50 protein-coding genes (1 of these 50 cut by a window edge) are annotated in these 57016 nt (G+C 66.3%); 39 read left to right on the forward strand and 11 right to left on the reverse strand.

Annotation, left to right across the window (positions count from 1 at the left end; translation table 11 throughout):
• The 8 genes from H5V43_RS20905 to H5V43_RS20940 all read left to right on the forward strand — a co-directional run.
• On the forward strand, positions 1-221 hold the 3' end of the coding sequence (locus H5V43_RS20905; RefSeq protein ID WP_007686433.1) for a hypothetical protein. The gene continues 232 nt to the left of window position 1, outside the view; the window shows 221 of its 453 coding nt (coding positions 233-453); its start codon lies off the left edge, out of view; the stop codon is at positions 219-221.
• Positions 222-282: 61 nt separating this feature from the next.
• Positions 283-1428 (forward strand): cupin domain-containing protein, encoded by a 1146-nt coding sequence (locus tag H5V43_RS20910; RefSeq protein WP_025550009.1) that lies wholly within the window; start codon positions 283-285, stop codon positions 1426-1428.
• Between the two features lie 6 nt (positions 1429-1434).
• A complete protein-coding gene (locus tag H5V43_RS20915; RefSeq protein WP_025550008.1) occupies positions 1435-2010 on the forward strand; it encodes a pseudouridine synthase in 576 nt (191 codons plus the stop codon).
• Between the two features lie 86 nt (positions 2011-2096).
• Positions 2097-2513 (forward strand): acyltransferase family protein, encoded by a 417-nt coding sequence (locus tag H5V43_RS20920; protein ID WP_084694358.1) that lies wholly within the window; start codon positions 2097-2099, stop codon positions 2511-2513.
• A 72-nt stretch (positions 2514-2585) separates the two neighbouring features.
• Positions 2586-2963, forward strand: coding sequence for an acyltransferase family protein (locus tag H5V43_RS20925; RefSeq protein WP_044661060.1), 378 nt, complete (start codon positions 2586-2588; stop codon positions 2961-2963).
• Positions 2964-3633: 670 nt separating this feature from the next.
• Positions 3634-3780 (forward strand): hypothetical protein, encoded by a 147-nt coding sequence (locus tag H5V43_RS20930; RefSeq protein ID WP_171407208.1) that lies wholly within the window; start codon positions 3634-3636, stop codon positions 3778-3780.
• Between the two features lie 31 nt (positions 3781-3811).
• Positions 3812-4159, forward strand: a complete 348-nt coding sequence (locus tag H5V43_RS20935) for a hypothetical protein (RefSeq protein WP_025550005.1) — start codon at positions 3812-3814, stop codon at positions 4157-4159.
• A gap of 173 nt (positions 4160-4332) precedes the next feature.
• Positions 4333-5208 (forward strand): Ros/MucR family transcriptional regulator, encoded by an 876-nt coding sequence (locus H5V43_RS20940; protein ID WP_044661059.1) that lies wholly within the window; start codon positions 4333-4335, stop codon positions 5206-5208.
• Between the two features lie 85 nt (positions 5209-5293).
• On the opposite strand, the gene yaaA is transcribed toward H5V43_RS20940, so the two are convergent.
• Complete coding sequence (gene yaaA, locus H5V43_RS20945) at positions 5294-6046, reverse strand: peroxide stress protein YaaA (protein WP_025550004.1); 753 nt, start codon at positions 6044-6046, stop codon at positions 5294-5296.
• 253 nt (positions 6047-6299) lie between these two features.
• Between yaaA and H5V43_RS20950 the strand changes: the two genes are divergently transcribed.
• The 9 genes from H5V43_RS20950 to H5V43_RS20990 all read left to right on the forward strand — a co-directional run bounded on the left by H5V43_RS20950 (position 6300) and on the right by H5V43_RS20990 (position 21138).
• Positions 6300-7670, forward strand: coding sequence for an FAD/NAD(P)-binding protein (locus tag H5V43_RS20950; protein WP_025550003.1), 1371 nt, complete (start codon positions 6300-6302; stop codon positions 7668-7670).
• A 479-nt stretch (positions 7671-8149) separates the two neighbouring features.
• Positions 8150-8479 carry a hypothetical protein gene (locus tag H5V43_RS20955; protein WP_025550002.1) on the forward strand — a complete coding sequence of 110 codons (330 nt, stop codon included), beginning with the start codon at positions 8150-8152 and terminating at the stop codon, positions 8477-8479.
• Entirely contained in the window at positions 8479-9216 is a 738-nt protein-coding gene (locus tag H5V43_RS20960) for a cellulose synthase operon protein YhjQ/BcsQ (protein WP_025550001.1), read from the forward strand. Before H5V43_RS20955 ends, H5V43_RS20960 begins: the two co-directional genes overlap by 1 nt.
• Entirely contained in the window at positions 9216-13541 is a 4326-nt protein-coding gene (gene bcsA / locus H5V43_RS20965) for a UDP-forming cellulose synthase catalytic subunit (protein ID WP_193666836.1), read from the forward strand. The genes H5V43_RS20960 and bcsA overlap by 1 nt, the downstream gene beginning before the upstream one ends.
• Positions 13542-13543: 2 nt before the next feature.
• Positions 13544-16936, forward strand: a complete 3393-nt coding sequence (locus H5V43_RS20970; protein WP_025550000.1) for a cellulose biosynthesis protein BcsC — start codon at positions 13544-13546, stop codon at positions 16934-16936.
• Positions 16936-17412 carry a cellulose biosynthesis protein BcsD gene (gene bcsD / locus H5V43_RS20975; RefSeq protein ID WP_025549999.1) on the forward strand — a complete coding sequence of 159 codons (477 nt, stop codon included), beginning with the start codon at positions 16936-16938 and terminating at the stop codon, positions 17410-17412. Before H5V43_RS20970 ends, bcsD begins: the two co-directional genes overlap by 1 nt.
• Positions 17402-18424, forward strand: coding sequence for a family 8 glycosyl hydrolase (locus H5V43_RS20980; protein WP_025549998.1), 1023 nt, complete (start codon positions 17402-17404; stop codon positions 18422-18424). Before bcsD ends, H5V43_RS20980 begins: the two co-directional genes overlap by 11 nt.
• 203 nt (positions 18425-18627) lie before the next feature.
• Complete coding sequence (locus tag H5V43_RS20985; RefSeq protein ID WP_025551323.1) at positions 18628-19017, forward strand: nuclear transport factor 2 family protein; 390 nt, start codon at positions 18628-18630, stop codon at positions 19015-19017.
• An 84-nt stretch (positions 19018-19101) separates the two neighbouring features.
• Positions 19102-21138, forward strand: a complete 2037-nt coding sequence (locus H5V43_RS20990) for a M3 family metallopeptidase (RefSeq protein WP_025551321.1) — start codon at positions 19102-19104, stop codon at positions 21136-21138.
• A 6-nt stretch (positions 21139-21144) separates the two neighbouring features.
• Here the strand turns inward: H5V43_RS20990 and H5V43_RS20995 are convergent, their stop codons facing one another.
• From H5V43_RS20995 to H5V43_RS21010, 4 genes are all read right to left on the reverse strand, one after another.
• A complete protein-coding gene (locus H5V43_RS20995) occupies positions 21145-21876 on the reverse strand; it encodes an SDR family oxidoreductase (protein WP_025551320.1) in 732 nt (243 codons plus the stop codon).
• Between the two features lie 22 nt (positions 21877-21898).
• Positions 21899-23188, reverse strand: a complete 1290-nt coding sequence (locus tag H5V43_RS21000; protein WP_025551318.1) for an MFS transporter — start codon at positions 23186-23188, stop codon at positions 21899-21901.
• Between the two features lie 120 nt (positions 23189-23308).
• Complete coding sequence (locus H5V43_RS21005) at positions 23309-24265, reverse strand: cation diffusion facilitator family transporter (RefSeq protein ID WP_025551316.1); 957 nt, start codon at positions 24263-24265, stop codon at positions 23309-23311.
• A 6-nt stretch (positions 24266-24271) separates the two neighbouring features.
• Complete coding sequence (locus H5V43_RS21010; protein ID WP_025551314.1) at positions 24272-24880, reverse strand: flavodoxin family protein; 609 nt, start codon at positions 24878-24880, stop codon at positions 24272-24274.
• Between the two features lie 96 nt (positions 24881-24976).
• Here H5V43_RS21010 and H5V43_RS21015 point away from each other — a divergent pair, with 96 nt between their 5' ends.
• Positions 24977-25828 (forward strand): glucose 1-dehydrogenase, encoded by an 852-nt coding sequence (locus tag H5V43_RS21015; RefSeq protein WP_025551312.1) that lies wholly within the window; start codon positions 24977-24979, stop codon positions 25826-25828.
• Positions 25829-26018: 190 nt separating this feature from the next.
• Here H5V43_RS21015 and H5V43_RS21020 read toward each other — a convergent pair whose 3' ends face one another.
• Positions 26019-28136 carry a putative bifunctional diguanylate cyclase/phosphodiesterase gene (locus H5V43_RS21020; protein WP_025551311.1) on the reverse strand — a complete coding sequence of 706 codons (2118 nt, stop codon included), beginning with the start codon at positions 28134-28136 and terminating at the stop codon, positions 26019-26021.
• Between the two features lie 171 nt (positions 28137-28307).
• Entirely contained in the window at positions 28308-30500 is a 2193-nt protein-coding gene (locus tag H5V43_RS21025) for a TonB-dependent receptor (protein WP_065846771.1), read from the reverse strand.
• 243 nt (positions 30501-30743) lie between these two features.
• On the opposite strand from H5V43_RS21025, the gene H5V43_RS21030 reads away from it, so the two are divergent.
• The 6 genes from H5V43_RS21030 to H5V43_RS21055 all read left to right on the forward strand — a co-directional run bounded on the left by H5V43_RS21030 (position 30744) and on the right by H5V43_RS21055 (position 36159).
• Entirely contained in the window at positions 30744-31292 is a 549-nt protein-coding gene (locus tag H5V43_RS21030) for a hypothetical protein (protein WP_025551310.1), read from the forward strand.
• Positions 31293-31468: 176 nt separating this feature from the next.
• Positions 31469-32203 (forward strand): acyl-homoserine-lactone synthase, encoded by a 735-nt coding sequence (locus H5V43_RS21035; RefSeq protein WP_244968696.1) that lies wholly within the window; start codon positions 31469-31471, stop codon positions 32201-32203.
• Positions 32203-32505 (forward strand): acyl carrier protein, encoded by a 303-nt coding sequence (locus tag H5V43_RS21040; RefSeq protein ID WP_025551306.1) that lies wholly within the window; start codon positions 32203-32205, stop codon positions 32503-32505. Before H5V43_RS21035 ends, H5V43_RS21040 begins: the two co-directional genes overlap by 1 nt.
• Complete coding sequence (locus tag H5V43_RS21045) at positions 32502-33368, forward strand: SAM-dependent methyltransferase (RefSeq protein ID WP_025551304.1); 867 nt, start codon at positions 32502-32504, stop codon at positions 33366-33368. Before H5V43_RS21040 ends, H5V43_RS21045 begins: the two co-directional genes overlap by 4 nt.
• 117 nt (positions 33369-33485) lie before the next feature.
• The gene (locus H5V43_RS21050) at positions 33486-35267 is read left to right on the forward strand and encodes a fatty acyl-AMP ligase (protein ID WP_193666837.1); all 1782 of its coding nucleotides are present in this window, start codon (positions 33486-33488) and stop codon (positions 35265-35267) included.
• Positions 35268-35559: 292 nt separating this feature from the next.
• Positions 35560-36159, forward strand: coding sequence for a hypothetical protein (locus H5V43_RS21055; protein WP_025549430.1), 600 nt, complete (start codon positions 35560-35562; stop codon positions 36157-36159).
• Positions 36160-36177: 18 nt separating this feature from the next.
• On the opposite strand, the gene H5V43_RS21060 is transcribed toward H5V43_RS21055, so the two are convergent.
• A complete protein-coding gene (locus H5V43_RS21060; RefSeq protein WP_025549431.1) occupies positions 36178-37080 on the reverse strand; it encodes a LysR family transcriptional regulator in 903 nt (300 codons plus the stop codon).
• An 84-nt stretch (positions 37081-37164) separates the two neighbouring features.
• Here H5V43_RS21060 and H5V43_RS21065 point away from each other — a divergent pair, with 84 nt between their 5' ends.
• Both H5V43_RS21065 and H5V43_RS21070 read left to right on the forward strand, forming a co-directional pair.
• Positions 37165-37875 carry a CoA transferase subunit A gene (locus H5V43_RS21065; protein WP_025549432.1) on the forward strand — a complete coding sequence of 237 codons (711 nt, stop codon included), beginning with the start codon at positions 37165-37167 and terminating at the stop codon, positions 37873-37875.
• Positions 37875-38528 (forward strand): CoA transferase subunit B, encoded by a 654-nt coding sequence (locus H5V43_RS21070; protein WP_025549433.1) that lies wholly within the window; start codon positions 37875-37877, stop codon positions 38526-38528. The genes H5V43_RS21065 and H5V43_RS21070 overlap by 1 nt, the downstream gene beginning before the upstream one ends.
• Before the next feature lie 214 nt (positions 38529-38742).
• Here H5V43_RS21070 and H5V43_RS21075 read toward each other — a convergent pair whose 3' ends face one another.
• From H5V43_RS21075 to H5V43_RS21085, 3 genes are all read right to left on the reverse strand, one after another.
• Positions 38743-40452, reverse strand: a complete 1710-nt coding sequence (locus H5V43_RS21075; RefSeq protein WP_025549434.1) for an ATP-binding protein — start codon at positions 40450-40452, stop codon at positions 38743-38745.
• A 193-nt stretch (positions 40453-40645) separates the two neighbouring features.
• Positions 40646-41806, reverse strand: coding sequence for an acetyl-CoA C-acetyltransferase (locus H5V43_RS21080; protein WP_193666838.1), 1161 nt, complete (start codon positions 41804-41806; stop codon positions 40646-40648).
• 106 nt (positions 41807-41912) lie between these two features.
• Positions 41913-42674: an SDR family NAD(P)-dependent oxidoreductase gene (locus H5V43_RS21085; protein WP_025549435.1), complete on the reverse strand. Its 762-nt coding sequence runs from the start codon at positions 42672-42674 to the stop codon at positions 41913-41915.
• A 99-nt stretch (positions 42675-42773) separates the two neighbouring features.
• Here H5V43_RS21085 and H5V43_RS21090 point away from each other — a divergent pair, with 99 nt between their 5' ends.
• The 13 genes from H5V43_RS21090 to H5V43_RS21150 all read left to right on the forward strand — a co-directional run bounded on the left by H5V43_RS21090 (position 42774) and on the right by H5V43_RS21150 (position 56962).
• Positions 42774-43391 (forward strand): TetR/AcrR family transcriptional regulator, encoded by a 618-nt coding sequence (locus H5V43_RS21090; RefSeq protein ID WP_025549436.1) that lies wholly within the window; start codon positions 42774-42776, stop codon positions 43389-43391.
• Positions 43392-43516: 125 nt separating this feature from the next.
• Complete coding sequence (locus H5V43_RS21095; RefSeq protein WP_025549437.1) at positions 43517-44200, forward strand: TetR/AcrR family transcriptional regulator; 684 nt, start codon at positions 43517-43519, stop codon at positions 44198-44200.
• A 93-nt stretch (positions 44201-44293) separates the two neighbouring features.
• Complete coding sequence (locus H5V43_RS21100) at positions 44294-45904, forward strand: FAD-dependent monooxygenase (protein ID WP_099186604.1); 1611 nt, start codon at positions 44294-44296, stop codon at positions 45902-45904.
• Positions 45901-46935, forward strand: a complete 1035-nt coding sequence (locus H5V43_RS21105; RefSeq protein ID WP_025549438.1) for a VOC family protein — start codon at positions 45901-45903, stop codon at positions 46933-46935. Before H5V43_RS21100 ends, H5V43_RS21105 begins: the two co-directional genes overlap by 4 nt.
• Before the next feature lie 26 nt (positions 46936-46961).
• On the forward strand, positions 46962-47948 hold the full coding sequence (locus H5V43_RS21110; protein ID WP_052816705.1) for a fumarylacetoacetate hydrolase family protein: 987 nt from the start codon (positions 46962-46964) through the stop codon (positions 47946-47948).
• Between the two features lie 494 nt (positions 47949-48442).
• Complete coding sequence (locus tag H5V43_RS21115) at positions 48443-50788, forward strand: TonB-dependent receptor (RefSeq protein ID WP_025549440.1); 2346 nt, start codon at positions 48443-48445, stop codon at positions 50786-50788.
• 4 nt (positions 50789-50792) lie between these two features.
• Positions 50793-51806, forward strand: coding sequence for an NADP-dependent oxidoreductase (locus H5V43_RS21120; RefSeq protein WP_244968698.1), 1014 nt, complete (start codon positions 50793-50795; stop codon positions 51804-51806).
• A gap of 5 nt (positions 51807-51811) precedes the next feature.
• Positions 51812-52738 (forward strand): 3,5-dioxohexanoate:acetyl-CoA acetone transferase, encoded by a 927-nt coding sequence (kce, locus tag H5V43_RS21125; protein ID WP_025549441.1) that lies wholly within the window; start codon positions 51812-51814, stop codon positions 52736-52738.
• Between the two features lie 25 nt (positions 52739-52763).
• Positions 52764-53204 (forward strand): nuclear transport factor 2 family protein, encoded by a 441-nt coding sequence (locus H5V43_RS21130; protein WP_025549442.1) that lies wholly within the window; start codon positions 52764-52766, stop codon positions 53202-53204.
• A gap of 25 nt (positions 53205-53229) precedes the next feature.
• A complete protein-coding gene (locus H5V43_RS21135) occupies positions 53230-53958 on the forward strand; it encodes an SDR family NAD(P)-dependent oxidoreductase (protein ID WP_025549443.1) in 729 nt (242 codons plus the stop codon).
• A gap of 19 nt (positions 53959-53977) precedes the next feature.
• Positions 53978-54709, forward strand: coding sequence for a glucose 1-dehydrogenase (locus H5V43_RS21140; protein WP_025549444.1), 732 nt, complete (start codon positions 53978-53980; stop codon positions 54707-54709).
• Positions 54710-54725: 16 nt separating this feature from the next.
• Entirely contained in the window at positions 54726-55895 is a 1170-nt protein-coding gene (locus tag H5V43_RS21145) for an acyl-CoA dehydrogenase family protein (protein ID WP_103001635.1), read from the forward strand.
• Complete coding sequence (locus H5V43_RS21150) at positions 55892-56962, forward strand: phosphotransferase (RefSeq protein ID WP_025549446.1); 1071 nt, start codon at positions 55892-55894, stop codon at positions 56960-56962. The genes H5V43_RS21145 and H5V43_RS21150 overlap by 4 nt, the downstream gene beginning before the upstream one ends.
• Positions 56963-57016 lie beyond the last annotated feature (54 nt).

Consider the following 57016-nt stretch of genomic DNA (forward strand, 5'->3'; position numbering starts at 1 on the left):
ATGACCGCGATCCGCTTATCATCGCCGACTGGCCCGATGACCTCGCCCATTTCTGCGCCCTGCTCGTGACCGGCCCGGCCGAGATGATCAGGCTGGACGGGCTGCGCCTTGAACTCATCAACGGCGCGGGGTTCAGCGCCGCGTCCAACAGCCGGATGCCGCACAACGCCCTCCATGATGCGCACGCGCTCAAGGACTTCTACCTGAACTGGGCCGTCTGAACGGCGCGCTGGCGCGGTTCCTTTCTTTGACAGCGGGTGCAGGACGGCGCATGGGCGGGGCATGCACCTCGCCCGTTTCGACATTGACCTGTTCCTGCGCCACCATTGGCAGAAGCGCCCGCTGCTGATCCGCAACCCGTGGAGCGCGTGGCGCAACCCGCTGGAGCCGGACGAGCTGGCCGGCCTCGCCTGCGAGGAGGGCGTCGAATCGCGCCTCATCACCCGGCAGGCGGATAGGCTCGCCATGGAAAGCGGCCCGCTGCCGGAGGATCGTTTCACCGAACTCGGCGACGCCTGGACACTTCTGGTGCAGGCGGTCGACCATCATGTGCCCGATGTCGCGGCGTTGATCCAACCCTTCCGCTTCATACCCGACTGGCGCATCGACGATGTGATGGTCAGCTATGCTACCGACGGGGGCGGCGTCGGGCCGCATTTCGACCAATATGACGTGTTCCTGGTGCAGGGCCTGGGCAAGAGGCGCTGGCGCGTCGGCCCGCGATGCGATTCCGCAACGCCGCTGCTGCCGCATGACGACCTGCGCCTGATCCCCGATTTCGAGGCGACGGGGGACTATGTCCTCGAACCCGGAGACATTCTCTATGTCCCGCCCTGCTTCACGCATGACGGCGTGGCGGTGGGCGGGGACTGCATGACCTATTCCATCGGCTTCCGCGCGCCGTCCCGCGCCGAACTAATCGAAAACTGGTGCCGGCATCAGGCCGACGACATGGTGGACGAGGATCGCTATGCCGATCCCGACCTCATCATCCAGCCCAATGCCGGTGAGATCGCGGCGTCGGCCCTCGACCGGATGCATGCCATGGTGCTGGAGGCGCTGTCCGACCGCCGCGCCTTCGCCCGCTGGTTCGGCCTTTACAACAGCCTGCCCAAGTCGGCGGACATGGATTGGCGGCCGGATGAGCCGGCGGACGAAGCGACGGTGCGCGCCCTTCTGGCTCAGGGCGTGCCGCTCAGCCGCAATCCCGCCAGCCGCTTTTCCTTCATCCGCCAGGGAGAGCCGGAACTGCTGCTGTTCGTGGACGGCCATGGCTTCGATTGCGACGGCGACACGGCGCGACTGGCCGAGGGGCTGTGCATGGAACCGGCCATGGTCGTGGATGCGGAACTCGCGGCCTCCGCCGCCGTGGTCACGCTGGTTGCGGCGTTGATCGACCAGGGCAGCCTGGCGTTCGATGCGGACTGATCCGTCATGGCGCTGATCCTGTTCAACAAGCCTTATGGCGTGCTCTGCCAGTTCAGCGATGAACGGACGGGCCCGCCCCGTCCGACGCTGGCCGCCTATATCGACCGCCCCGGCTTCTATCCGGCGGGCCGGCTCGACCTCGACAGCGAGGGATTGTTGCTGCTGACCGACGACGGCCGCCTGCAGGCGCGGATAGCCGACCCGCGTTTCAAGATGCCCAAGACCTATCTCGTGCAGGTGGAGGGGGACCCGGACGGGGCGACGCTGGCGGCGCTGCGGCGTGGCGTGCGCCTGAAGGACGGCCTGACCCTGCCCGCGCAGGTCGAACGCATCGACGCGCCCCCCCTCTGGCCCCGCGATCCCCCGGTCCGGTTTCGCAAGAGCGTGCCGGATTGCTGGCTGAGCCTGACGATCCGCGAAGGACGCAACCGACAGGTCAGGCGCATGACGGCTGCCCTGGGGCACCCGACTTTGCGGCTGGTGCGGTGGCGGATCGGGGACTGGACGCTCAACGGCATCGCGCAGGGACAATGGCGCGAAGCGGCGGCAGAACAGGGCAGGGTCCGACCAGGCGCGCAGTAGAGTGTCCCGCCCATCCGATATAACCGGATCGCCGCGCCAGAGCATATTCCAAGCAGGAGCAATCCTCTGCCGACCCGGAAAAGGCGGTGAAAACACAGATCCAGAGCGGCCGAACCGACGGGTCGAAATCTGGTCTAGTTCAAGCTAAAGGGTATGCGCAACGTCGTGCGAATATCGCTGGCATCGTCGGTTGCGCCCACTTCGACCGTCCAGTTGATCATAGCTGGTCTCCAGACCCGTTGGTCCATTATTCGCTCAACGGCCCCTCCTGGAGCCTGTCCGACGAGCTGTTCTTCTATGCGCTTTTCCCATGGCTTTTGAAATGGCGCGAGCCGGTGCTGCGCGCGGTCTTCATCGCCGGCATGGTCCTGATCGTGGCGGGAAGCTGTTTTACAGCCCTTACGGTCGCGGGTTATTCGCCATGGGTGGACTGGATCTTCTATGTGTTCCCGCTTACCCGGCTGTTCGAATTCATCGCGGGCATCCTGCTGTGCCGGGCCTAGCGATCGGGCATCGGACGACGATGGGCGACGAGCGCAACGGAAGCGCTTGCGGCCATTTCGCTGCCGGCGACCATGGTCGCCGTGGAATGGTTCGCAGTTCCCCTCGCTTTTCGCTACCAGCTCATCTTCCTGCCGCCGATGGCTGTCCTGATATTGATATTCGCCCATGGTCAGGGCGCATTATCGCATCTGCTCCGCCAGCCTGGGCTGCAATCGCTGGGAGCGGCCTCCTTCGCTCTCTATCTCGTTCACCGGCCGATGATCACATTCATGGAAAGGTGGTCAGGCGCCGGGGCCGCAAGCGATATTGCCTTGGCGATCACCATGCTGCCGATGGCCATGCTTGCGTCCATCCCTGGCTTCGCCCTGCTGGACCGGCCGGTGCAGCATTGGCTCCGCCGTCGCGAGACATTCACGGTAAAGCGCAAGGCATTCGCCATTCGGCAATGAACAGGCTGCTGCGAGCATCGATGCCCCGCGGCTTGGCCAAGCGGTAAATCGTTCCTCATGGAATCGGGCCTCATCGATCTTTTTCCCATCGACTTAGGGAGACGTCGGACGAATAGTCGCAGGAACTGCAACGCAACCTCGATAGCGAGAGGAACAAGCTTGTCGTCGAGCCCTTCTACAGGCACGAGAAGATCGATGCTCCATCAAGAGCCCCTTCGACCTCCGCGCCGTGGGCGGCCCAGACCCGTTCATCCGGTGATTTAATTCGGATTGACGACTGAAGACTTCCCCCGCGTTTTGGCAGCGGGGCCGACACGCCTCGCTGCCACGCCATAAATGGTCGGACCATGCCCGAATAATATTTCTCATATAATATCATTGCTGAAAACAGGATGGAGGTGCAACAGCATCTTCGTCGACCTGTTCGGACATGGTTCATAGCCTGACATGCTTCGTGGCAAACCCATCGAAAATTCGCGACACGCCGCAACAACTCAGCGCCCGCAGGTTCAACATCGGTCAAGGCGCGGAGCCGTTCCGCCATGGCCGCGGCGGCCATTGTCCGCGACGCCCAAGGCGCAGCTTGATCTGGGTGATTCCTTTTGCGGTTGCCGGAAGCAAACAGGGCCCGCATAGCGGTTGCATGGACGAGAAGACGACGAATCTGATCATGGCTATTCTCAGTCGGGCGCCGCAATGGATCAGGCACGACCTGCTGTCCAAGGATGCGGGCGTCAAGCAGCGGGCGGAGGAGACGCTGGCCGCCATGATCGCCAACGCCCTCGCCACAGGAACCGACGACTCGACGGCGAGTTAGGGAGGAAGTCCGTTCCAACAAGGCTCCAGCAATGACATGCCGCTCTTTCCCCGGCGCCCTCATGCCGATGGCCGCCATAGTGGCGGCCGCCGCGACCCTCGCGCCGGCAGGCGCACAACGCCCGGACGCCGACATGGAGGTCCAGTGCGCCGCCGGACGGCGCTTTTCCGTCCGCGCCGATGCCGACCGCGCCACGGTCGTCTGGAAGGACGGGCAGCTCACGCTCAAACGCGGGGCAATATCGCTGGGCCGATATTATCGAAGTCCCCGGGCGGCCCTCATCATCGACGGCGACTATGTGTCGTTCGTGCCCAGGGGCGACCGGAACTGGCGCGACTGCCGCCTCATGCCCAGGACCGATGTCATTGAGAAGGATTGATGCCCGATCACGCACGCCGATTTGACGATCATGGAACGGGATCGACTTTCCGACATTGGATCGATTGCCGGCAAATACAGGCATAGAAGACCATTTACTGGAAATCCGACATTTACAATCTGCGTCGATTTGCGCAAATAGCGCTAACATCCTCCTGAAACGGGTTCGCTCACATGGCCGACGAAGACAAGAACGACATCACTGCCCTTACCGTCCAGTTGCTCAGCGCTTATGTCTCGCGAAACAGCGTTCCGAGCGAAAGCTTGGCCGATCTGATCAAGACCACCCGCACGGCGCTGACGGAAAATGCCACGGCGACCATTGCCGAGCCCGCTGCCGAAACCTTCACGCCTGCGGTTTCGGTGCGCAAGAGCCTCGCCTCGCCCGATCATATCCTCAGCCTGATCGACGGCAGGCCGTACAAGACCTTGAAGCGCCATCTGGCCGCCCATGGCCTGACGCCGGAACAATATCGGGAACGCTACAAGCTGCCCAGCACCTATCCGCTGGTGGCGCAAAGCTATTCGCAGGCGCGTCGCGCCGTCGCGGAAAAGGCCGGCCTGGGCCGTAAGCCGGTCGTCGCTACGAAGGCCGCAGCCCCTGCGAAGGCAGCGGCCACTCCGGCAAGCCCGGCCGCCGCGCCCAAATCATCGGAAAAGGCTGCTCCCGCCGCCGGGTCCGATGCGCCGGCGAAGGCCGCGGCGCCTGCTAAGGCCGCAGCGCCAAAGACGAACAAGGCGAAGGATGGGCCCGCCCCCGTCATATCGAACCGCGGCAATCGCGCCGCGGCGCCGGCCTCCGCCAGTAAGGACAGGAAGGAGCCGCGCCAGCGCCTTTCGATCGCCGCCGCCAAGGGCGACAAGGCGGACGGCAAGGCTGCCGCCGCTTCCAAGGCGCCTGCGCAGGAAAAGGCCCCGGTAAAGAAGGCCGCTCCTGCGAAGGCCAATGGAACCGCCAAGCCCAAGTCGCTGAAGGCGGCATTGGAAGCAGCCAGTTCGCATCTGGGCGGCGAGGAAAAAACGCCCGAAGCCGCAACCGCCAAATCCTGATCATGGACGGGAAGCGAGCGATCACGATCTCGCTTCCCATCCGGCCATCCGGGCGGTCGTAGCAACGGAACGGCGGTAAGCCCGCTCAGGTCCGAGTGAAGCGCCAGCGATCGGGCTCGCTCTCCCCGGCATCGAAGCGATAGCCGTCGCTGTCGAAGCCGCGCATCGCATCGACGTCGGTTATGCGATGCTCGCACATCCATCGGGCCATCATGCCCCGGGCGCGCTTGGCATTGAAACTGACGAAGCGCGGTCCGTCGGGACCGGGCTCGCGAAAATCGACGTCGATGATGCGGATGCCCGCCAGCTTGCCTTCCACCGCCGCGAAATATTCCTGGCTGGCGAGGTTGAGGACCACGCCCGACCCCTCCTCCGCGATCTGCCCGCGGAGCAGTTCAGCGATGCGATCGCCCCACCAGTCGGTCAGCTTCTTGTGGCGCGGCGCCCAGCGCGTCCCCATCTCCAGCCGGTAGGGCCGGATCGCGTCCAGCGGCCGCAACAGGCCATAAAGGCCCGACAGCATCCGGACATGGTCCTGCGCGAAGGCGACCGCCGCTTCGTCCAGCGTACTGGCTTCGAAACCTGTATAGACATCGCCGGCAAAGGCGAACAGAGCCTGCCGTTCGGGCAAGTCGGCAAAATCGCGGAAGCGGTCCGCATTGAGCTTCGCCAGGCGCGGCGAGATATGCATCAACTCCGACAACCGCTTCTGCGAAAGGTTGGCGGCCGATCTGGCCAGGCCGCGCGCCTCTTCGGCGAAATGCGGGGTGGTGACGGGCAGGGGCGGCAGCGCGCGTTCGAAATCAAGCGTCTTGGCGGGGGATAGCAGTGCGATCATGCCAGCCTCCGTAGCGAGCGGCCGCCCATGCGTCAAAATGCCGTTGCACAGCATATTGCCGACGGCGTTCCATGACGCCGGATCGGCATTGCCGCGACCCTTGTCCACAATGGGGCTTGCCCCTATTGCCTGTCCGCTCCTAGGCTTGGGAAATGCGTTCGGGCGGAAGGGGTTGGGACAGTTGCGATCCTGCTTCTTCCATGGTCCGCCGCGCCATCCGGGCCAACCGCTGTTATGGAAAAATGCCTGATCCATGCTGAAGGTCGATCACGCCGCCATTATCGGAGGAGGGTTCAGCGGCACGCTGCTCGCCATCAACCTGCTTCGTCATGGTGCGTTGCGCGTGACGATGGTGGAGCGCCATGAAGAACGGATGGGCCGGGGCCTCGCCTATGGAGCGGCGCATGCCGGCCATGTTCTCAACGTGCGCGCCGCCAATATGAGCGCCCTGCCCGACAGCCCCGATCATTTCACCGACTGGCTGAAGCAGCAGGGACTGGGCCAGGAAGGCAGCTTCGCCACCCGGCGCGACTATGGCGCCTATCTCAGCGCCATGCTGGACGAGATGCGGGGGCAGGCCGCGGACAGGCTGACCATATTGAACGGCGATGCCGTCGACCTGCAGCTGCGCGACGACGGCATATGCGTCGTCCTGCGTTCCGGGGGCGGGATCGAAGCCGACATCGTGGCGCTGGCGCCCGGCAATCTGCCGCCGCACGACCTGCCCGCCTTTGCCGGATTGCGCGACAGGGACGGCCCCGAGAACGCCGTCTATGTGAACGATCCCTGGGCGGCGACCATCGCGGCGGGCTTGCAGGACAGCGATCGGGTGCTGCTGCTCGGCAGCGGGCTGACGGCGGTGGATTGCGCGCTCAGCCTGGACCGCGCCGGATTCCGGGGGCGGATCGTCGCCCTATCCCGCCGTGGGCTGGCGCCGCAAAGCCATGCGCCGGCGCCCCCTTATGCGCCGCGCAGCGACCGGCCGAAGGGCGCCGCTTCCGCGCTGGTCCGGACGCTGCGCAGACGCAGCGCGGAAATCGGCTGGCGCAATGCCGTGGATGAGCTTCGCCGCTTCACCCAGGATATGTGGCGGGCCGCCAGCGCGGAGGAGCGCAGCCGCTTCCTGCGCCACCTGCGCCCCTATTGGGACGTGCACCGCCACCGCATCGCACCGCAGGTGGCGGAGCGGCTGGCGGCGATGCAGGCGGAAGGACGGCTGGAAATCCGCGCCGCGAAAGTCGTGCAGGCCGTTCCGGAGGGCGGCACGATCCATGTGCATCTGCGTCGTCGTGGCCGGGAAGAGGGCGAGACCGTCGCCTTCGCCAGGGTCGTCAATTGCACTGGCCCGCTGGGCGACCTGCGGCGCACCGACGATCCGTTGCTGCGTCGCCTGGCATCGCGCGGCGACATCCGTCCCGATCCGTTGGCGATCGGCATCGATGTCGACCGCCAATGCCATGCCATAGCCCGCGACGGATCGGCCCAGCCCCGCCTTTTCGTCGTCGGCCCGATGACCCGCGGCGCCCATTGGGAAATCGTCGCCGTTCCCGACATCCGCCGCCAGGTTTGGGAACTGGCCCGGGAGATCACGGGCGCCCATTGGGTCGAGGCCGAGGGTTTGTAGTAAAGCCCGATCCCCGTCTTGCGGGATCGGCCACCACTTCATGATATGGTCCTGATGAAGTCGCCTATCCGGCGATGATGCGCCAGTGATTCCAGCTTGTTTAACACTTGTCCGGGTCGCAAGGGAAATGACCGGCCTTTATCCGTCAGCCGCCCGATCATGATATTCCCTTTATAATCCAATCCGGTTCAGGTGGAAAAAATGCCATGAATCGAGCCGCACCTGTATCTCATTGGCACAAAACCGATCCTTGCTGCCCGTGATCGTTACGGATGAGACATGACGGAAAAGCCCGCTGGAATGTATTTGCCGACATATACCGTTCAGAAACAGTCTATTAGCGAAACGATCGGCATATCTTTCTTGATCCATATCAGCTTTCAGTTTTTTGTCGCATCCCACTGTCATTCTATTAAGAAAGATATAGTAAATTAGCTATAAGCAACAAACTACTTACCGTTCACGCATATGGGGGGCCAATGCGCCGCGATGCTCGCAAACTGCTGGAGAAGCTGAACCGCAAGGACTTCGCCTATCGCGAATTTGAGGACCGGTTCTCGGAAACGGAATTATGGCCCATTTTCGCGGCCGTGCTGGGCGACCAGAAGGTGGTGGGCGATGACGCCGCACGGCTGCCCGTCCGGCAGGTCCAGCAGGACGAACGGCCCGCCCCCGCCACCAGGACATCGCAGCCCCCGGCCGCGCCGAATCAGATCTTCGCCCAATATGGCGCGCCCCAGCGGCGGGCGGCGCCGACGAACAATGTCGACCTCAAGGAATTCTTCAACCGCTTCTCGGAGCTGGATTGATGGCCGTCATCCTGCTTCAATCGCCCAAGGGGGGCACCGGCACGACTTTCCTGGCGGCCCAGCTCGCCCTGCACCTTGCCGGCAAGGGCTATGAGGTCAACGCGCTCGACTGCACCTTCCAGGATTCGCTGAAGATGCATTTCGGCTTCATGCCGGCGCAGGCCGTGCCGGAATGGGGCGCGGGCGGCGGCGAACCGCTGGTGGCCTTCGGGGTCAGCGTCATGCAGGGCCATGGCCAGAGCCGCTCCGCCGCCTTCGCGGCCCGGGTGGACCGGGAGTTCGAGCGGATGTTCGATCCCGGCCATATCTGGATCGTCGATGTCGCATCGGAGGACCGGCACCTGCTGGAACTGCTGATGCCCCGCTGCGTGCTGCATATCTGTCCCCTACTGCCCACTGCCGCCTCTCTCGCCACGCTCAACCGCCTGAGCGAGACGGCCCCGGCGATGAAGCTGGACCGCACCGTCTTCGTCCTCAACCAGCTGGACGACCGGCAGAAGCTGTCGCGCCACAGCCACAGCTTCGTCCGCGACCTGTTCGGGGACCAGTTGCTGGCCACCATCCGCCGCGACGAGGCCGTCAACGAAGCGCTCGCGCGGTTCGAACTCATCAGCAAATATGCGCCGCCGAGCGCCGCGTTGCAGGACCTGCGCCTGTTCGCCGACGCCGTGGAAGAGCGCATCGGACTGAAACCCGCCCCGGGAGAGGCGAACATCGAGGTTACAGGAGACGCCTGATGTCCCTCCCTTCCCAACTCGCCCCGCAGGCCCTTCTCAGGCTTGCGGCGGGGCTCTTCGTGGCTGCCGTCGTCATCGTCGTGGTGACGGTGCCGCTCGACCTGGAATCGCAGTGGATATTCGCGCTGACCACCATGGCGGGCGTGATCCTGTTCAACCGTTCGCCCGGCAAACGGTCGACCATCGCCATCGGCATATTGTCGCTGCTGGTGTCCACCCGCTATCTGTTCTGGCGCACGACGCACACGCTGGACTTCGACAGCCTGCCCGCGGCCCTGCTGGGCACCGGCCTTTATCTGGCGGAACTCTACGCCTGGGTCATCCTGGTCCTGGGCCTGTTGCAGACGAGCTGGCCGCTGGACCGCCCGGTCGTGGAGATCGAGGGCGAGCCCGATCAATGGCCGGTCATCGACGTCTATATCCCCACCTATAATGAGAGCCTGGCGATCGTCCAGAACACGGTTTTCGCGGCGATGGACATGGATTATCCGCGCGACCGCTTCCACGTCTATATCCTGGACGACGGCCGCCGCCCCGAATTCCGGGCCTTCGCGCGGCAGGCCGGCTGCGGCTACCTGACGCGGGCCGACAATCTGCACGCCAAGGCGGGCAATCTGAACGCCGCGATGAAGAAGACCGACGGGGAACTGATCGCGATCTTCGACTGCGACCACGTCCCCACCCGCGCCTTCCTGCAGATGACGGTCGGCTGGTTCCAGAAGGACGCGCGGCTGGCGCTGATGCAGACGCCGCACCATTTCTATTCGCCTGATCCGGTGCAGCGGAACCTGGGCAATGTGAAGGAACTGCCGGGCGAAGGCGACCTGTTCTACGGCGCGGTGCAGAAGGGCAACGACCTGTGGAACGCGACCTTCTTCTGCGGGTCGTGCGCGGTCATCCGCCGATCCGCGCTGGAGCAGACCAACGGCTTTGCCGGCGAGACGGTGACGGAGGACGCGCATACCGCGCTGAAACTGCAGCGCATGGGCTGGAACACCGCCTATATCGGCATCCGCCTGTCGGCGGGCCTCGCGACCGAGCGGCTGGTGCTGCATGTCGGCCAGCGCATCCGCTGGGCGCGCGGCATGACGCAGATCATGCGGATCGACAATCCGCTGTTCGGGCCGGGCCTGAACTGGCACCAGCGGCTTTGCTACCTGAACGCGATGCTGCATTTCCAGTTTCCGCTGCCGCGCATCGTGTTCCTGACGTCGCCGCTCGCCTATCTGATCGGCGGACAGAACATCATCCATGCGTCGGCCGCGCTGATCTTCGCCTATGCGCTGCCGCACCTGTTCATCTCCACCATGTCGAGCGAGCGCATCCAGGGCGGCGACCGGCGGCCCTTCTGGGGCGAGATCTACGAAACGCTGCTCGCCTTCCATCTGGTGAAGCCGACGCTGTTCACGCTGCTGAACCCGCGCAAGGGCAAGTTCAACGTGACCGACAAGGGCGGCCTGCTGGACCAGACCTATTTCGACGGCACCACGGTGCGGCCGCATGTCATCACCGCGCTGCTGCTGGTGTTCGGCGTGATCTTCGGCTTCGTGAAGCTGAACTTCCCCCTCCTGTTCGACGCCCAGTGGGACACGGTGCTGCTGAACACCGCATGGGCGAGCTTCAGCCTGCTGATCCTGATCGCGGCGATTTCGGTCGCACGGGAACAGCGGCAGGTACGCGAGAATATCCGCATCACCGCGCAAATGCCCGTGACGCTCTATTTCGACGACGGCTATGTCGTCGACGGGACGACCGTGGACATTTCATTGGGCGGGCTGGCGGCGGAGCTGCCGGACGGTTTCGCGCTCCAGGGGCGCAAGGTCACGGACATCTCGCTGCCGATGGGCGACGAGACGCTGACCATTCCGGTCGACACGGTTCGCCTGGATAACGGCCGGGCCAAGCTGCGCTTCCAGCCGCTCGACATGGTGCATGCCCGTCATCTGGTGCGCGCCGTCATGGGCCGCGCCGATGCGTGGCAATCGGACAAGCCGCTGGCGCCGGTCGCCGGCCTCAAATCCATCAGGGATATTTTCAGCGTGGGCATCGACACGATCATCGACATATGGCGCCTGCCGCGCCGCCGGAAGAAGGCGATGCGCGCCATGGCCGCCGCCGCGGCCGCCGGGGCGCTCGCCACCACTTCCGCCAATGCGGTTCCCGCCGTGCCGGCGAGCACCCCCGCCGCGGCCACGCCGGTCCCGGCGGCGGGCGGCAAGCCGCAGCGGCTGCTGCTCAAGGACCTGCAGGTCAAGAACCCCATCCGCCTCGCCGGAACGCGCGGCGAATATGGCATTCCCTTCGGCCTGCGCAGCAATCAGGTCGTGACCGGCGCCTCTCTGACCCTGGCCTTCAACTTCTCGCCCTCGCTGCTGGGCGACCTCAGCCAGATCGTCGTCCTGCTGAACGGAGAAGTGGTCAACGCCCTGCCGCTTCGGCCTTCGGACGGCACGACGCAGACGGTGACCGTGCCGATCAACCCGGCGCTGTTCCTGCCGGGCGACAATTCGCTCAACCTGCGCTTCATCGGCCATTACACCCGCGACTGCGAAGACCCCTTCCACAGCTCGCTCTGGGCCAATGTCAGCAACACGCGGTCGGTGCTGAACATCACCACCCAGTCGCTGCCGCTGAAGCCCGACCTCGCGCGCCTGCCCGCGCCCTTTTTCGACCGCAACGAGAATGTGGCGCTGAAACTGCCCTTCGTCTTCGCGGGCAAGCCCACCAATGGCGAGCTGGAGGCGGCGGCCAGCACCGCATCCTGGTTCGGCGGCATGGCCAGCTATCGCGGCTATTCCTTCAAGCCCAGCTTTGGCCAGATCCCCGCCGGCAACGCCGTGCTGTTCGTGACGCCGGGCCGCCGCATTCCCGGCATCAACCTTCCCGGGGGGTCCGCCGCCACCATCATCACCAATCCGGTGGACAGCGAGGGCCAGTTGCTGATCGTCAGCGGCAGCGACGAGAAGCAGTTGAAGCAGGCGGCCGCGGCGCTCGCCATCGGACGGGGCATGCTGGGCGGGGCGAGCGCGTCGCTGGACGGCGTGCGCCTGCCCTCCTTCCCCCGCTATTCCGCGCCGCGCTGGCTGCGCACCGACCGGCCGGTGCGCCTGGGCGAGATCGTGCCGCGCTATGCCCTGCAGGGCATCGGCCTGCCGCCCGGCCCGCTCAGCGCCGGTTTCCATGTCGCGCCCGACCTGTTCTTCTGGCCGCGCCAGGGGGCCAAGCTCGACCTGCGCTACCGCTATCCGTCCGCCCCCTGGCTGGACAAGTCCCGCTCGCGCCTCGACCTGTCGATGAACGGCCAATATCTGACCACCCTGCCGCTGACCGGCGAACATTGGTGGGACAAATGGTTCGGCGGCGGACGGCCCACGGCCTATACGTCGCGCGCCGACGTCGTGCTGCCGCGCTACGACCTGTTCGGCCAGAACTCGCTGGTGTTCGACTATAATCTGCTGGTCCAGTCCAAGCAGCGCTGCGAGGGGATGTTGCCCGACAATGTGCGCGTCAGCATCTTGCCGGAAAGCTCGATCGACCTCAGCCACGCCTATCATGCGCTGCACATGCCCAATCTGGCGAGCTTCGCGGGCGGGGGCTATCCCTTCACCGTGCGGCCCGACATGGCGGAGACGGTCGTCCTGCTGCCCGGCGATCCGACGGCCGCCGTGGTCGAGGCCTTCCTGAACGTCATGGGCCGTTTCGGGGACGCGACCGGCGCACCCGCGATCCGGGCCAGCGTCACCCGGTCGGTCGATGCCGCGCGCATGGCGGGCAAGGACATATTGGTCATCGGCCCGGTCCAGATCGCCCAGTCGGAATCGCTCTTTTCCGGCGCGCCCGTCTTTTACCAGGACGGCCGGCTGCGCGTCACCGAACGCACGCCGGTGGAGCGGGCCTTCGACCTCTTCTCCCCCTATGAGCGCAGCGACAGCGGCACGGTCGACGGCTTCTTCTCCGGGTCCGACAGCTTCAGCGGCATCGTCGGCTTCCAGTCGCCCTTCGACACCGGCCGCAGCGTCGTCGCGCTGCTGGCCAGCGATCCCGAAGCGCTGCCGGCGCTGGTCAACGGCCTCAACGACACCAGGATCAACGCGCAGGTGCAGGGCGATCTTTCGGTGGTGGACGGCGAAGGCATGGCGAGCTTTGCGGTGGGCGACGGCTATTGGGTCGGATCGCTGCCGGTCTGGATGAAGATCGCCTATTGGATGAGCCAGCGGCCGTTCCTGATCGCCCTGGGTGGCCTGCTGGTCGCCTTCCTCATCTCCGCACCGGTCTATCTGCTGTTCAAGCGGCAGGAAACCAAGCGCCTCGAAGCGGTGAAATGATCATGAAGAAGACGATCTCCATCCTCGGCCTGCCGCTGCTGGCCATCGCGACGATGCCCCTGGCGCAGGCGGAGGTGCAGGGTGTCGCCCCGCTGCTCAAGCAGGCGCGCTACTGGCAGTCCAAGGGACGCGGCGACCTGGCGCGACAGGCCTATAACCGGGTGCTGGCCATCGATCCCGCCAATGCCGAAGCGCGGCGCGGCCTTGCCGGCAATGCGCCCCAGCCCAAGGCCGCGGCGAGGCCGCAGCCTGCGCAAGCCCCGCGCCCTGCCCCTCCTGCCCAGACGGCGGCGCCCGCCCCGGCGCGCACCGCGCCCGCGCGCCCCACCCGTACGGACCGGGGCGGCGACGCCCGTGCCGCCGGCTTCCGCGCGCTGGAGGCCGGACAGCTCGACGCCGCGGCCGCCCGCTTCCGCACGGCGCTATCCGCCAATCCCAACGACGCCGACGCGCTGGGCGGCATGGGGATCGTGCGGCTGCGCAAGTCCGAATTCGCGCAGGCCCGCGACCTGCTGACCCGCGCCTCGCGCATGGGGGGCGCGGGCAAATGGGCCGAGGCATTGCAGTCGGCGCGCTTCTATGCCGATTTGGACTCCGCCCGGACGGCGCTCGACAAGGGCGACCTCGCGCAGGCGGAGCGGCTCGCCACCGCGCTCAGCCAGTCGGACTTTCGCGACAAGGGGCCTGCGGTATCGGTGCTGGCCAGCGTCTATGAACGGCAGGGCCGCTATAATGAGGCGGCCGAACTCTACCGCCAGTTGGGCAAGGCCGGCGCTGGAGCCGCCACGGCCCAGGCCAGCGCCACCCGCAACGAGGCGCGCGCCGCCCTGGACGCAGGGGACAGCGCCCGCGCCGAACAGTTGCTGCGCGCCGCCATGGGCAATGCGCCCGACGATCCCTGGGTCGCCTACGATCTTGCCGGGCTGCTTCAGCAGCAGGGCCGCGTGGCGGAGCAGGACGCGCTGGTCCGCCAGCTTTCCTATTCCGACAAGCCCGAACCGCTTTACGCCGCCGCGCTGATCCTGGACCGCGCGGGACGCACCGGCGATGCGCAGGCCGTCGCCGCGCGCATTCCGGAAGGGCAGCGCACGGCGGAGATGCGCAACTTCATCGCCGGCCTCGGCATATCCGCCACCATCGCCCAGGCGAAGGCCGCTGGGGCACGGGGCGCGCAGGGCCAGGGGCTCGCCATGTTGCGCCAGGCGTCGGAGATGCGCGGCCTGTCCGCCGACCGCATGGGGGCGCTGGCGCAGGGCATGCTGGAACTGGGCGATGCGCGCGGCGCGGGCCAGCTGGCGGCGCAGGCGCTGGACGCCCCCGCCAATGATGCCGGCGCCTATGACGCGGCGGTGCGGGTGCTGGCGCAAACCGGACAGGACGGCATCGCCATGAGCGCCGTGCAGAAGGCGTCGGCGCTGGCCGGCCCCTCGCTTCAGGGCCAGCGCAGCCTCGGCAATCTGAAGGCGACGCTGGCGGCCGCGCAGGCGGACCGGATGCGGCAGGCGGGGCAGTTCGCCCCGGCCTTCGACATGTTGCAGGCGGCATGGAACGATGCGCCGGGCAATGAGGAAATCCTTTCCGCCCTGGCGCGGCTGTACCAATCGGGCGGCCTCAACGCGCAGGCGGCGCAGACCTTCCGCATGCTGCTGGCGCAGAAGCCGGCGGATCGCGACGCGATGGTGGGCCTAATCGACACGGCCAGCGCATCGGGCGACATGGAAACGGCGCGCGCCGTCACCCAGCAGGCGATCCAGATGCATCCGGCCGATTACCGGGTCTATATGGCAGCCGCCCGCATGGCCCGCACGCGCGGCAATGACGGGGACGCGGCGCGTTACCTCAAGACCGCCCGGGCGCTCTACATGCGCGAAACCGGCATGGCGCCTGGCGCCGTCATGGCGAACGGCAATCCCTTCGCGGCGGCGCCCCAATCGGCCAACCCCTTCCGCGCCATGGTCGCGCCGCAGCCGGTCAATCCGTTCGCGCTCGGCAGCAATCCCGCGGCCCTGTCGGCGCCCTATGCGCCGCCCATGGGCTTTGCCCCTCAGCCGCCCGTGGGGTCAGGCTTTGGCGTGCCCGCCCCGGCTGCCATGCCCGCCTACCCGCCCGCGCCGGGCTATGCCGCCCCCGCCGGCTTTCCCGGAATGGCGGCCCCGGCGCCTTCCTACGGCAACCCGGTCTATGCCGATCAGGCCTATGCCGATCGGAACAGCGGCGTAACGAACGTCCCCGCAGATCCGGTGCTGGCGGAGATCGACCAGCAATTGCAGCAATCGGCCGACGAAAGCGGCCCGCGCGTCGACGTCGACACAGGCTATCGGTCGCGCTCGGGCGAAACGGGCCTCAGCAAATTGCGCGAAATGACTGGCAGCGCTTCCCTCTCCGCACCCGTCGCGGGGGGCCGGGTCGGCGTCAAGGCAACGGCGGTCGTGCTGGATTCGGGCCGCCCGACCGGGTCGGGCCTCGCCCGCTTCGGCACCAACGCCACGCCCGAGGCGCAGGGGATCGTGGACGAGCAGCCGTCCCAGCTCACCAGCGCCGAAACGCAGCATCAGTCAGGCGTCGCCGTCACCGCCAGCTATGTCAGCAAGCTGCTGAAGCTGGAAGCGGGCGTCACGCCGCTGGGTTTCCCCAAGGAGCATGTCACCGGCAGGATCGAGGTGACGCCCCGCCTGTCCACCAACGCCACCGCCCGCATCTGGGCCGACCGCAAGCCCGTGACCGACAGCATCATCGCCTATGCTGGCACGGACGACCCACGCACCGGCGCCTTCTGGGGCGCTGTGATGAAGAGCGGCGGCGGCCTGTCCCTGTCCTATGACCGCAACGGCAATGGCGTCTATGCCGACGGCTCCTTCTATCATTATGACGGCACGGCGGTGCGCGACAATGACAGCGTGGAGATCAATGCCGGCGGCTATTTGCGGGCGTGGCAGAATGCGCGCTCGGGCGTTTCCGTGGGCTTCAACGTCAATTACCAGAATTACGACAACAACCAGAATTACTTCACCTACGGCCATGGCGGCTATTTCAGCCCGCAGAGCTTCCTCAGCGTCAATTTCCCGATCCGTTACTGGACGAATGACGGCCCGATGAGCATCCAGGCCAGCGTCGCGCCCGGCTATCAGAGCTACGATCAGCAGGGTGAGCCCGTCTATCCGACGGAGCCGGGCGCGCAGGGCGTGCTGGATTTCCTCAAGAGCCAGAACAGCGACGTCCGTTCCCGTTATGACAGCATCAGCAAGACCGGCTTCGGCCTGTCGGCGGCCGGCGCGATTTCCTATCGGGTCAGCCCGAACACGCGGCTGGGCGGGGAACTGAATATCAACACTTTCGGTGAATATAAGGAGTTCAAGACACTGATCGGGCTCAAGCAGAATATCGGAGGCAATTGATGTTGTTCGTGAAGGATTTCCCGATGGCGGGCAATCAGGACATCGCCATGCTCGCATCCGGCGGGGAGGCTGCACAGCGCTTCGTCAGCCTGATCCTCGGCGAAATCGCCTCCGCCGCCACGGCGGAACAGATGCAGGGCTTTTTCCGCGCGGTCGGCGCGCGGCTTGCCAAAAGCCATCCGATCGTCAATGCCAAGGATATGGACAGGCTGACCCAGCACGGCAACATGGTCTGGGACAGGCTGCATTGGGGCAGCGTCCGATTCGAACTGGACGATGAAGGAATCGACATCTTCCATGACGGCCTGCCCGAAAGGCTGGAGGGTGATGCCGACGGCATATGGGCCGGAGTCGCCCCCTTCATCCTGGAGGGAGCCTATGACGCATGGTTCCGGCAGATGGGCAGCGGCGAACGGCTCAGCACCCGGATTTCACGCAGCCAGGGCGGGCATATCGAACTGCGTCATGGGATTTGAACGGCGGACGGTCCTGACCGCCCTCGCCTTTGCCCTGACGACCGGCTGCGCCCGCGCCAAGTCCTCCGCCAAATCCATGGACGGCCTGATGCTCGATCCCGCGCTCTGGCAGGGCTACAAGGCCCGCTTCCTGGCGCCAGAAGGCCGGATCGTCGACAATGGCAATGGCGGCGTCAGCCATAGCGAGGGTCAGGGCTATGGCATGGCGCTGGCGCAGGCGGCGGGCGACAGCGCGGCCTTCGACGTCATGGCGCGCTGGACCGCCCAGACGCTGTTGCGCAAGGACATGGCGCTGCATAGCTGGCGCTACACGCCCGGCCGCGCCGATCCGGTGGCCGATCCCAACAATGCGACCGACGGCGACCTGCTGATCGCCTGGGCGCTGCTGATGGCGGGTCGCCGCTGGGGCAAGGCGGATTATCTGCAGCAGTCGGCAGCGGTCCGGGGCGCGGTCGCGCAGAAGCTGATCGTGCAGCGCCACGGCTTCACCCTGCTGCTGCCCGGCCTTGTCGGCTTCGCCAAGGCGGATCGAGTGATCGTCAACCCCTCTTATTATGTCTGGCCGGCGATCGACGCCTTCGCCCGGCTGGAACCGCGCGTCTGGGGTCCGTTGGCCGCCGATGGGCTGAAGATCCTGAAGGCCGCGCGCTTCGGCCCCTCCGGCCTTCCCGCCGACTGGCTCGACATCAAGGGCAAGGGCGTGGTCGAACCGGCGGAGGGACGCGATCCGGTCTTCGGCTTCGAAGGCATCCGCGTGCCGCTCTACTGCCTGATGAGCGGGCGGCGGAGCGCTTGCGACTCGATCGCGCGCTATTGGCTCGCCCTCGTGCGCGCGGGCAGGCCGCTGCCCGCCTGGGTGAATGTGGTCACGGGCGAAACCGCGCCCTATGCGCTCTCCGCCGGCGCCACCGCCATCGCCGGACGCCTGCTGAACCGCAACCTGCCGGCCGCCGCCGCCGATCAGGACTATTATGCCGCGACGCTGGGACTGATGAACCAGATGCGGATTTGAGCGGTTTTCCGGGGTGGATTGCGGACATTCCCCCTCCCGCAGGCGGGAGGGGGCTAGGGGGTGGGCTGGCGCGGCATCAGCGTGAGTTTTCAACGGCTAAGCTGGAAGCTCGCTGCGCTCGCACCCACCCCTAACCCCTCCCGCCTGCGGGAGGGGAATGTCTTAAACTGGCCATTTCCGGTCAAGAATCCTAAAGCCGCCCGATGACGACACCCCCCGACCTTGCCATCCGCATGCGCCGCGCCGATTTCAACCGCGCCCTGGCGGAGGCGGACCTGAATGCCATCGGCCCCCTGCTCGCGCCCCAGGCCATGCTCGTCGCCGGATCGGACAGCACGGTGATCTCCGGCCGCAAGGCGCAGCTTCAGGCGTGGAAGCGGGAATTCGCCGCAGCGGAGCGCACCGTCTACACCCGCACGCCGGAGCATATCGTCGCCTCGCCGGTCGAACCCATCGCGATGGAGCATGGCCGATGGCAGGGCGTGACCGCCGGTTCGGACCGTCCCCTCGCATCCGGCACCTACAGCGCCAAATGGCGGCAGGTCGGCGCGGACTGGGTCATCGAAGCGGAAATCTATCTGACGCTCGCCTGACCGGAAACGCTTGAACAGCCGCTCGCCCGCGCCCAATTAGAGGCTGTTCCTCCTGCCACGGAGGCCCGCAAGCCACGAGTAGCCATGACCACCGCCAATCCCCTTCTTGCCGACAGCGACCTGCCCGATTTCGCCGCCATCCGGCCTGCCCATGTCGTCCCCGCCATGGAGGAAGCGATCGCGGCCCACCGCGCGGCCATCGAAGGGATCACCGCCAGCGGGAAGGATGATTTCGACGCGGTCATCCTGGCCGCCGAGCGCGCCGATTTCCTGCTGTCGCGGGTCTGGTCGCCGGTGGGGCATCTCGCCTCCGTCGCTGACACGCCCGAATTGCGGGAAGCGCACGCCGCAGCGCAGGCGCTGATGACCGCCTATCTGATGGAGGCGGGCCAGAACCGGGCCCATCACGATGCCGTCGCCCGCCTCGCCGCCCGCCCCGATTTCGCCAGCCTGCCGCCCGCCGCGCAGCGGGCCGTCGATCTCGCCCTGCGTGGCTTCCGTCTGGCGGGCGTCGCGCTGGAGGGTGAGGCGCGGCAGCGTTTCCTGGACATCGGTGTGGAGTTGAGCGACCTCAGCACCAAATTCGGCAATGCGGTGCTCGACGCCACCGAGGCCTGGAGCGAGCATGTCACCGACGAGGCGGCGCTGGCGGGCGTTCCGGACAGCGACAGGGCGATCCTGGCCGCCTATGCGCAGGAAAAGGGGCTGACCGGCTGGCTGATCACGCTGCGCCAGCCGAGCGTGCTGGCGATCCTCTATCATGCGCAGGACCGGGCGCTGCGGGAGCGGGTCTATCGCGCCTACAACAGCCGCGCCTCCGATCAGGCGGGGGACAGGAGCCACGACAATAGCGAACGGATCGACGCGATCATGGCGCTGCGTCATGAAGCCGCGCAGATATTGGGCTTTGCCGATTCCGCCGCCCATTCGCTGGAGACCAAGATGGCCGCCGACGCGGACGAAGCGCTGGCGTTCCTGGCCGACCTCGCCCGGCGGGCGCGGCCGGTCGGGGAACGCGAACTGGCGGAGGCGCGCGCCTTCGCGGCCGAGCATCTGGAGCTGGACGATGTGCAGCCATGGGACCTTTCCTATGTGGCCGAAGCAATGCGCCGCACGCTGCATGGCGTGGATCAGGAGGCGCTGAAGGCCTATTTTCCCCTGCCCCGCGTGCTTGCGGGAACGCAGGCGCTGATCGAGCGGCTGTTCGGCGTCCGCCTCGTCGCCCGGCAGGGCGTGCCGACCTGGCATCCGGACGTGCTGTTCTACGACGTGCTGGACGCGGACGACAGCGTGGTGGCGGGCGTCTATCTCGACCTGTTCGCGCGGGCGGGCAAAAGGGGCGGGGCGTGGATGGACGTGTGCCGTTCGCGCTTCCGCGATGCCGACCGGCTGCATCTGCCCATCGCCTACCTCACCACCAATTTCGCGCCGCCCGCGGGCGACCGGCCTTCGCTGGCGACGCATAATGACGTGGTGACGCTGTTCCACGAATTCGGCCATGTGCTGCATCACCTGCTGACCGAGGTGGACCTGCCGTCGATCGGCGGCATCAGCGGCGTGGAATGGGACGCGGTGGAACTGCCCAGCCAGTTCATGGAGAATTTCGCCTGGGACGGGGACACGCTGATCGGCCTGTCCGGCCATGTCGACAGCGGCGAGCCGCTGCCGCAGGCGATGTTCGACCGGCTGCTGGCGGCGCGCCAGTTCCAGGCGGGCCTTGCCATATTGCGGCAGATCGAATTCGCGACCTTCGACCTGCTGCTCCACCGCGACTATGACCCGGCACAGGGCGCGCGGGTCAACGCCGTGCTGGATCAGGTGCGCAAGGCGGTGGCCGTGGTGCATCCGCCGGAATGGAACCGCTTTGCCCATGCGTTCAGCCATATCTTCGCGGGCGGCTATGCGGCGGGCTATTATTCCTATCTCTGGGCGGAACTGCTGTCGGCCGACGCGTTCGAGATTTTCGCCCATGCCGACATTCCGGGCGGCGGGGCGACCGCTTTCCGGCGTGAAATCCTTGCCGCCGGGGCGAGCCGCCCCGCCGCCGAGAATTTCCGGGCTTTCGCCGGGCGCGCGCCGGAGGTCGACGCGCTGCTGCGGATGCGGGGGTTGGCCGCCTGAATCGCTTCAGAAGTGGGCGGTGTAGCCGCCGTCCACCGCCAGCACCTGTCCGGTGACGTAGGATGCCGCGTCTGACGCCAGGAACAGAACCGGGCCGACAATCTCCTCCGGCCGGCCCCATCGCCCCAGCGACGTGCGGCGGGCGAGGTGATCCGCTATGGCGGGGTCGGCGGTCATCTCCTCATTGGCCTCGGTCGCGAAATAGCCGGGGGCGACGGCGTTCACGGTGATGCCGCGACTGCCCAGTTCCGCCGCCAGCGCCCGCGTCAGCGCGTCCAGCCCGCCCTTCGCCATGGTGTAGGCCGCGTCGCCGGACCGGGCGATCTGGCCCGCGATGGACGTGACGTTGACGATCCGCCCGCCCTCCTTCATCCCGGCCGCGATGGTGCGGGCGAGGTCGAAGGGCGCGACCAGATTGACCTCCAGCATCCGCCGCACCGCGGGCCGGTCCAGTTCTCCAAGCGGCCTGCGGTCGCGATGGCCTGCATTGTTGACCAATATGTCGATCGGGCCGCAGGGGCCGAGCGCCGCCCGCAGCGCTTCGCCATCCTGCAGGTCGAAGATCAGCGGCGCGCTCGTCCCGCCCGAGGCGGCGATGGCGGCGGCGGTCGCCTCAAGCTGCTCGACATTTCGGCCATGGAGCAGGACATGCGCGCCGGCCCCGGCCAGGCCCAGCGCGATCTCGCGTCCCAGGCCGCGTCCGGCTCCGGTGACGAGGGCGATTTTTCCTTGCAGCATCCAAGCCTCTCCACACAGCCGGTCAGGCGAGGACGAAGGTCTTGCTCCGCCCGCGATTGATCAGCAGCACCAGCCCCGCCCCGATCAGGCACAATATCCCCGCCGCGACGAAGGCGGGCATATAGCTTTGCCAGACGGTGCGCGAAAGGCCGCCCGCCAGCGCCGCGCTCGCCGCGCCGAGCTGATGCCCGGCGAAGATCCAGCCGAACACGACATTGGCCCGCTCCGGTCCGAAACGCTGCGCCGTCAGCTTGACCGTCGGCGGCACGGTCGCGACCCAGTCGAGGCCGTAGAACATCGCGAAGACCGACAGGCTGTAGAACGAGAAGTCGCTAAACGGCAGATAGAGCAGCGAAAGGCCGCGCAGCCCATAATACCAGAACAGCAGCCAGCGATTGTCGAACCGGTCCGACAGCCAGCCCGACGCCAGCGTGCCCGCGAAATCGAACAGCCCCATCATCGCCAGCATCGACGCCGCGCCCACCGCCGCCAGCCCATAGTCGCCGCAAAGCGCGATGAAATGCGTCTGGACCAGCCCGTTGGTGCTGGCGCCGCAGATGTAGAAGGAAAAGAACAATATCCAGAAGCTGGGCACCCGCGCGGCATCGGCCAAGATGCGGAGCGGGCTCATCAACAGGGCGCCGAAGCTGGCGGGCTGCGGCGGGGCGGGATGCACCTCGCTCTCGCCATAGGGCGGCAGGCCGAGGTCGGCGGGACGGTCGCGCATCAGCAGCAGCACGACCATCGCCGCCAGCAGGATCGCGCCGCACACCAGCAGGACCGAGGCGCGCCAGCCGAACCGCTCCGTCAGCGCGGCGAGCAGCGGCAGGAAGGCCAGCTGACCCGTGGCGGTGCTGGCCGACAGCAGCCCCATGACCAGCCCGCGCCTGTGCGCGAACCAGCGCGTGGCGACGGTGGCGCCCAGCACCATGGCGGTGAGCCCGGTGCCGATGCCGATGACGACGCCCCACAGCAGGACGAGATGCCACAATCGGGTCATGCCCATCGACAGCAGCAGTCCGCCGACGATGATGGACAGCGAGATCAGCATCATCCGCCGCACGCCGAAGCGGTTCATGAAGGCGGCGGCGAACGGGCCCATCCCGCCGAACAGCAGGAAACGGATCGCCAGCGCCCCGGAAATATCCGCCGAACTCCAGCCGAATTCCTTTTGCAGGGGGATGATGAACACGCCGGGCGCGCCCACGGCGCCGGCGACGACCAGCATGGTGAAGAAGGTCGCGGCCAGCACGGCCCATCCATAATGGATTTGCCGCGTGCCCATTTGGCGGGCGAGAGTCGCTGACAGCATGAAGGCCTTCCTCCCGGATCGATCGACCGGCGTTAGATGACGATCGTCATCAGATGGTCAAGGGGCCAATTGACGGAATATGGACGTGGAAGGCCGCGAACAGGCGGGGCGGGCCGGCCGTCAGGCGGAAGCGCGCGGCTGGACCAGGGCGTCCTCCCGCTTTTCCGGACGGATATAGATGGAGGTGAGTTCGGGAATCGCCCGCTTCATCTCGCTTTCCATCTCCTCGATCAGGCTTTCGGCCCGGCCCATGCGCAGATCGTCGGCGAAATCGGCGCTGATCGCCACGAACACCGCGTCGGGCGCGGTGTGGATGGTGCGGATGTGATTGACGGCGGTGATCTCCGGCCGCCGGTCGAGCAGCGCCCAGACCGCGTCGATGATGGCCCGGTCGGCGCTCTCCCCGATAAGCAGGCCCTTGGCCTCCCGCGCCAGCAGCACCGCCACCGCGCCCAGCACCAGCCCGATGACGATGGAGGCGACGCCGTCCAGCCGCGCATTGCCGAAATAATGGCTGGCCCAGACGCCGATGGCCGCCACGATCAGCCCGATCAGCGCGGCGCTGTCCTCGAACAGGACGATGAAGCCGGCCGGGTCCTTCGACCGGCGGATCGATTGCCACCAACTGCTGGGGCCGCGCTTGCGTCCGAATTCCCGCACGGCGATGGTCCAGGATGCGCCCTCCATCAGGAAGGCGATGGCCAGGACGATGTAGTTGACGGCGGGGTCGCGCAGCGGCTCCGGCTGCCGAATATGGAGCCAGCCTTCATAAATGGATACGCCCGCGCCGACCGCGAAGATCAGGATGGCGACGACGAAGGCCCAGAAATACAGCTCCCGCCCATAGCCGAAGGGATGGGCGGCGTCGGCGGGCTTCTTCGCCCTGGCCTGACCATAGAGCAGCAGCAACTGGTTGCCGCTGTCGACCATCGAATGCACCCCCTCCGTCAGCATGGAGGAGGAGCCGGTCAGGGCCGAGGCGACGAACTTGGCGACCGCAATGCCGATATTGGCCAGCAGCGCGCCGTAAAGGACGATATTTTCCCGGATGTGCGCGACGCGGCCGGTTTTCGCCACCTGGGTTCAGCCCGGATAGGGGGAGGACCGGAGCAGGCCGGCCAGATGCGCCGCATTGCCCGCCACCATCTTCGCGGTCTTCTCCACCTTCTCCGGCACCTCCCCCAGATCCTTGAAATCGATCGAGCCCATAGCTTCCCCCACCCAATAGCAGGCGGCCGTGGCCGGAATCGTCCAGCCGACATCGTTCAGCGCCTGAAACCATTGCGCGGTCGAAAAATGCGCCCCGTCTTCATTGCCGACAATCGCCGCGACCGCAACCTTGCCATAGCTCGGCATGCGGCCCCGCTCGTCTGCCTCGCCCAGAAAGGCGTCCATGCGTTCCAGCACCCGCTTGGCGACGCTGCTGATCTGCCCCAGCCAGATCGGGCCGCCGAAGATCACTATGTCATGGTCCAATATCCTGCGGCGCAACGCCGGCCAGGCGTCGCCCTCTCCTTCATCGGACGTCACGCCGGGCCTGATGTCGAGCGCCGCGACCCGCACCGTGCCGGTGAGTTCGACATCATGGGCGGCAAGGGCCTTCGCCAGCACCGCGATCATCGCGTCGGTCGAGCTGGATTCGCCGTCCCCCGCCTTGAGGCTGCAGTTGAGGGCCAGGGCTTTCAGAACCATCGCATGTCTCCATCCGCCCCATCCACGCGCCGAACCGGGCTCCAGCCAATGAACTCCCCAGCAGGCAATGTGTTCTTCGGGGAAAGGAGATTTGCGATGCCCGATACCGAAGAGATGATCCATGAGGATGGCCTGCCCGGCCATGAAAGCCGGCTGGAGCCCAAGCCCGAATGGGAACCGCGCTATCCCGGCTCCGGCCGGCTGGCGGGCAAGGTGGCGATCGTCACCGGCGCCGACAGCGGAATCGGGCGGGCGGTCGCGGCGCTCTATGCCCGCGAAGGGGCCGATGTCGCGATCTTCTACCTCTGCGAACATGACGACGCGGAAAAGACCGCCGGGATCGTTAGGGCGGAAGGGCGGCGGGCGCTCACGATCGCGGGCGACCTGGGCGACCGGGACTTCTGCCAGCGGGCCGTGGCGCAGGTGGTCGAGCAGTTCGGGCGGATCGACATCCTCGTCAACAATGCGGGCGAGCAGCACCCGGACAGCGACATCACCGACATCAGCGAGGAACAGCTGCGCCGCACCTTCCAGACCAACATCTTCGCCATGTTCTTCCTGACGCAGGCGGTCCGCCCGCATCTGAAGCTCGGGGCGGCGATCGTCAACTGCACCTCCGTCACCATGTATCAGGGGTCGAAGGAACTGCTCGACTATTCCAGCACCAAGGGGGCGATCACCGCCTTCACCCGGTCGCTGTCCGAAAATCTGGTGGGGGACGGCATCAGGGTGAACGCCGTCGCGCCGGGTCCGATCTGGACCCCGCTCAACCCCAGCGGCGGGGCAAGTCCGGAAAAGCTGGAGCATTTCGGGGAAAGCACGCCCATGGGCAGGCCGGGCCAGCCCAATGAAGTCGCCCCGTCCTTCCTCTTCCTCGCCTGCGATGACGCCAGCTACATGTCGGGGCAGGTGCTGCATCCCAATGGGGGCACCATCGTCAACGGCTAGAGCCAATCGTGCGGAAAAGCTGCCCTGAGCCTGCCGACGGGCGGGAACCGGTTTTCCGCCTGAAAGGATCGGACAACAGAAAGCTGGAGCACGCGACCCGCGTCCGATCTGGCGCAGCGTGCTCCAGGCGCGAGCGGATTGAAGCCGCATCACGTCGCTGCGCCTCACCTGACCGGGATCCGGTCTTCCCTCAGGCGGTCAGCGAGTCCGCGCGGCCTTCCCCGCGCATCCCGCGCGGAGACCAGGGCGCGGCCCGCCGGTTCAGGGTGATGATGGCGCTATTCTCGCTCCACGACTGGATCAGCGCGGGAATATTCTCCGACGGCGCGGGGCGGCCGAAATAGAAACCCTGGGCATAGTCGCAGCCCAGTTCGCGCAGCTTGACCGACTGGTCCGCTTCCTCGACGCCTTCCGCCACCACCTTCATGTTGAGCGCGCGGCCCAGCGTGATCAGCGCGGAAACGATGGCGGCATCGCTTTCGCGCGCCGTCACGCCGCTGACGAAGGAACGGTCGATCTTCAGCGTGCTGACGGGCAGCGACCGCAAATGGGAAAGCGAGGCGAAGCCGGTCCCGAAATCGTCCAGCGCCAGCGGGATGTTGCACATGTGCAGTTCGTCGATGGAACGGCGCACCGTGTCCGACCCCGCGCCCAGGAACACCCCTTCGGTGATCTCGATCTCTATGGAATCGGGCGCGATGGAGAAGCGGTCCATGGTCTCGATCAAGCGTCCGGCAAAGCGTTCCCGCCGCAATTCGGCCGAGGACACGTTGATGGCGACATGCCCCAGCGTCAGCCCGCGCGCGCGCCATGCGGCCATGTCGGCGAACACCTGGCTGGTCATCGTCTGGCCGATCATGTCGGCGACGTCATGATCGTCGAACGCCGCGTAGATTTCGGCGGGCGAGCGGATGGTGCCGCAACTGTCGCGCCACCGCAGCAGCGCTTCGAACCCGACCAGTTCGCCCGTCTGCAACGACACCTTGGGCTGATAATAGCTGATGATCGTGCCGTCGCGCACGGCGGTCCGCGCCCGGTTGATCATGGCCACGCGCTCCTGCATGTCCTCCAGCAGCGACTGCTCGAACATCTGCATGCGCCCCCGGCCCAGCGACTTGGCGCGATAAAGCGCCAGGTCGGCATGGCGCAGCAGTTCCGTCGCGACCCGGCCATCCTCGGGGAATGCGGCCACGCCGATGCTGCCGCGGCATTCGAGCGAGCGCCCGGCGGCGAACAGCGTCTCCCGAATGGTGAGGACGCGATTGGCGAGATCGGCAAGCTGCTGTCGGCTTTCGACATTCTCGATCAATATGGCGAACTCGTCGCCGCCCAGCCGCGCCACCACCCCGTCGCCGGCGAAGATTTCCTTGAGGCGGGAGGCAAAGCTCTTCAACAGCTCGTCACCGGCATGATGGCCCATCAGGTCGTTGACGTCCTTGAAATTGTCGATGTCGAGCAGGAAGACGCCGACCTTCTTGAAGTCGGTCATGGCGCTCGCCAGCGCCTTGTCCAGGCAGGCGTTGAACATCGCCCGGTTGGGCAGTTGCGTCAGCGAATCATGCTCGGCGTTCCAGCGTATCTGCTCCTCGATCAGCACGCTTTCATGGATGTCCTCGGTATAGCCGTACCAGCGGATGATCCGGCCTTCCTCGTCGCGCCGGGGATAGGCCTGCGCCCGCATCCAGCGATACTGGTCGTTGACCATCAGCCGCACGCGCACGTCGAAGGGCTCGCCGGTGGTCAGCGAATGGGTGATCCGGTGGGTCAGCGGGCCGATGTCATCCGGATGCGTCGCCGCAAGCCAGCCATTGCCCTCCGCCTCCTCCCGGTCCAGGCCGGAACTTTCCAGCCAGCGATCGGTGAAGTCGATGATCCGGCCGTCGGGATCGGCCAGCCAGGGAAGCTGAGGATTATATTCGACGATCAGGCGCAGATTTTCCGTGCTGCGGCGCAGCCGTCCGATTTCGGCATGTTCGGTCGTGACGTCGATCATCACCAGGTCGGCCGCCGGCCGGCCCGCCCCGTCACGACGGATGCGCGCGACGACACGCATATTCCTCATGACGCCTTCACGATCCTCCAGCGTCAGCGTCGCTTCGGCCCTGCCCATGCGCAGAACGGCGCGGGCAAGCTGGAGCACGGGCTTGCGAAAGATCCGGTGCACGCCGCGGAACCAGCGAAGCAGCGGCTGGCCGTCCCGCACGCCGAAACGGCTCGCGGTGGCGGCATCGGGATGGCATAGCCCATCCCCGTCAACCGACCACCGCAAGACCCCTGCCGACGCCAGTATCTGCTGGTCGCCATCCATCGGGTCCTGCCTGCCTTGAAATTCATCAGGTGACCGCGATGAAATCTGGTCCGCCATTCTACTCCTGCTGTCCCGGCGCCGCGGCCCTTAAGAAGGTTTCACCATTTGCTGGCTAAGATTTCCTTAATGGCCGCCATATGGGCCATAGCCAGCACGCCCAAGCGCAACGTCCTAAAATGCCGCCGAAAGGCTGACGCCATAGGTGCGCGGCGGCCCGTATGCCGCCGTTCGGTACACGCCCAGACCGGACCGGTCGTCGGCATAGGTCTTGTAGATCCTGTCGGTCAGGTTCTGGACCCAGGCGGCGATGTCCCACTGCCCGCGACGCAGGCCGAAACGCAGGTTGACCAGCGTGCGCGGCCCGGCCTTGAAGGCGTCCGAATTGGTCGGCTCGAAATAGACGGTCGACCGGTGATCCACATCCGCGCGGGCGAAGATCGTGCCGATCCGCACCGGAACCTCATAGCTGACGGCGCCATAGCCGGTGAAATGGGGCGCCAGGACCAGGTCGTTGCCGGTGCAGTCGGTGCTGGGGCTGCCGACAGAGGGAATGACCGATGCGGGAACGCCGCAATTGTCGAACCTCTTATAATGTGCGTCCAGAATGGCGGCATTCCCCTCCAGCCGCAGCCGGGACGTCAGTTGCAGCGACAGCTCGCCTTCCACGCCCTCCACCTGCGCGCGGCCGGCATTGGTGAGCGCCAGCCCGCTGCCCAGCACCTGCGACACCTGCAACCGGTCGTAATCGGTGTGGAACGCGGCAAGGTTCAGCCGCATCCGCCGGTCCAGCGTCAGCATCTTGAAGCCGACCTCATAGCTGGTCGCCTTTTCCGGGCTGGCGGTCAGCCCGCCCAGCGAAGAGGCGAGGTCGACATTGTAAGCCGCGCTCTTGAAGCCGCGGGAGAAGCGCGCATAGACATTGGCGTCCGGCACGACCTCATAGGAAATGGTCGCGCTGGGCGACAGGTCGTCATCGGTCGACCGGCCGTCGAAGGTGAGGTTCGGGAAGCCCAGATAGGTGAAGATACCCGTCCCGCTGGCGTCATCCTGGACGAAATGGGCGCGCTTCTTCTCCCTGGTGTAGCGCAGGCCGGCGGAAAGCGACAGGCGATCGGTCAGTTCATAGTCGAGCCGCCCGAACAGCGCCCCGCTCTCCGTCTTGACGCTGCCCTTGGTGGTCAGCATCGGTTCGCCCGGCACGCCCGTATCGGCGCCCAGACCCAGGCCCCGGTCGGTGCGCACCATCTGGTCGAAATAATAGGCGCCCAGCAGATAGCGCAGCTTGCCGGTGCCGCCCGCCAGCCGCAGTTCCTGGCTGAAGAAATGGGAATCGTCGCTGAAATTGTCCGCGGAGACGAAGTCGACCTGCTCCTGATCGTCGTCCAGCGAGGCATGATAGGAGGAATCGCGATAGGCGGTGATGGCCGTCAGCGTGATCGCGTCCGATGCCCATTCCGTCCTCAGCGAAATGCCCTGGCTGTCGCGGTGCAACCGGTTGGGCCGGTTGTTGTTGATGTGCAGCGGCTCCCGCGAAGGGAAATCCGCCGGATAGCCGGCCAGCGCGTCCGCCTGGAAGAAGGCGGGCGTGCCGCGGTCGCGCAGCCCCTCCCACCGGGCGATGAAGGACAGTTGGTCGGTCGGCGCATATTTGGCCGACAGCCGCCAGGTCAGCAGGTCGGTCGATCCCGCATCCCTGCCGCCGGACAGATGCTTGTAGAAGCCGTCCTGCCGGGCATAGGCCACCGCGCCGCGCACCGAAAGCCGTTCGTTGAGGCGCGTGCCCAGCACCGCCTCGCCCCGCCTGTAATCGTAATTGCCCGCGTCCAGCCGGATGGAGGCGCCGGGATCGGCGTCGGGCTGCTTCGTCTGGACGTTGACGACGCCGGCGATGGTGTTCTTGCCATATTCCGTCCCTTGCGGGCCGCGCACGATTTCCACCCGGTCGACATCCAGAAGATGCTGGACGAAATTTTCCGGCCGGCCGACATAGACATCGTCCACATAGATGCCGACGCCGGTTTCCAGCCCGATATTGCGGACCAGGGTGGAGATGCCGCGGATCGAGATCTGCCCCTGCAACTGGCCTGCAATGCCCCCGCCGATGTCGACATTGGGGGCCATGCGGGTCAGGTCGGTGATGGTCTGCAACCCCGCCGCCACGATCGAATCGCCCGAAATGCTGGTGACCGCCAGCGGCGCCTTCAGCAGCGGTTCCGGCACCTTGCGCGCCGTCACCGTGATGTCGGCGCGCATGTCCGCATCGGCCGGGGCCTGCGCCCGGGCCGTGCCGGAAGCTGCCAGTTCGATCGTCGCGGAAACCAGAAGTGCCCACTTCCATCGCCGCCTGTACCCAAAATTCGTCATCGCCCACGAAACCCGCTATATCTTTTCAATCCGCCGATCATAGGCGGACTTGGTAAACCGCTGGTTAAACTCTTCCTGCGTCCGGCTCCGGATCGGACGAGCTTGCGCTCTGCGGCCGGCGGCCCCGCAACCCGGCGAACGCTCGTTCCGCCGCAAACAGGAATCAGGCGGCAGGAAGGCACGCTTAACCCGCTTTTAAGACCTGACGCGGCATGACGGCAGGCATATGCCGCGTGAGGAACCATGAGCGAATATATCCCCAGCACCCAGCTTCGCGCCGGAAGTTCGACCACCGCCGCCGATTTCAACGCGGGGGTCGACAGCACGCTCAGCATCGAGAGCCTCGTCACCCGCTTCAGCCAGGCCCTGGGCCTTCAGGCGGCGAGCCATGCCTGCTACGCTGTCGGCGATGGGGAGCGGCGCTTCCTGTTCGGTGAGACCGGCTGGTGCGGGCCGATCGCACAGCCGGAGGTCCTGCCGCAGATCTGCTTTCCGATCACCGGCTGGGACGAACGGCAATATGAGGTTGAGATCCGCCTGCTGAGCATGCTGGAAAGCCCGGAGGAACGCGCGAACCTGCACGCCATGGCGACGCTCTACCTGTGCCGGGGCATCGCCCTGCTCGACGCGCGCGACGATCTGGCCGCGTCCGCCCTGACCGAGACCGAGCTGTTCTGCCTCGACCAGCGGCAGGCCGGGTGGTGCGACCTCGACATTGCCGAGGCACTCGACCGCTCCGTCCAGGCGGTGAAGGTGCATGTCCAGCGCGCCCGGCAGAAGCAGGCCGCCTGAACCCCCTTTATCGACCGGGTTTTTTGCGGGGAACATGGATTGCACCCTGCAACTTTCCGATGACCTCCCCTGTATAATATGTTACAGGCGCTGCCGCTGCATGCGGGGGACGAACGGATTTGATTCATCTGATTTCGAAGAACAATTCCGCACTGTACCAGGACGAGATCAGAGATTTGCACCAGGCCCGCGCGGAGGTGTTCGTCAACCAGCTCGGCTGGGATCTCAGGGTCGAGGACGGATTGGAATATGACGAATATGATGATGCGCGCGCGAGCAACATCATAGGCTTTTCGACCGAGAACCGGGTCGTCATGGGGCTGCGTTTCCGCCCCACCGACGACTGTTCCATGCTGCTCGATCATTTTTCGCATGTCCTGCCCGCCGGCATCCGCCCCATCGACGACGGGCGCACCTGGGAACTGAGCCGCGGATTCTGCATTGAGCGGGGCATGCGCCGCCACAATCTGCGACGGAAGGCCGCGTGCATGATCGCGCCGCTGGAACTGGCCTATGAGGCCGGGATCGACCGTTGCGTGGGCTTCACCGATGTCCGCATGCTCAGCTTCTGCTACGGCGTCGGCTGGAAGCTGACCCTGCTCGGTTCCGCCATGGACTATGGCCAGGGGGAGGCCGTCGCCTATGAGGTGGAGGTGTCGCAGGCCGCGCTCGACGAGATGCGCCAGATGTGGGGCCTGCCCCGGCCTTCGCACATCACCATCGACCAGCTTCTTCCGGAGGAGGAGAATGTGCACGTCGCGGCGGCCCGGCTGGCGCGCGAGCATCCGGAACTGCAGAAGATCGCCGCCCAGCCGGAGATCGGTTCCGTCACACACCCGTCCGCCACGACCGGGGCGGACGTCTATTATGGCAGATTCGGGGCGACCCGTTCGGCTTCAGGGGGACATTGATGAATTCCGACCTTATTCGACAGGCATCGGCAGAGGAAATCGAAAGCTGGATCATTGCCCGCATCGCTGAAATCGTGAATGTGGCGCCCGCCGCCGTCTCTCCCGATGCGCCGTTCGACAGTTTCGGGATCGATTCCGCCAAGGCGATCTCGCTGATGGTGGAGCTGGAGAACTGGCTGAACCTGCCCGACGAACTGCCGCTGGAACTGTTGTTCGAGGCGGAGGCGATCCGCGACGCGGCGACGGGCATCGCCGCGGCGGTCAGCGACATGGCGGCGCAGCAGGGCGGCGTCCGGCCATGATCCAGGACGAACAGATCGAATTTGGCGGATCGGCCGCCGCCATCCGCCACCATTATGATGTCGGCAACGACTTCTATTCGGCGTGGCTCGACCCCAGCATGACCTATTCCAGCGCGATGTGGGACGGCCTGCCCAAGGACGCCCCGCTGGAGGAGGCGCAGCAGCGCAAGCTCGACTATCATGCGGAATCGGTCGGCGCCGGCGAGGGCATGCGCATATTGGACGTCGGTTGCGGCTGGGGCGGCATGATGCGCAACCTGCGGCGCAGGCATGGCGCCGCCGAATGCGTCGGCCTGACGCTGAGCGAGGAACAGCTCGCCTATATCGAGCAATCGGGCGATCCCGGCATCGGCGCGGTCCTTTCCAACTGGCACGACTATCGTCCCGACAGGCCGTTCGATGCGATCATCTCCGTCGGCGCGTTCGAGCATTTCGCCCATCCGCAGCAGAGCGTGGACGAGCGCCGCGGCGTGTACCGCGAATTCTTCCAGGCCTGCCGCGACTGGATGGAAGGGAAGGGCCGTCTGTCGCTCCAGACCATCGCCTATGGCAGGATGTCGCCGGAGGACGCCAATCCCTTCATTGCGAACGAGATCTTCCCGGCGGCGGAACTGCCGACGCTGGAGGACATCGTGGTCGCCTGCAAGGGTCTGTTCCGCGTCGAGCGGCTGCGCGACGACGGGCTGGACTATGCGCGCACCTGCGAGATGTGGAGTAACCGGCTGCGCGGCGCGGTCCGCAGCGGGGTGGTGGATCCGGCCATCCATCCGGTCGAGAAATATTCCCGTTATCTGCGCATGTCGGCCGCCGGTTTCCGCATGCGGAAGATCGGCCTGCTCCGGATAGCCTTCGCGACGGAATGACCAGAATATCCCGGCCAGCGGGCGGAATCGCCTGGCGACCGGGACCATGCGGCATCAAAGGACTGGGCGTTTTCGCTCCATGTGAAAAGGCTCCAAAGCATCGGGTTCGCAAAAAAGATGCAGATAGACTTCAGCCGGTCGATCGTCGACATCGTACTGGACCATGGGAACAGCGTCCCGGACCGGCCGGCGCTGATATTCGACCAGGGCGACGGTCCGCAGAGCAGCCTGACCTATGCGCAGGTGGCGGCGCAGGTCGGGCAGCTTGCCGGCGCCTTGGCGGCGGGGGGGTTGGCGGCGGGGGGGCTGGCCGGTCCCCGGATCGCCCTCCTCTTCTCGGCGGGGACCGACTTCGCGCTCGCGCTGCTTGCCTGCCTCGCGGTCGGCGGCGTCGCCATTCCGCTCGCCCCGGTCGGCCGGCGCAAAGCGCGGCTTCGGAATATCCTGAACATGCTGGACGACATCCGGCCCGACTGCATCCTGCTGGACGACGGCATGGCCGGCCTGTTCGGGGAGGAACTGTCCGCCGCCCTGTCCGCCGGCCCGGTGCGCTATCTGGAATTTGCCGCGCTCGCGGCGGAATCGCACGCCTTCTCGCCGCTGGCGCTCGCGCCGGACCGGCTCGCCGTGCTCCAGTTCACCTCCGGCACAACGTCGAACCCGAAGGGGGTGATGATCAGCCATGGCAACATCATCGCCAATGAGACGATGATCCGCGCCGCCTTCGGCCACGACCGGGATTCCCATTTCGTCGGCTGGGTGCCGCATTATCACGATCAGGGGCTGTTCGGGAACATCCTGCAACCGCTGTTCCTGGGCTCGACCTGCGTGATCACCTCGCCCGCCGCGTTCATCAACAGGCCAATGTCCTGGCTGCAACTCATTTCCCGTTATCGCGCGCATACCAGCGGCGGGCCCAATTTCGGCTACGACCTCTGCGTCGACCATGCCACGCGGCGGGGCATGCCGGACGGTCTCGACCTGTCGGGCTGGCGCGTCGCGTTCAACGGGGCGGAGCGGGTGCGGCCCGCCACGCTCGACCGCTTTGCCGAATGCTTTGCCGATGCCGGTTTCGACAGGCGCGCCTTCCTGCCCTGCTATGGACTGGCTGAATCCACCCTCGTGACCATCGCGGTTCCGCCCCGGAGCGACCCCATCGTCAAGAGCTACGACAGCCGCGCTCTCGCGGCAGGTCGGGCGGTGGAGAGCGCCGGCGGGGACGCCGTGCTGGACCTCGCCTGCTGCGGCCCCGCCATGGCCGGGGCGGAGGCGCGGATCGTCGATCCCGAAACCGGCGAGGCGCTGCCCGATGGCGCGGTGGGCGAAATCTGGCTGCGCGGCCCGCACATCACCGCCGGCTATATCGACAATCCCGCCGCGACGGAGGCGAGCTTCGGCCGGCTGGACGAAGGCGGGCCGTTCCTGCGCACCGGCGATCTCGGCTTTTCCACGGCCGATGGATTTTTCATCGTCAGCCGCCTCAAGGACCTGATCATCGTCCGGGGCCGCAACCATGCGCCTAGCGATGTCGAGCAGATCTGGTCGGAACTTTCCGGCACGGTGGGACAGGCAAGCGCCGCCGCCGTGGAGATCGAGATGGGCGATGCGCAGCATATCGTCCTGATCGCGGAGATGAAGCGCGACGACGCCCGGTCCCTGTCGGACGAGAAACTCCAGGACCTTGCCGCCCGGCTGCGCGCCACGGCCATGGAGCGGCTGGAACTGGCCATCACCGATCTGGTGATGGTGCCCGCCAGCGCGATCCCCCGCACGACCAGCGGCAAGGTGCAGCGCAAGCAGGCCGGCAGGATGCTGATGGACGGGGAATTGACGGTGCTGGGCATGGCGGGACCGCTGGCGCAGGCGTTCGCGCCGTCCGGGCAAAGGGCATCCGCCTGAGTTCGTCCTGACAGGGTGGAACGCGGTTCGACCCGACAGGCGAAACCCTGAGGGCCGGGATCGGCCGGCGTCCGCCCGACCGTCTCCCACATCGGCATCCGCGCGAAGGCGCGACCTGCGCCCGATTGAACGCGGCGCTCTGGCTGACGGTCGGCACAGCCGAAGGTCGTCGCGGCGATGGCTGCGCCGTTCGCCCGCGCCAGGTCCGACTCGTTCCTTGATGCCCTGGCCCCGGAAGCGTAAATTGCATGCCGGTCGGGGGCGTGGCCGCCGAAGCGGAGAGGATGGACCGATGATTCGCCTGTCATTGCCGATGCGCTCTGCCATCCCCCTGCTGCTGGCGGCGAGCGCCGGTCCCGCCCTTGCCCAATCGACGATCCTTCCCGAAGGCATGGCCATCCAACTGGAAACCCGGCAGGAGATTTCCTCCAAATCCGCCCGCGTCGGCGACAGGATCGAACTGGCCGTGGCCAAGCCGGTGACGATCGGCGGCGTGACGCTCATCCCCGCCGGCAGCCCGGCGGTGGGGGAAGTGAGCCGCGTCAGGGACAATGGCCTGCTCGGCCGATCGGGCAAGCTCGACATCAAGGTCAGCACGGTCAGGGCGGGCGGGATGGACGTGCCGGTGCGCGGCCAGCGCAATTCCCAGGGCAAGTCCGGCACCCTGGGCGCGGTGGGCGCGGGCATCGTCTTCCTGCCGCTGGCGGTGATCGTCCGCGGAAAGGACGTCAAGCTGCCCGCCGGCACGCTGTTCGAGGTCTATGTCGACAAGGAGGTTTCCCTGGGATCGGGCGTGGCTCCGGGCGGCCCGGCCGCCGCCACTCCGGCCGAAAGCCGCGACATGCCCGGCAGCATAAGGACCGTCGATCCCAATCAGGCGCTGGGTTCCTGAAGCCCGTCTCGGCAGCGGTCAGCCCTCGCCCTCCGGCCCCAGCCGCAGCGCGCTCGCCTGCTCGAAAATGGCGGCGATCACCGGATCATTGTCCGAAATACGCTTGGCCACATGGAACTCAATGGGCGACAGGGCCGGCATGCCCTCCAGTTTCACGAGGGCTCCGCTCATCAGGTCGGCGCGGGCCATGGGTTCCGGGAAGATGCCGATCCCGCCACCCGCCTTGGCGATGTCGATCATCATCCGCGCATTGTTGCACAGGTTGAGCGATTTACGGGCGATCTGCGAAGCGGCGATCGCGTCGCGCATCCGCCCATAGATCGGGGAATGGCTGGCCAGCGACCAGATCGGAATGGTGCGGTCCCCCGCATCGCTGTGGAATGACGCGGCAATGGCGGGACTGGCGAGCCAGACCAGGCTCACCCCGCCGATGGGATGCGACTGGAGCGCCGGATGCGCGATGGGCCCGGCCGCGAAGGAAATATCGGCGCGCCCGACCAGCAATTGCTGGATCAGGTTGGCGGTCAGGTCGATTTCCAGTTCCAGGCTGACATGCGGCATCGCCCCCTTCAATTGCGACACGAAGTCCGGAAGGCAGCTTGCCGCGGCGATTTCGCCTGCGCCGATGCGGACCACGCCGCTCGCTTCCGCCAATCCGCCGCAGCGCAGCAGCATGCTCTGCAGATCGCTCCAGAGAGGCCCGCAATCGCGCACCAGTTGCCGCCCGGCGGGGGTGAAGGACATGGTCCGGCCTTCGCGGCGGAACAGGCGGGCGCCCAGATGGCTCTCCAGTTCCCTTACCCGCGCCGAAATTGCCGGCTGGGTGGTGTTCAACCGCTCCGCCGCCGCAGCGAATGTGCCGAGCCGGTCGATCCAGAGCAGGGTTTCCAGATGGAAGAGGCCAATGCGATTAATAGACATGGCTTTTGGCTAAAGCAAAAAACAAATCATTAGAAATGATAGTTGGCCTCCGCCAGAATGGCGATCCGAAGGAGAGGCATGCTTATGGTCAAAAAGCTTTATTCGGATGCGGCGAGTGCGTTGGAGGGTTTGCTGTTCGACGGCATGCATCTGTGCGCTGGCGGGTTCGGTCTGTGCGGGATACCCGAGCGGCTGATCGATGCGATCCGGGATTCGGGCGTCAGGGATCTGACCATCGCCTCCAACAATGCGGGGGTAGATGGCGAGGGGCTGGGCAAGCTGCTGCGCACGCGGCAGGTCAGGAAGATGATCTCCAGCTATGTGGGCGAGAACAAGGAGTTCGAGCGGCAATATCTGGCCGGGGAGCTGGAGGTGGAGTTCTGCCCGCAGGGCACGCTGGCCGAACGCTGCCGGGCGGGCGGCGCGGGCATTCCGGGCTTCTACACCAGGACGGGCGTGGGCACGGCGGTGGCCGAGGGCAAGGAAGTGAAGAGCTTCGACGGGCAGGATTACATATTGGAGCGCGGCATCTTCGCCGATGTGGCGGTCATCAAGGGCTGGAAGGCCGATGAGAGCGGCAACCTCATCTTCCGCAAGACGGCGCGCAACTTCAACCAGCCCATGGCGACGGCGGCGAAGATCTGCGTCGCGGAAGTGGAGGAGGTGGTGCCCACCGGCAGCCTCGACCCCGATGCGATCCATCTGCCCGGCATCTACGTCAAGCGCATGATCGTCGGAGCGCCTTACGACAAGAAAATCGAATTCCGCACCGTCCGCCAGAGGGAGGCCGCATAATGGCATGGACTCGTGACGAAATGGCCGCGCGGGCGGCGAAGGAATTGCAGGACGGTTTCTACGTGAACCTGGGCATCGGCATCCCGACGCTGGTGGCGAACCACATTCCCGATGGCGTGGAAGTGACGCTGCAGTCGGAGAATGGCATGCTGGGCATCGGCCCTTTCCCCTATGAGGGGGAGGAGGATGCCGACCTGATCAATGCGGGCAAGCAGACGATCAGCGAATTGCCGCAGAGCTGCTATTTTTCCAGCGCCGACAGCTTCGCGATGATCCGGGGCGGGCATATCGACCTGACCGTGCTGGGCGCGATGGAGGTTTCGGAACATGGCGACATCGCCAACTGGATGATCCCGGGCAAGATGATCAAGGGCATGGGCGGCGCGATGGATCTGGTCGCGGGCGTCAAGAAGATCATCGTCGTCATGGAACACACGTCCAAGGACGGCAGTCCCAAGTTCATCCCGGCCTGCACCCTGCCGCTGACGGGCAGGAATGTGGTCGACATGATCGTCACCGACCTCTGCGTGTTCCAGCGGCCCGACCATGACAGCCCGTTCCGCCTCATCGAATGCGCGCCGGGCGTGACGGCGGAGGAAGTCGCCGCCAAGACCAGTGCGCATTACGCGGTGGACGTCGCTCAACCGGCCTGAGGAAAGAGGGCGAGGCCCCTCCCGTCAATGGGCCTCGCCGCCTCAGGCATGAAAGCGAATGCGCCCTGGGTCGCGTCGTCCGATCCACGGCAAAGTCATCCTGTTCAGGGATAGCCTGAATAGAGTGAAGCGAAGCGCCACAGGACATATCCGGGCCAGGCCGGCGCCAAGCTTTTCTCCGCAGAGGGGCCGTGACCCCGAAACAGGATGCGGATCAGGCTGCCTGCGCCCGCGCCGCGGCTATGCAGGCCTGCAAGTGATTATGCCGGAAGGGCTTGGACAGGCGCGTGATGTCGGGCGCGATCAGGTCAACCCCCTCATAGCCCGATATGATCAGCAACGCGATGTGCGGATGATCGGCCCGCAGGCGCAGCGCCAGTTCCACCCCCGTCATGCCCGGCATGATATGGTCGGTGATCAGGATGTCCGGCCGGTCGCCGGATTCGATCATGCTGAGCGCGCGTTCGGCCCGGTCGGTGTCGACCACCTCATAGCCCATGTCGATCAGCATCTCCCGCGTGCTATTCCGGACGAGATCGTTGTCGTCCACCAGCAGCACCTTGCCCGAACGCTCTTTCGGTCCCTCCTCGACTGCTGGGGAAGCCGCCTTCACGGCAGGCGCCCGCTCGACGGGCAGCCATAGCCGGACGCTGGTGCCCTGCCCCACGGCGCTGTCGATCTCCACCGTGCCGCCAAGCTGGGCGGCAAGGCCATGGACCATGGAAAGGCCAAGCCCCGTGCCATGGCCGGACGGCTTGGTCGTGAAGAAGGGCTCCATGGCCGCCGCCTTGACCGCCGGGGTCATGCCGGTGCCGGTGTCGCTGACGGTCAGGCAGACATAGGGACCGGGCGTCAGCGCGGCGGGCAGGCGGCTTTGGCGCGCCTGCGCCTTTATGCTGAGCGCGCCGCCGTCGGGCATGGCGTCGCGGCCGTTGACGGCCAGGTTGAGCAGCGCGACCTCAAGCTGATGGGCGTCCGCGCGCACCGGCGGCACCATCGGCTGGAGATCGACGGACAGCGCGATCCGCGGTCCCAGCGTGCTGGTCAGCAAGGCCTGCATCCCGCCAAGCAGGTCCGACAGGTCGACCGCCTTTGCGGTCAGGGGCTGGCGGCGGGCAAAGGTCAAGAGCCGCTGCACCAGCGTCTGCGCGCTCTCCGCCGCCTGCATCGCGATGGTCGCATGCCGCTCGATCGATTCGGGCGTCCGCTTGCCCGACAGGATCAGGTCCAGCCCGCCGACGATCGGCATCAGCAGATTGTTGAAGTCATGGGCGACATGGCCCGTCAACTGGCCGAGCATGTCCAGCTTCTGGACCTGGCGCAGGCTGTCCTGCGACCGCTCCAGTTCCGTGGTGCGTTCCCGGACGCGGCGTTCGAGCTGGTCGTTCAGCGCTTCCAGCGACGCAAACAGCCGCCCGTTCTCCAGCGCGGTGGACGCGGCGCGGGCCAGCGCCTCCAGCAGAGCGATCTCATTGTCGGTGGGCTGCGCGAATTCGGACCAGTAGGCGCCCAGAGCGGCCATGGGTTCGATGCGGCCGATCGGCACCATCACCATCGACCGCACGAATGTGGTGCGATAGGCCTCCACCGGCACGCGGGGATCGTCGAAGACGTCCGGGATCACCGCCGTCCGATGATGCTCCATCGCCCATCCGGACACGCAACTCGATGCCGGGAAGCGCTGTCCCGCCCAGAGCGGTTCCATCGAATCTTCAGCGATATAATGACACTGGTCCTCGTCGCGCAGGACGACCGCGATGCCGTCCGCCCCCACCGCGCGGCGCGCGAAGGCCCGCAGGACATTTATGATCGCTTCCATCGACCGCGCGCCGGCCAGCGCCTCCATGGCTTCGGCGGCTATGGTCCATCGTGCCGCCAGCGCCTTTTGTTCGGCACCCCGTTCGCTTGCCAATTTCCTGTCCATCGACAACCTTCTGCATCGGAACCGCGCGTCTTTCTAACATCGGACGGCGTCGATCACAAAGCGATTATGATCAATGGCTTAGAGGCGGCCTGGGTTTGCGGCCCGTCAACTCATCCTTAACCCTGTTCATCCGCCGGTCCGCCGGCGCGGGCGCCGGGCGCGCAAGCCCGCGACGCCCGCTCCGCAGGAACCGTCACAATGCCTCGACGATGGTCACATTGGCGATGCCGCCGCCTTCGCACATGGCTTGCAGCCCATAGCGCTTGCCCCGCGCCCTCAATCCATGGACAAGGGTCGCCATCAGCTTCGTCCCGCTCGCGCCGAGAGGGTGGCCCAGCGCGATCGCACCGCCATGGACGTTCAGCTTGCCCGGATCAGCGCCCAGCACCTTCAGCCAGGCCATGGGAATGGAAGCGAAAGCTTCGTTCACTTCGAACAGGTCGATCTCGTCCAGGCCCAGCCCCGCCCGGCGCAGCGCCCTTTCCGTGGCCGCAATCGGTTCCTCCAGCATGATGACGGGGTCGCCCGCCGTCACCGTCAGATTATGGATGCGCGCCAGCGGCCTCAGGTCGAACCGCTTCAGCGCCTCCTCATTCGCGACCAGCACGGCGGAGGCGCCATCGGTCATCTGGCTCGCATTGCCGGCGGTGATCGTGCCGCCTTCGGTCAGCGTCTTGAGCCCGGCCAGCGCCTCCATCGATCCATTGGCGCGCACGCCCTCATCCTGCGCGAAGCGGCCGTCCGGCGTGTCGACCGGCACGATCTCGCGCTCGAAAGCGCCCGCGGCGATGGCGGCCGCGGCCTTGCGATGGCTCTCCAGCGCGTAGGCGTCCATGTCTTCGCGGCTGAAGCCATATTTGTCGGCAATCGCCTGCCCGCCATGGTACTGGCTGAACTCGTTGACGCCGTAGCGCTCGCGGATGCTGGCGGGCCATGGCCCTTCCCCAATTCCCGCCTGCGCATGCAGATTGAAGTTGGAGCCCATCGGCACGCGCGTCATGCTTTCCACGCCGGCCGCGATCACCAGATCCTGCGTGCCGGACATCACCGCCTGCGCCGCGAAATGCAGCGCCTGCTGCGACGATCCGCACTGCCGGTCGATGGTGACGGCGGGAACGCTGTCGGGCAGCTTCGACGCCAGCACGACATTGCGGCCGAAGGCGAAGGATTGTTCGCCGCCCTGCGTGACGCAGCCCAATATGACATCCTCGACCGCGGCGGGATCGATGCCGCTGCGGTCGACCAATGCGTTCAGCACCACGGCGCCCAGATCCGCCGGATGAACGCCCGACAGCGCGCCCTTGCGCTTGCCGGCGGCAGTACGCAGCGCCTCGACAATATAGGCTTCGGCCATTTTCAGCTTCCTTCGACATGAGGAGGAGCGGCGGACCAAACCGGTTCCCCGCTCCAGAAGGCGGCAGGCGCGCGCGTGGAACCAGCGCTTCGCCTGCCGGGGCCGCTCAACGCGGCGCCATTCGGATCGCGCCGTCCAGTCGGATGACCTCGCCGTTCAGCATGGGATTGGCGATGATGCTGTCCACGAGCTGCGCATATTCGTCGGGCTTCCCAAGGCGGCTGGGATGCGGCACCTGCGCGCCCAGCGCATCCTGCACATGCTGGGGGAACGCCTCCAGCATGGGCGTCAGGAAGATACCCGGCGCGATGGTCATCACACGGATCTTGTGCTGCGCCAGGTCGCGGGCGATGGGCAGGGTCATGCCGACGACGCCGCCCTTGGAGGCGCTATAGGCGGCCTGGCCGATCTGGCCGTCGAACGCCGCAACCGACGCCGTGTTGACGATGACGCCCCGCTCACCCTCGATCTCGTCCGCCTTCGCCAGGGAAGCCGCGAAGCGGGCGATCATGCAGAATGTCCCGATCAGGTTCACTTCGACGGTCCGCCTGAACACGTCCAGCGGATGGGGCGCATGCTCCTTGCCGACGGTCTTGATCGCCGGCGCGATCCCCGCGCAGTTGACCAGGATGCGCGCGACGCCGTGCAGCGCCTCGGCCTGTTCGAACGCTGCCGCGACGGCGCCCTCGTCCGTCACGTCGACCTTCATGAACTGGCCACCAATGGCGTCGGCATGGGCCGCCCCCAATTCGGCGTTCAGGTCGAACAGCGTCACCCTGGCGCCGCCCCGCGCCAGACGCGCGGCGGTGGCTCCGCCCAATCCCGACGCGCCGCCGGTGACGATGGCAGCCATTCCCTTCAGATCCATTTCAGCCTCCGGAAACTCATGAGTGACTCATGCACTTTTGGGTGTATTGCGTCGCGCCGGGTTTCCTGTCAACGCTCCGATGGAGAAAAGAGGACATTGATGCACGCCGCTTCACCATTCCGCACCCCCGCCCAGAAAGAGGCGGAGCGCCTTGCCAAGCGCGAGGCCGTGCTGCGCGCGGCGGTGCGGATGTTCAACGAACGCGGGTTTCACGCGACGTCGCTGGACGACGTCGCCGCCAGCCTGGGCATATCCAAGCGCACCATCTACCACTATCTGGCCAACAAGGATCAGGTGCTGCTGGAATGCGTCACCATCGGCCTGCAGCAATTGCTGGAAGCGGCCGATCAGGCCCGGCGGGAGCCCGGCGACGGCCGCCATCGGCTGACGCGCTTCCTGCGCCGCTATGCCGAGGTCAACATGGACGATTTCGGGCGATGCGTGATCCGGACCGGGGACGAAGTGCTCTCGCCGGAAAGCAGGCCGCGCTATCGCGCGCTGAAGCGGGAGATCGACAATGCCTTGCGCAGGTTGATCGAAGACGCCGTTGCCGATGGTTCGATCGCACGGATCGACGTGAAGATGGCTGCTTTCGCGCTGGCGGGGGCGCTCAACTGGCCGGGGCGCTGGTACGATCCGGAAGGGGCGATGCCGGCCGGGACCGTGGCGGAAAAGCTGGTCGACATTCTGGTTTCGGGACTCGATCCGCGCGATTGACTTGGGTAGAGCGTGCGCGAAGGCGGCTTGCCCTCCTTCCAACGTCGATCCCGATCACGGCGGCAGGGCGGGATGCCGGGGGACACGGGCACGCTTCCGCTTCACGGCTGCAATTTGGAGGCTCAATGGCAGAGACAAACCGCAAAAAGGCCCCGGACGAAAGCGCCGCCGCGAAACAGCCCGGCCAGCGGCGGAAGACCAACCGGCGCGAACAGCAGCGGTCCGTCGAAACGCGCCAGGCGATATTGGAGGCGGCGCTCAACGAATTTGCCGAGCGCGGGTTCGACGGCAGCAGCGTGCGCCGCATCGGGGAACGCGCGGGCCTGGAATATACGCTGATCACCTATCATTACCGCACCAAGGAGGCGCTGTGGAAGGCGGTGGCCGAATATGCCTTCGAGCAGATCGAGACCATGTGGGACGAGGCCATTCCCCCCGATTCCCGAATGTCCGCGTCAGAGCGCGTGCGGGCCGAGTTCCGGACCTTCCTGCGCTTCACGGTCGAACATACCGCGTTCCACCATTTCATGCTGCGCGAGAATCAGGGATCGAGTCCGAGAATCGGTTGGCTGGTCGAGAAGGTTCTCAGCAAGACCCGCGACCGCATCCTGCCCCAGATCCGGGCGGCGCAGGCGGAGGGCCAGCTCCTGCAGGGCGATCCCGATCATGTCTATTACATGCTCATCGGCATGACCTCCACCCTGTCGTCGCTCAACCGCGAAATGGCGGAAACCATTGGCTTTTCCATCAGGAATGAGGAGGCCGTCGAACGCTATTGGAACCTCGTCGAACGCGCTGTCTTCAAATAAACTCCACGACTGTAGAGTTTTTATGGACTCCTGCGGCAGGGCATGTTAGCCCTGCTCTCCAGACGGCAATGACCGTGATGGAGAAGATGCCCCGTGGATGTTCCAGTCATCGTAGCGGGTGGGGGGCCGGTCGGCCTTACCACCGCATTTGAGCTTCAAAGCCGCGGCGTTCGCACGCTGCTGCTCGAACGCAATCCCTCGACCACGCGCCATCCGAAGATGGACGTGACCAATGGCCGCAGCATGGAGCTGTTCCGCCGCATGGGCATTGCGGAGAAGATACGCGACGTCGCCGTGCCGCGCGGCAATCCGATGGACGTTTCCTGGGTGACGCGGCTGAACGAGTGGGAACTGGCCCGCTTCCGCTATCCCGACGTCGAAAGCTGGCGGGAAGAAATCCGCGCCAACAATGACGGGTCGCAGCCGCTGGAACCCTATATGCGGTTGAGCCAGGTCGTCCTGGAACCGCTGCTGCGCGGGTTGCTGGAAGAATCTCCGCTGGTCGAAATGCGGTTCGGCTGGGCGGTCGAGGGCTTCGACGACGATGGCGAAGGGGTGACGGTCCATCTGCGCGAAGTCGCGACGGGGCGCACCGAACGGCAGCGCTGCGCCCTGCTCGCGGGCTGCGACGGCGGCGGCAGCATCATCCGCGAGAAGCTGGGCTATGCCTGGGACGGGCAATATAATGTCGCCCGCTTCTTCATGGTGCATTTCCGGTCGGAGGCGCGCGACCTGCTCCAGCGCTTCGGCATCGCCTGGCATTATCAGTCGCCCGCCGGCAGCACGCTGATCGCGCAGGACGATGCGGAGATCTGGACGCTCCACTGCATGCTGCCCGAAGGGGCGGACGCGGCGGCCATCGATCCCCGGCAACTCGCCTTCGATGCGTTGGGCCGGGAATTCCCGATCGAGGTGATCCAGGCGAACCCCTGGTCGCCGCATCTGGTGCTGGCGAACGGATATGGGCGCGGGCGGGTGTGGATGGCGGGCGATGCCGTGCATCAGGTGATCCCGACCGGCGGTTACGGCATGAACACCGGGATAGGCGACGCCGTCGACCTCGCCTGGAAATACGCCGCCATCCTGCAGGGCTGGGGCGGCCCCGCCCTGCTCGACAGCATAGAGGCGGAGCGCCGGCCGGTGGGCCGCGCCATTGTCGACGCGTCGCGCCTGCATATGGGCGTGCGCCTGAAGATCGCGGAAGCCTATGCCCCGATCATCCATGACGACACGCCGGAGGGGGCCGCCGCGCGCGACGCCTATGGCGCGCTGATCGCGGAACTCGGCAATGCGGAGAATGAATCGCGGGGCATCGAACTCGACCATCGCTACCGCCAGTCGCCGATCGTCTGCCATGAATGCGACGAACCGGAATGGCGGCTGCGCGATTATGTGCCCAGCACCTGGCCGGGCATGCGGGCGCCGCATCTGTTCCTGGAGGATGGCAGCGCCATCTTCGACCGGCTGGGGCCCTGGTTCACTTTGGTCCGCTTCACCGACGCCTCGGCCCAGCCGCTGCTCGACGCCGCGCGCGAGCGGGGCGTGCCGGTCGACCTGCTCGACATTCGCGACGCGCATGCCCGGCGGATCTACGAGCGCGATTTCGTGCTGATCCGCCCCGACCAGCATGTCGCCTGGCGCGGCGACGCCATGCCGGAAGACCCGATGGCGGTGATCGACCGGATCAGGGGAGCAAGGTCATGATCGGTCAAGTCGACCCCATCGTCCGGGCGGACGCCGTCGTCCATGTGAGCTTCGAGCGGCGCGACATCGACGCCATGGCGCACTTCCTGGAGGATTTCGGCTTCGTGCCGGTCGCGGGCGGCAGCGGCGGGCAGCGCCATTTCCGGGGCTATGGACCGCAACCCTATTGCGTCGAGCTGATCGCATCGGAGCGGGATGCCTTCGTCGGCTTCGGCCTTGCCGCCAGGGACCGCGCCGATCTCGATCGGCTGTCCACCGCCACCCAGTCGCCGGTCGAAGCGACGGATGCGCCGGGCGGCGGCGAGCGGGTGCGCCTCTTCGATCCGGAGGGCGTGCGCGTCGACCTGCTCTGGGGCGCGGCGCCGCTGGAGCCGCTGCCGGTGCGGGAGCCCTTGACCGAGGTCAACTCGCCCGTGGCCAGCCGCCGCATCGACAGGCCGGTCCGGACGCCGACCGCGCCCGCGCCGGTGTTCCGCATCGGCCATGTCGTGCTCCAGACGCCGGACTTCGAACGGACCGCCACCTGGTACCGGCGCCATTTCGGCTATCTCCCGACCGACGTCGCGACCGTGGGCGAGGATGCGCCGGTGCTGGGCTTCTTCCGCTTCGACCGGGGCGCGGAGCCCGCCGACCATCACAGCCTCGCGCTGCTCGCCGGGCCGGAATCGCGCCTGCTGCACATCTCGACCGAGACGATCGACGTCGATGCGGTGGGGCAGGGCCAGCAATATCTGCGCGGCAGGGGCTGGAACCATTATTGGGGCATCGGCCGCCATGTGCTCGGCAGTCAGGTCTTCGATTATTGGAAGGACTCCGCCGGGGACGAATGGGAACATTATGCGGACGGCGACCTGATGACCGCCGATTATCCGACCGGTTTCCATCCGCTGTCCCGCGGCGACCTCTGGTCCTGGGGCGACGACCTGCCCGATTCCATGCGGCCGCCCGCCCCCGCCCCGGCCGACGCCCCCCCGCTCGTCCGCAATATCGTCGACGCCCTGCTGGCGCCCCCGCGCCCCTGGCTTCGCTGACATCCCCATTGGAATGCAGGAGTAGAATGATGGCATTGATGATCGTCCGCTATGATGAAGGCGCGGGCCCGCGCTGGGCCGTGCTGACCGGCGATGCGCCCGAGGGGCCGGCCGACCGGGTCGAAGGGCGGGGCATTGCGAGCGGCGCGAGGACCCTGGGCGAACTGATCGGCGCGATCGAAGCCGCGCCGGACCTGACCGCCACGGGCGAGGCGGTGCGCTTCGCCGCGAGCGCCCTGCTGAGCCCCGTCACCCCCGATGCGACGCTGATCTGCCAGGGGCTCAACTATGATGAGCATGCGGCGGAGGCCGGTCATCATGTGCGCAAGGAGAACCTCCTTTTCGCCAAGGCGAGTTCGTCGCTCTGCGGCGCCTATGCCGACATCGTCCGTCCCAAGGGGGTCGAGCTTCTGGATTATGAGGTGGAGGTCGGCATCGTCCTGCGCCGTCCGCTGGAGGCGGGAACCACCGTGACGGCCGGCAATCTCGGCTCCTATCTTGCCGGCGTGGTCCTGTGCAACGACGTGTCGGCGCGCGACACCATGTTCGGCGCGTCCTTCATGCAATGGTTCCAGGGCAAGAGCTATCGCACCTTCTGCCCGGCCGGGCCGGTCTTCTATCTGCTCGAACCCGAAGAGGTCGCGGCGACGGTCGACAATCTGGAACTTTCGCTGACCTATGACGGAAAGGTCCGCCAGTCCGCCAACACTGGACAGCTGATCTACAAGCCCGCCGAAACGCTGACCCAGATCGCGGCGATCATGGACCTGAAGCCCGGCGACATGGTGCTGACCGGAACGCCGGGCGGCGTCATCGCGCAAGGCACGCCGGGCCTGATCGAACTGCTCAAGACCAACCTGCTGAACGACGCCGCGCGCCGCGATGGCATGCGCGTCGAAATGAAGACGCTGGGCCGGTTCCTGCAACCGGGCGACGAGCTCAATCTGACGCTGCACGACGGGGTCAGCGGCATGTCGCTGGGCGGGCAAAGAAGCCGGATAACAGGCGCGTAAATGGGAGGCTGAGAAATACTCCACATATGTAGAGTTTTATATTGACACAGCCCGCCGGCATGGCATTCTACGGTCACAGAAACCCGAAAAGAAAAGCCGAGCCGACAGGGCGAACCGGCGGCGCCGAGATTGTCCACGACATCAAGGCGCCGCATCGAAAGACCGCCAACCGCCCCTGACCCCCACGATCGATGCGGGGCGGGGCGGCAGGACAACAGGGCTTTCCGGAGAGGAAATGCGATGTTCATCGAGAGCATTTGGTATGTCGCCGCCCGCTCGCGGACAATCGGCGCGCCGCGATCATGCGCCCCACTTCCGTCCGACCGTTCCGGCCCCGCCGGTCTGGCGCCTTGCCCGGCGGCTGTGGAAGCGCGCCCGCCGCTGACCTGAACGAAGGGCATGCGGCCCGGGAAGATGCCGCGCCAAGGAATGAACAAACAACCCGGCTGCCCCACCAGATCAGGCAGTCAGGGCTTGAACGAGGGAGAGGAAAAATGAGGAAGCCCATATGCGTCCTGCTCGCGACCAGCGCGCTCGTCGCTCCGCTGTGCAGCCATGCGCAATCCCCGGCCGAACAGGCCGAAGCCGCGCCGCAACGCGACCTTGCCGTGGGCGAGATCATCGTCACCGCGCAGAAGCGTGAGGAACGGCTGAACGACGTGCCGGTCTCCATCACGGCGGCCTCCGCCAGCCAGCTTGAAAATGCGGGCGTGACCCAGCCGTCGGACCTGGTGAAGATCGTTCCCGGCTTCACCTATCAGCCGAGCGCCTATGGCACGCCGGTCTTCACGATGCGCGGCATCGGCTTCTACGACGTCGCCGTCGCCGTGGCCCCGGCGGTCAGCGTCTATGTCGACCAGGTGCCCCTGCCCTATCTCGCCATGACGCAGGGGGCGTCTCTCGACGTCGAGCGCGTCGAGGCGCTGAAAGGGCCGCAGGGCACATTGTTCGGTCAGAATTCGACCGGCGGCGCGATCAACTATATCGCGGCCAAGCCGACCGACCACCTCGCCGCCGGCATCGACCTCAGCTATGGCCGGTTCGACCAGGTGGATGCGCAGGGCTTCGTCAGCGGCCCCATCGCGGCCAATCTGAAGGCGCGGCTCGCGGTGCGCCACGAATATCGCGACGGCTGGCAGATCAGCCAGACCCGCCCGTCCGACCGCCTCGGCCGCCGGGACTATTCCACCGCCCGCCTGCTGCTCGATTGGGAGCCCACCGACACGCTGCGCTTCGAATTCAACGCCAATGGCTGGATCGACCGGAGCGAGACGCAGGCGGCGCAGTTCGTGAAATATGCCCCGACCGTGGCTCCGTCGGCGGGCGGCTATACCGACATCACGGCAGAACTGGAAGCCGCCGTCCCGGCCCCCAACCGCAGCCGCATCGCGGACTGGGACACCGGCGCCGACCTTCGCCGCGACGACAGCTTCTACCAATTCTCGCTGCGCGGCGACCTGGACGTCAGCGATGCCGTGACCCTGACCTCGATCAGCGCCTATTCGCGGTTCAGGCAGCGTTCGCCCAGCGACACCGACGGCGTGCCGCAGAATAATTTCCTGCTGACGATCAACGCCGACATAGAGACGGTGTCGCAGGAATTGCGGCTCGCGGGCATGGCGGGTCCGATCCGCTGGATGCTCGGCGGCAATTACAGCCACGACACCACCGGGGACGACCAGCGCGGCGATTATGTCGCCAGCAACAGCGGCGTGGGGCCGTTCCGCTACACATCCTTCATCAACAGCAACCATCAGAAGATCTCGACCAAGGCGGTGTTCGGCAGCCTCGACTATGAGCTGACGGACAGGGTGACGGCGCAGGTTTCGGCGCGCTACAGCGACCAGCGCAACCGGTTCAGCGGCTGCCTGCTGGACGTGGGGGACGGCCTGATCTCCAACGCGTTCAGCTTCCTGTCGAACCTGTCGCGCAATTTCGATCCGCCGACGGTGGCGCTCGCGCCGGGCGCCTGCGCGACGCTGGGCGAAGTCGGCTATGGCACGCCCTTCATCCCGGTGCCCAGCGTCGAAAAGTCGCTGAAGGAGGATAATATTTCCTGGCGCGCCAGCCTCAACTGGAAACCGAATCCCGACAGCCTGCTCTACGCCAACGTCACGCGCGGCTATAAGGCGGGCAGCTTCCCGACGGTGCCCGGCCTTTTCCCCAGCCAGTTCGACCCGGTGACGCAGGAATCGGTGCTCGCCTATGAGGCCGGCTTCAAGCTTTCGCTGCTCGACCGGCGGCTGCAACTGACGGGCGCGGGCTTCTATTACAAATATGACGACAAGCAGATCATCGGCTACATCACCACCGCCTTCGGCAATCTGCCCGGGCTGGTGCAGGTTCCGAGGTCGAGCGTCCGCGGCGCGGAGCTGAGCGTCAACTGGCGGCCCGTCGACGGGCTGACCTTCAATGGCGGCGCGACCTATGTCGACTCGCGCGTCGACCGGAGCTTCCTCGCCAACGATCCCTATGCCGCCGTCGTCGACATCAAGGGCGAACCCTTTCCCAGCACGCCAAAATGGCAGCTCAACGGCGATCTCGACTATCGTTTCGCGCTGACCGGCAATCTCGACCTCTCGCTGGGCGGCAATGTCCGCTACCGCTCGCGCAGCGTGGCGGCGTTCGGGGGAGCGCCCGAATTCGCCCTGCCCGGCTATGCCGTGCTCGACCTGCGGGTCGGCATCGAAAGCCCGGACAGCGGATGGAAGTTCCAGCTCTGGGGCCGCAACGTCACCAATAAATTCTACGTCACCACCGTCACCCATGTGGTCGATACGGTGGCGCGCACCACCGGCATGCCCGCCACTTATGGCGCGACGCTCAGCTACAGCTATTGATGCGATGAACCATGCCGTCATCCTTGCGCGCCGTCCGCAGGCCATTCCCCAGAGCGAGCATTTCGCGCTGGAGGAACGCCCCATGCCCGTTCCCGCCGATGGACAGATATGGGTGCGCAACCATTATCTGTCCGTCGAGCCCGCCATGCGGGGCTGGCTGAGCGATGCGAGCAACTATTCCGACCCGATCCATGTCGGGGACGTCATGCGCGCCTTCGCCGTCGGAGAGGTGGTGGAATCGCGGCATGGCGATTTCGCGCCGGGCGACAGGGTTATGGGCCTGTTCGGCTGGCAGGAGCATGCGGCGGTCGACCCGTCCGCCATATTGCTGCGCGTCCCGGACACCGATCTGCCGCTGTCGCTCTATCTGGGCATATTGGGGCTGAACGGCGTCACCGCCTATTTCGGGCTGCTCGATATCTGCGCCCCCCGTCCCGGCGAGACGGTGCTCGTCTCGACGGCGGCGGGTTCGGTGGGGTCGTGCGTGGGCCAGATCGCCGCCATATCGGGCTGCCGCACCGTCGGCCTGGCGGGCGGGCCGGAAAAGCGGCGCCAGTGCTTGGACGAGTTCGGCTATGACGCCGCGATCGACTATCGCGGCGAGCCCGATCTGGATGCCGCCATCGCCCGCGCCTGTCCCGACGGGGTCGACATTTATTTCGACAATATAGCCGGGCCGATCAGCGACGCGGTGCTGCGCCATTTGCGCCTGCATGCGCGGATCGCCGTTTGCGGCACCGCCTCCATCGCAAGCTGGGATCCCTGGCCGCAGGGCGCCCGGCCCGAGCGTCACCTGCTGGTGAAGCGCGCGACGATGCGCGGATTCCTGACGTTCGACTATGCCGATCGCTTCGATGAGGCCGTCGCCCAATTGTCGGCCTGGCTGCGCGAGGGACGGCTGCATTACCGCGAGGACATATTGGAAGGGCTTGGCGAGGCCCCCGGCGCGATAGCGCGCCTCTATTCCGGGCAGAATCAGGGGAAGCTGCTGATCCGGCTTCCCGCAGCGAAGGATTGAACCGCGTGTCGAAGGTCATCATCAGTTGCGCCCTGACCGGCGCCGTCCACACCCCCACCATGTCCCCCCATCTGCCGGTGACGCCCGACGAGATCGCGCAACAGGCGATCGAGGCGGCCGAGGCGGGCGCATCCGTCCTCCATCTTCATGCGCGGGACCCGGAGACGGGCAGGCCGACGCCCGATCCCGATGTGTTCATGCAGTTCCTGCCGCGCATCAAGCAGGCGACCGACGCGGTGGTGAACATCACGACGGGCGGCGGCCAGGGCATGTCGCTCGACGAGCGGCTCGCCGCGCCGCTGCGCGCATCGCCGGAGCTTTGCTCGCTCAACATGGGATCGATGAATTTCGGCATGTATCCCATGCTGGAGCGTTACAAGAGCTTCCAACATGACTGGGAAGCGGCGCATCTGGAGGCGTCGCGCGACTGGATCTTCAAGAACACCTTCAGGGATATAGAGCTGATCCTGGAGCGGCTGGGCAAGGGTCATGGCACCAAGTTCGAGTTCGAATGCTACGACACCGCCCATCTCTATACGCTCGCCCATTTCCTGGACCGCAAGCTGGTGACGCCGCCGCTGTTCGTGCAATCCATCTTCGGCCTGCTCGGCGGCACCGGCGCGGACACGGAAAACCTGCTCCACGCCAGGCGCATCGCGGACAAGCTGTTCGGGGACGATTATCGCTGGTCGGTCATGGCGGCGGGCAAGCACCAGATCCCCTTCGTCACCATGGGCGCGATCAACGGCGCGAACGTCCGCGTCGGGCTGGAGGATTCGCTCTATGCGGGCAAGGGACGGCTCGCCCGGTCCAATGCCGAACAGGTGCGGCTGATCCGGTCGATCCTGGAGCCTTTGTCGCTGGAGGTGGCGACACCGGCGGAGACGCGTGAGATATTGGCGCTGAAGGGCGGCGACAATGTCACCTTCTAGAGCAATCGACAGGGAGGGAGAGCCCATGGCCGAGCAGCAGGACCATTCGCCCCGCATCATGGCGGTGATCGACTATTTCCGGCGGGGCGACGCGGGTCGGCCCGACATGCTCGACGGGTTCACCGACGATTTCGAATTTTTCTTTCCCAAATTCGGCATCGGCCGGGGTCGCGATGACTTCATGGCCTTCGCCGCCGGCCTTGTGGGTTCGTTCAAGGCGTTCGGGCACGATATTGACGGGCTGCGCTTCATCGAGAGCGGCGACAGCGTGGTGGTCGAAGGCACCACGCGCGGCGAAGACAGGGAAGGCGCGACATGGGAAGGCGGCACGACGCCGGGCGGGCGCTTTTGCAGCGTCTTCGAATTTCGCGGCGCGCTGATCGCCCGCATGCACATCTATCTCGACCCCGATTACACCAGCCGGGACGAGGCGCGGTTCCTGTGGGGCAAGGACCGGCGCTGGTGATCGCCATGAAGGAGGAGAGGTTCGCATGAGCAGGCTGCAAGGCAAGGTCGCCCTGATCACGGGCGCGGCAAGCGGCCAGGGCGCGGCGGAAGCGCGGCTGTTCGCGGCGGAGGGCGCGAAGGTGGTCGTCACCGACCTCAACGAAGCCGGAGCGGCGGTCGCCGCCGAACTGGGAGCCAACGGTCATTTCGTTCGCCATGACGTGGCGGAACAGGCCGATTGGGCGCGGGTCGTGCGCGAGGCGGAGGAGCGCTTCGGGAAGATCGACATTCTGGTCAACAATGCGGGCGTCTACAAGCCCGCGCCCTTGCTGGAGACGGACGCCGCGCTGTGGGACCTGCACTATCGCGTCAATCAGCTCAGCGTCTTCCTGGGGATGCGCGCCGCCGCGGAGGCGATGGCGAAGACCGGCGGCGGCGCCATCGTCAACATCTCGTCGGGCGCGGGCCTGGGCAATGTTCCCGGCATCTTCGCCTATGCCACCAGCAAATGGGCCGTGCGCGGCATGAGCAAGCTGGCGGCGTCGGAACTCGCGCCGCTCGGCATCCGCGTCAATTCGATCCATCCCGGCATCATCGACACGCCGATGCTGGGCGAGAACACGCCCGAACGGCTGAAATTCTACGAGGACATGATCCCCATGAAGCGCATCGGAACCACCGACGAGGTGGCCCGGCTGGTGCTGTTCCTCGCCTCCGACGAGGCGAGCTACGTCACCGGCGCGGAAATCACCGTCGACGGCGGGATCGGCTGAAGGATCGAAAGGACATCATATGGGGCGGTTGCAGGGCAAGGTTGCCATCATCACCGGCGGGGGGCGCGGCATCGGCCGCGCCACCGCGGAACTCTTCGCCCGCGAGGGCGCGCAGGTTCATGTCACCGACGTCAACCCGCCCGACGCGCCCTATGACGATCCGGCGATCCGCTTTTCCATCATGGACGTCGCGAACGAAGGGCAATGGGCGGAGCTGGTGGAGGGCATCGTGGCGCGTCATGGCGCCGTCGACATCCTCGTCAACAATGCGGGCATCGGCGGGTCGCAACTGCCGCTTGCCGATGAGAATCTGGCCGACTGGGACCGGGTGATCGCGGTCAACCAGACCGGCGTCTTCCTGGGCATGCGCGCCGTGCTGCCGGGCATGCGCGCCAAAAGGGCGGGGTCGATCGTCAATTTCTCGTCGATCTGGGGGATCGCGGCGGTCCCCGGCGCGGCCGCCTATCATGCGTCCAAGGCGGCCGTCCGGCACCTGACCAAACATGCCGCCGTCACCTATGCGCCGGACAATGTGCGGGTGAACTCGATCCATCCCGGCATCATCGCCACCCCCATGGTGCTGGAGGATCAGGCGGAGGAAACCAGCGCCGGGGTGGTGGCGGCGACGCCGCTGGGACGCATGGGCCAGCCGATCGAACTGGCCAATGGCGTGCTGTTCCTCGCCAGCGACGAATCCAGCTTCATGACCGGCGCCGAACTGGTGATCGATGGCGGCTATCTTGCGCAGTGACGCGGCTATCGCATCCATGACGCGGGATAGTCTGGACGAACTGCTCGCGCGAACGGACGCCTTCATCCGCGACGTGGTGATCCCCTTCGAAACCGACCCCCGGATCGGCGGTCACGGCCCATCGGACGCGCTGGTCGAGGATTTGCGGGCGCGGGCGCGCCATGCCGGCCTCATCGCCCCCCATCTGCCGCCGGAACTGGGCGGACAGGGGCTGGACCATGCCGCGACGGCGCGGCTGTTCCGGTCGGCCGGCTATTCGCCGCTCGGACCGCTGGCGATGAACCTGGCGGCCCCGGACGAGGGCAATATGCACCTCCTCGCCCGCGTGGCCACCCCGGCGCAGATCGACCGCTTCCTCCGGCCGCTTGCCGCCGGGACGACGCGGTCGGCCTTCCTGATGACCGAACCGGCGGACGAGGATGGGGCCGGTTCCGACCCCTCGATGCTCAGGACCGTGGCGCGCCCCGATGGCGACCATTGGATCATCGACGGGCGCAAGAGCTTCGCGACAGGCGCGGAGGGCGCTGCCTTCTCGATCGTCATGGCGCGCACGGGGGAGTCGGCCACCATGTTCCTTGTCGACATGGACAGCCCCGGCATCACCGTCGAGCGGCTGCTCGACACCATCGATGGGACCATGCCCGGCGGCCATGCCGTCGTGCGGCTCGACGGCGTGCGGGTGCCCGCGACCCGGATACTCGGGGAGGTCGATCAGGGCTTCCGCTACGCGCAGGTGCGTCTGGCGCCCGCGCGCCTCACCCATTGCATGCGCTGGTGGGGCAGCGCGAGGCGCGCGCACGACATCGCCCGCGGCTATGCCGTCAAGCGACAGGCCTTCGGCAAGCCGCTGATCGACCATGAGGGCGTGGGCTTCATGCTGGCGGACAATCTGATCGACCTGAAACAGTCGGAACTGATGATCGACTGGTGCGCGGGCGTGCTGGACTCCGGCGCGCCCGGCATCATCGAAAGCTCGATGACGAAGGTGGCGGTATCCGAAGCGCTGTGGCGGATCGCGGACCGCTGCGTGCAGGTCATGGGCGGGACCGGGGTGAGCGGCGACACGGTGGTAGAGCAGATATTCCGCGAAATCCGGGCCTTCCGCATCTATGACGGACCTACGGAGGTGCACAAATGGTCGCTCGCCAAGGCCATCGGGCGCGCCCATCCGGGGGACGTGCCATGAGCACCGGTGAAGCGGAAAACGCCGGCACCGTCGCCGTTCGGGAGGCGCACCGGTTCGATGAAGCCGGTCTGGCGCGATGGATGGCGGATCATGTCGATGGCTATTCGGGACCGCTCCGCGTCGAACAGTTCAGGGGCGGGCAGAGCAATCCCACCTACAAGCTCGTCACGCCAGGTCGCCACTATGTGCTGCGCCGCAAGCCGCCGGGCCGGCTGGTAAAGGGCGCGCATGCCGTCGAGCGGGAGGCGCGCGTGCTGTCCGCGCTGGGATCGGCGGGATTTCCGGTCGCCCATGTCCATGCCCTCTGCGTCGACGAAGGGGTCATCGGCACCCCCTTCTATGTCATGGACATGGTCGAGGGGCGGATATTCTGGGACGCCAGCTTCCCGCAGGTCGCCAGCCATGACCGCCCTGCCTATTTCGACGCGATGAACGAGACGCTGGCCCGGCTGCACAGCCTGGATTATGCAGCGATCGGACTGGCCGACTATGGCCGCCCCGGCAATTATTTCCAGCGTCAGATCGACCGCTGGTCCAGGCAATATCTGGAGGATGCCGATGCCGGGCGGGACCGGAACATGGACCGGCTGGTCGAATGGCTGCCGGCGCATATTCCGCCGGACGACCAGACGTCGATCGTCCATGGCGACTTCCGTTGCGACAATATGATCTTCCACCCCACCGAACCCCGCGTCCTGGCGGTGCTCGACTGGGAATTGTCGACGCTCGGCCATCCGCTCGCGGACTTCGCCTATCATGCGATGATGTACCGGATGCCGCCCCACATCGTCGCGGGACTGGGCGGCATGGATATCGCCGCGCTCAACATTCCCACCGAGGCGGAGTATGTGGCCTCCTATTGCCGCCGGACCGGACGGCAGGCGATCCCCGATCATGATTTCCACGTCGCCTTCAACTTCTTCCGGCTGGCGGCGATCTTCCACGGCATCAAGGGCAGGGCGCTGCGCGGCACCGCCGCCTCGGCCCAGGCGCGCGAACGGGCGAACGCGTTCCCGGAACTGGCCGAACTCGCCTGGATGCAGGCGGAAAGGGCGGCGGCAGGGTGACGCGCCGGGCGATCGTTCCGGATATGGCAACGATGCTTTGAGGAAATGGGCCTG

The organism is Sphingobium fuliginis (genome assembly GCF_015074805.1).
GTDB classification, from domain to species: domain Bacteria; phylum Pseudomonadota; class Alphaproteobacteria; order Sphingomonadales; family Sphingomonadaceae; genus Sphingobium; species Sphingobium fuliginis.

What these genes read in the sequence shown, in the direction of transcription:
- H5V43_RS21060 (WP_025549431.1), bottom strand. Translation starts at nt 37,080, where the DNA reads ATGTCTATTAATCGCATTGGCCTCTTCCATCTGGAAACCCTGCTCTGG.
- yaaA (WP_025550004.1), bottom strand. Translation starts at nt 6,046, where the DNA reads ATGATCGCACTGCTATCCCCCGCCAAGACGCTTGATTTCGAACGCGCG.
- H5V43_RS21055 (WP_025549430.1), top strand. Translation starts at nt 35,560, where the DNA reads ATGATTCGCCTGTCATTGCCGATGCGCTCTGCCATCCCCCTGCTGCTG.
- H5V43_RS21000 (WP_025551318.1), bottom strand. Translation starts at nt 23,188, where the DNA reads ATGCTGTCAGCGACTCTCGCCCGCCAAATGGGCACGCGGCAAATCCAT.
- H5V43_RS20910 (WP_025550009.1), top strand. Translation starts at nt 283, where the DNA reads ATGCACCTCGCCCGTTTCGACATTGACCTGTTCCTGCGCCACCATTGG.
- H5V43_RS20955 (WP_025550002.1), top strand. Translation starts at nt 8,150, where the DNA reads ATGCGCCGCGATGCTCGCAAACTGCTGGAGAAGCTGAACCGCAAGGAC.
- H5V43_RS20925 (WP_044661060.1), top strand. Translation starts at nt 2,586, where the DNA reads ATGGTCGCCGTGGAATGGTTCGCAGTTCCCCTCGCTTTTCGCTACCAG.
- H5V43_RS20935 (WP_025550005.1), top strand. Translation starts at nt 3,812, where the DNA reads ATGACATGCCGCTCTTTCCCCGGCGCCCTCATGCCGATGGCCGCCATA.
- H5V43_RS21065 (WP_025549432.1), top strand. Translation starts at nt 37,165, where the DNA reads ATGGTCAAAAAGCTTTATTCGGATGCGGCGAGTGCGTTGGAGGGTTTG.
- H5V43_RS21050 (WP_193666837.1), top strand. Translation starts at nt 33,486, where the DNA reads ATGCAGATAGACTTCAGCCGGTCGATCGTCGACATCGTACTGGACCAT.
- H5V43_RS21025 (WP_065846771.1), bottom strand. Translation starts at nt 30,500, where the DNA reads ATGACGAATTTTGGGTACAGGCGGCGATGGAAGTGGGCACTTCTGGTT.
- H5V43_RS21110 (WP_052816705.1), top strand. Translation starts at nt 46,962, where the DNA reads ATGATGGCATTGATGATCGTCCGCTATGATGAAGGCGCGGGCCCGCGC.
- H5V43_RS21070 (WP_025549433.1), top strand. Translation starts at nt 37,875, where the DNA reads ATGGCATGGACTCGTGACGAAATGGCCGCGCGGGCGGCGAAGGAATTG.
- H5V43_RS21105 (WP_025549438.1), top strand. Translation starts at nt 45,901, where the DNA reads ATGATCGGTCAAGTCGACCCCATCGTCCGGGCGGACGCCGTCGTCCAT.
- H5V43_RS21020 (WP_025551311.1), bottom strand. Translation starts at nt 28,136, where the DNA reads ATGGATGGCGACCAGCAGATACTGGCGTCGGCAGGGGTCTTGCGGTGG.
- H5V43_RS21045 (WP_025551304.1), top strand. Translation starts at nt 32,502, where the DNA reads ATGATCCAGGACGAACAGATCGAATTTGGCGGATCGGCCGCCGCCATC.
- H5V43_RS21015 (WP_025551312.1), top strand. Translation starts at nt 24,977, where the DNA reads ATGCCCGATACCGAAGAGATGATCCATGAGGATGGCCTGCCCGGCCAT.
- H5V43_RS21120 (WP_244968698.1), top strand. Translation starts at nt 50,793, where the DNA reads ATGAACCATGCCGTCATCCTTGCGCGCCGTCCGCAGGCCATTCCCCAG.
- bcsD (WP_025549999.1), top strand. Translation starts at nt 16,936, where the DNA reads ATGTTGTTCGTGAAGGATTTCCCGATGGCGGGCAATCAGGACATCGCC.
- H5V43_RS20970 (WP_025550000.1), top strand. Translation starts at nt 13,544, where the DNA reads ATGAAGAAGACGATCTCCATCCTCGGCCTGCCGCTGCTGGCCATCGCG.
- H5V43_RS21135 (WP_025549443.1), top strand. Translation starts at nt 53,230, where the DNA reads ATGAGCAGGCTGCAAGGCAAGGTCGCCCTGATCACGGGCGCGGCAAGC.
- H5V43_RS20915 (WP_025550008.1), top strand. Translation starts at nt 1,435, where the DNA reads ATGGCGCTGATCCTGTTCAACAAGCCTTATGGCGTGCTCTGCCAGTTC.
- H5V43_RS20985 (WP_025551323.1), top strand. Translation starts at nt 18,628, where the DNA reads ATGACGACACCCCCCGACCTTGCCATCCGCATGCGCCGCGCCGATTTC.
- H5V43_RS21085 (WP_025549435.1), bottom strand. Translation starts at nt 42,674, where the DNA reads ATGGATCTGAAGGGAATGGCTGCCATCGTCACCGGCGGCGCGTCGGGA.
- H5V43_RS21115 (WP_025549440.1), top strand. Translation starts at nt 48,443, where the DNA reads ATGAGGAAGCCCATATGCGTCCTGCTCGCGACCAGCGCGCTCGTCGCT.
- H5V43_RS20995 (WP_025551320.1), bottom strand. Translation starts at nt 21,876, where the DNA reads ATGCTGCAAGGAAAAATCGCCCTCGTCACCGGAGCCGGACGCGGCCTG.
- H5V43_RS20990 (WP_025551321.1), top strand. Translation starts at nt 19,102, where the DNA reads ATGACCACCGCCAATCCCCTTCTTGCCGACAGCGACCTGCCCGATTTC.
- H5V43_RS21140 (WP_025549444.1), top strand. Translation starts at nt 53,978, where the DNA reads ATGGGGCGGTTGCAGGGCAAGGTTGCCATCATCACCGGCGGGGGGCGC.
- H5V43_RS21150 (WP_025549446.1), top strand. Translation starts at nt 55,892, where the DNA reads ATGAGCACCGGTGAAGCGGAAAACGCCGGCACCGTCGCCGTTCGGGAG.
- H5V43_RS20950 (WP_025550003.1), top strand. Translation starts at nt 6,300, where the DNA reads ATGCTGAAGGTCGATCACGCCGCCATTATCGGAGGAGGGTTCAGCGGC.
- H5V43_RS20940 (WP_044661059.1), top strand. Translation starts at nt 4,333, where the DNA reads ATGGCCGACGAAGACAAGAACGACATCACTGCCCTTACCGTCCAGTTG.
- H5V43_RS21010 (WP_025551314.1), bottom strand. Translation starts at nt 24,880, where the DNA reads ATGGTTCTGAAAGCCCTGGCCCTCAACTGCAGCCTCAAGGCGGGGGAC.
- H5V43_RS21075 (WP_025549434.1), bottom strand. Translation starts at nt 40,452, where the DNA reads ATGGACAGGAAATTGGCAAGCGAACGGGGTGCCGAACAAAAGGCGCTG.
- H5V43_RS21040 (WP_025551306.1), top strand. Translation starts at nt 32,203, where the DNA reads ATGAATTCCGACCTTATTCGACAGGCATCGGCAGAGGAAATCGAAAGC.
- H5V43_RS20960 (WP_025550001.1), top strand. Translation starts at nt 8,479, where the DNA reads ATGGCCGTCATCCTGCTTCAATCGCCCAAGGGGGGCACCGGCACGACT.
- H5V43_RS21080 (WP_193666838.1), bottom strand. Translation starts at nt 41,806, where the DNA reads ATGGCCGAAGCCTATATTGTCGAGGCGCTGCGTACTGCCGCCGGCAAG.
- H5V43_RS21030 (WP_025551310.1), top strand. Translation starts at nt 30,744, where the DNA reads ATGAGCGAATATATCCCCAGCACCCAGCTTCGCGCCGGAAGTTCGACC.
- bcsA (WP_193666836.1), top strand. Translation starts at nt 9,216, where the DNA reads ATGTCCCTCCCTTCCCAACTCGCCCCGCAGGCCCTTCTCAGGCTTGCG.
- H5V43_RS21090 (WP_025549436.1), top strand. Translation starts at nt 42,774, where the DNA reads ATGCACGCCGCTTCACCATTCCGCACCCCCGCCCAGAAAGAGGCGGAG.
- H5V43_RS21130 (WP_025549442.1), top strand. Translation starts at nt 52,764, where the DNA reads ATGGCCGAGCAGCAGGACCATTCGCCCCGCATCATGGCGGTGATCGAC.
- H5V43_RS20980 (WP_025549998.1), top strand. Translation starts at nt 17,402, where the DNA reads ATGGGATTTGAACGGCGGACGGTCCTGACCGCCCTCGCCTTTGCCCTG.
- H5V43_RS21145 (WP_103001635.1), top strand. Translation starts at nt 54,726, where the DNA reads ATGACGCGGGATAGTCTGGACGAACTGCTCGCGCGAACGGACGCCTTC.
- H5V43_RS21095 (WP_025549437.1), top strand. Translation starts at nt 43,517, where the DNA reads ATGGCAGAGACAAACCGCAAAAAGGCCCCGGACGAAAGCGCCGCCGCG.
- H5V43_RS20930 (WP_171407208.1), top strand. Translation starts at nt 3,634, where the DNA reads ATGGCTATTCTCAGTCGGGCGCCGCAATGGATCAGGCACGACCTGCTG.